Source organism: Amphritea japonica ATCC BAA-1530 (assembly GCF_016592435.1).
Taxonomy (GTDB): domain Bacteria; phylum Pseudomonadota; class Gammaproteobacteria; order Pseudomonadales; family Balneatricaceae; genus Amphritea; species Amphritea japonica.
This window is the reverse complement of record NZ_AP014545.1, coordinates 2,535,580-2,591,241: the sequence shown is the minus strand read 5'-3', so window position 1 is coordinate 2,591,241 and position 55,662 is coordinate 2,535,580. Positions and strand designations below refer to the sequence as shown.

General features: G+C 47.5%; 57 protein-coding genes (2 of these 57 cut by a window edge). 33 read left to right on the top strand and 24 right to left on the bottom strand.

Annotation, left to right across the window (positions count from 1 at the left end; all coding sequences use genetic code 11):
- Positions 1 to 444, top strand: partial view of a LysR family transcriptional regulator gene (locus AMJAP_RS12035; protein WP_019620307.1) — the final stretch only. Its footprint begins 489 nt before the window's first position; only the last 444 of its 933 coding nucleotides appear in the window; the start codon falls outside the window, past its left edge; it ends in the stop codon at positions 442 to 444.
- Positions 445 to 450: 6 nt separating this feature from the next.
- Here the strand turns inward: AMJAP_RS12035 and AMJAP_RS12030 are convergent, their stop codons facing one another.
- The 3 genes from AMJAP_RS12030 to AMJAP_RS12020 all read right to left on the bottom strand — a co-directional run bounded on the left by AMJAP_RS12030 (position 451) and on the right by AMJAP_RS12020 (position 4,245).
- Positions 451 to 1,191: an alpha/beta fold hydrolase gene (locus tag AMJAP_RS12030; RefSeq protein ID WP_019620308.1), complete on the bottom strand. Its 741-nt coding sequence runs from the start codon at positions 1,189 to 1,191 to the stop codon at positions 451 to 453.
- Between the two features lie 185 nt (positions 1,192 to 1,376).
- Positions 1,377 to 2,729 (bottom strand): alanine/glycine:cation symporter family protein, encoded by a 1,353-nt coding sequence (locus AMJAP_RS12025; RefSeq protein WP_019620309.1) that lies wholly within the window; start codon positions 2,727 to 2,729, stop codon positions 1,377 to 1,379.
- Positions 2,730 to 2,922: 193 nt separating this feature from the next.
- Positions 2,923 to 4,245 (bottom strand): D-serine ammonia-lyase, encoded by a 1,323-nt coding sequence (locus tag AMJAP_RS12020; protein ID WP_019620310.1) that lies wholly within the window; start codon positions 4,243 to 4,245, stop codon positions 2,923 to 2,925.
- A 162-nt stretch (positions 4,246 to 4,407) separates the two neighbouring features.
- Between AMJAP_RS12020 and AMJAP_RS12015 the strand changes: the two genes are divergently transcribed.
- Complete coding sequence (locus AMJAP_RS12015) at positions 4,408 to 5,283, top strand: LysR substrate-binding domain-containing protein (RefSeq protein WP_236588722.1); 876 nt, start codon at positions 4,408 to 4,410, stop codon at positions 5,281 to 5,283.
- 54 nt (positions 5,284 to 5,337) lie between these two features.
- Here the strand turns inward: AMJAP_RS12015 and AMJAP_RS12010 are convergent, their stop codons facing one another.
- Complete coding sequence (locus AMJAP_RS12010; protein WP_019620312.1) at positions 5,338 to 5,835, bottom strand: Lrp/AsnC ligand binding domain-containing protein; 498 nt, start codon at positions 5,833 to 5,835, stop codon at positions 5,338 to 5,340.
- Between the two features lie 171 nt (positions 5,836 to 6,006).
- On the opposite strand from AMJAP_RS12010, the gene AMJAP_RS12005 reads away from it, so the two are divergent.
- The 3 genes from AMJAP_RS12005 (at position 6,007) to alr (ending at position 9,032) form a co-directional block, all read left to right on the top strand.
- Entirely contained in the window at positions 6,007 to 7,266 is a 1,260-nt protein-coding gene (locus AMJAP_RS12005; RefSeq protein ID WP_019620313.1) for a D-amino acid dehydrogenase, read from the top strand.
- 227 nt (positions 7,267 to 7,493) lie between these two features.
- Entirely contained in the window at positions 7,494 to 7,880 is a 387-nt protein-coding gene (locus AMJAP_RS12000) for a RidA family protein (protein ID WP_019620314.1), read from the top strand.
- Between the two features lie 69 nt (positions 7,881 to 7,949).
- Positions 7,950 to 9,032 (top strand): alanine racemase, encoded by a 1,083-nt coding sequence (gene alr, locus AMJAP_RS11995; protein ID WP_019620315.1) that lies wholly within the window; start codon positions 7,950 to 7,952, stop codon positions 9,030 to 9,032.
- 174 nt (positions 9,033 to 9,206) lie between these two features.
- Here the strand turns inward: alr and AMJAP_RS11990 are convergent, their stop codons facing one another.
- Positions 9,207 to 9,701, bottom strand: coding sequence for a MarR family winged helix-turn-helix transcriptional regulator (locus AMJAP_RS11990; protein ID WP_019620316.1), 495 nt, complete (start codon positions 9,699 to 9,701; stop codon positions 9,207 to 9,209).
- A gap of 245 nt (positions 9,702 to 9,946) precedes the next feature.
- Here AMJAP_RS11990 and ectA point away from each other — a divergent pair, with 245 nt between their 5' ends.
- From ectA to AMJAP_RS11965, 6 genes are all read left to right on the top strand, one after another.
- Positions 9,947 to 10,441, top strand: coding sequence for a diaminobutyrate acetyltransferase (ectA, locus tag AMJAP_RS11985; RefSeq protein ID WP_019620317.1), 495 nt, complete (start codon positions 9,947 to 9,949; stop codon positions 10,439 to 10,441).
- A gap of 50 nt (positions 10,442 to 10,491) precedes the next feature.
- Entirely contained in the window at positions 10,492 to 11,799 is a 1,308-nt protein-coding gene (ectB, locus tag AMJAP_RS11980; protein WP_019620318.1) for a diaminobutyrate--2-oxoglutarate transaminase, read from the top strand.
- Positions 11,800 to 11,909: 110 nt separating this feature from the next.
- Positions 11,910 to 12,032 (top strand): hypothetical protein, encoded by a 123-nt coding sequence (locus AMJAP_RS17790; protein WP_261872435.1) that lies wholly within the window; start codon positions 11,910 to 11,912, stop codon positions 12,030 to 12,032.
- 18 nt (positions 12,033 to 12,050) lie between these two features.
- Positions 12,051 to 12,449, top strand: a complete 399-nt coding sequence (locus AMJAP_RS11975) for an ectoine synthase (RefSeq protein ID WP_019620320.1) — start codon at positions 12,051 to 12,053, stop codon at positions 12,447 to 12,449.
- 719 nt (positions 12,450 to 13,168) lie between these two features.
- Positions 13,169 to 13,456, top strand: a complete 288-nt coding sequence (locus tag AMJAP_RS11970) for an antibiotic biosynthesis monooxygenase family protein (protein ID WP_019620321.1) — start codon at positions 13,169 to 13,171, stop codon at positions 13,454 to 13,456.
- Positions 13,457 to 13,493: 37 nt separating this feature from the next.
- The gene (locus AMJAP_RS11965; RefSeq protein WP_019620322.1) at positions 13,494 to 14,372 is read left to right on the top strand and encodes a TraB/GumN family protein; all 879 of its coding nucleotides are present in this window, start codon (positions 13,494 to 13,496) and stop codon (positions 14,370 to 14,372) included.
- A gap of 11 nt (positions 14,373 to 14,383) precedes the next feature.
- On the opposite strand, the gene AMJAP_RS11960 is transcribed toward AMJAP_RS11965, so the two are convergent.
- From AMJAP_RS11960 to AMJAP_RS11940, 5 genes are all read right to left on the bottom strand, one after another.
- On the bottom strand, positions 14,384 to 15,328 hold the full coding sequence (locus AMJAP_RS11960) for a homoserine kinase (protein ID WP_019620323.1): 945 nt from the start codon (positions 15,326 to 15,328) through the stop codon (positions 14,384 to 14,386).
- 59 nt (positions 15,329 to 15,387) lie between these two features.
- Entirely contained in the window at positions 15,388 to 16,350 is a 963-nt protein-coding gene (gene lipA / locus AMJAP_RS11955; RefSeq protein WP_019620324.1) for a lipoyl synthase, read from the bottom strand.
- A 136-nt stretch (positions 16,351 to 16,486) separates the two neighbouring features.
- Positions 16,487 to 17,602 carry a glycine cleavage system aminomethyltransferase GcvT gene (gene gcvT / locus AMJAP_RS11950; RefSeq protein ID WP_019620325.1) on the bottom strand — a complete coding sequence of 372 codons (1,116 nt, stop codon included), beginning with the start codon at positions 17,600 to 17,602 and terminating at the stop codon, positions 16,487 to 16,489.
- Between the two features lie 261 nt (positions 17,603 to 17,863).
- Positions 17,864 to 19,252, bottom strand: a complete 1,389-nt coding sequence (locus AMJAP_RS11945) for an alanine/glycine:cation symporter family protein (protein ID WP_019620326.1) — start codon at positions 19,250 to 19,252, stop codon at positions 17,864 to 17,866.
- A 603-nt stretch (positions 19,253 to 19,855) separates the two neighbouring features.
- Positions 19,856 to 20,491 (bottom strand): helix-turn-helix domain-containing protein, encoded by a 636-nt coding sequence (locus AMJAP_RS11940; RefSeq protein ID WP_019620327.1) that lies wholly within the window; start codon positions 20,489 to 20,491, stop codon positions 19,856 to 19,858.
- A 521-nt stretch (positions 20,492 to 21,012) separates the two neighbouring features.
- Between AMJAP_RS11940 and AMJAP_RS11935 the strand changes: the two genes are divergently transcribed.
- The 6 genes from AMJAP_RS11935 to AMJAP_RS11910 all read left to right on the top strand — a co-directional run bounded on the left by AMJAP_RS11935 (position 21,013) and on the right by AMJAP_RS11910 (position 30,301).
- Positions 21,013 to 22,392: an L-serine ammonia-lyase gene (locus tag AMJAP_RS11935; RefSeq protein ID WP_026339961.1), complete on the top strand. Its 1,380-nt coding sequence runs from the start codon at positions 21,013 to 21,015 to the stop codon at positions 22,390 to 22,392.
- A 61-nt stretch (positions 22,393 to 22,453) separates the two neighbouring features.
- Positions 22,454 to 23,758, top strand: coding sequence for a serine hydroxymethyltransferase (gene glyA / locus AMJAP_RS11930; protein WP_019620329.1), 1,305 nt, complete (start codon positions 22,454 to 22,456; stop codon positions 23,756 to 23,758).
- 84 nt (positions 23,759 to 23,842) lie between these two features.
- Complete coding sequence (gcvH, locus tag AMJAP_RS11925) at positions 23,843 to 24,232, top strand: glycine cleavage system protein GcvH (RefSeq protein WP_019620330.1); 390 nt, start codon at positions 23,843 to 23,845, stop codon at positions 24,230 to 24,232.
- 157 nt (positions 24,233 to 24,389) lie between these two features.
- A complete protein-coding gene (gcvP, locus tag AMJAP_RS11920; protein ID WP_019620331.1) occupies positions 24,390 to 27,287 on the top strand; it encodes an aminomethyl-transferring glycine dehydrogenase in 2,898 nt (965 codons plus the stop codon).
- 1,815 nt (positions 27,288 to 29,102) lie between these two features.
- Positions 29,103 to 29,684, top strand: a complete 582-nt coding sequence (locus AMJAP_RS11915; protein WP_019620332.1) for an NADPH-dependent FMN reductase — start codon at positions 29,103 to 29,105, stop codon at positions 29,682 to 29,684.
- The gene (locus tag AMJAP_RS11910; RefSeq protein ID WP_019620333.1) at positions 29,684 to 30,301 is read left to right on the top strand and encodes a DUF938 domain-containing protein; all 618 of its coding nucleotides are present in this window, start codon (positions 29,684 to 29,686) and stop codon (positions 30,299 to 30,301) included. The genes AMJAP_RS11915 and AMJAP_RS11910 overlap by 1 nt, the downstream gene beginning before the upstream one ends.
- A 62-nt stretch (positions 30,302 to 30,363) precedes the next feature.
- Here the strand turns inward: AMJAP_RS11910 and AMJAP_RS11905 are convergent, their stop codons facing one another.
- Positions 30,364 to 30,570, bottom strand: coding sequence for a cold-shock protein (locus tag AMJAP_RS11905; RefSeq protein ID WP_019620334.1), 207 nt, complete (start codon positions 30,568 to 30,570; stop codon positions 30,364 to 30,366).
- Positions 30,571 to 31,155: 585 nt separating this feature from the next.
- Positions 31,156 to 31,713, bottom strand: coding sequence for a DUF2058 domain-containing protein (locus AMJAP_RS11900; protein ID WP_019620335.1), 558 nt, complete (start codon positions 31,711 to 31,713; stop codon positions 31,156 to 31,158).
- A 330-nt stretch (positions 31,714 to 32,043) separates the two neighbouring features.
- Between AMJAP_RS11900 and AMJAP_RS11895 the strand changes: the two genes are divergently transcribed.
- The 3 genes from AMJAP_RS11895 to AMJAP_RS11885 all read left to right on the top strand — a co-directional run bounded on the left by AMJAP_RS11895 (position 32,044) and on the right by AMJAP_RS11885 (position 33,356).
- Complete coding sequence (locus tag AMJAP_RS11895) at positions 32,044 to 32,259, top strand: cold-shock protein (RefSeq protein WP_019620336.1); 216 nt, start codon at positions 32,044 to 32,046, stop codon at positions 32,257 to 32,259.
- 125 nt (positions 32,260 to 32,384) lie between these two features.
- Positions 32,385 to 32,933 (top strand): LOG family protein, encoded by a 549-nt coding sequence (locus AMJAP_RS11890; RefSeq protein WP_019620337.1) that lies wholly within the window; start codon positions 32,385 to 32,387, stop codon positions 32,931 to 32,933.
- Positions 32,934 to 32,969: 36 nt separating this feature from the next.
- Positions 32,970 to 33,356, top strand: a complete 387-nt coding sequence (locus AMJAP_RS11885) for an acyl-CoA thioesterase (RefSeq protein ID WP_019620338.1) — start codon at positions 32,970 to 32,972, stop codon at positions 33,354 to 33,356.
- Between the two features lie 58 nt (positions 33,357 to 33,414).
- On the opposite strand, the gene AMJAP_RS11880 is transcribed toward AMJAP_RS11885, so the two are convergent.
- The 3 genes from AMJAP_RS11880 to AMJAP_RS11870 form a co-directional block, all read right to left on the bottom strand.
- Positions 33,415 to 34,002: a YceI family protein gene (locus tag AMJAP_RS11880; protein ID WP_019620339.1), complete on the bottom strand. Its 588-nt coding sequence runs from the start codon at positions 34,000 to 34,002 to the stop codon at positions 33,415 to 33,417.
- The gene (locus tag AMJAP_RS11875) at positions 33,999 to 34,565 is read right to left on the bottom strand and encodes a cytochrome b (protein ID WP_019620340.1); all 567 of its coding nucleotides are present in this window, start codon (positions 34,563 to 34,565) and stop codon (positions 33,999 to 34,001) included. Before AMJAP_RS11875 ends, AMJAP_RS11880 begins: the two co-directional genes overlap by 4 nt.
- 96 nt (positions 34,566 to 34,661) lie before the next feature.
- Positions 34,662 to 35,237, bottom strand: coding sequence for a flavodoxin family protein (locus tag AMJAP_RS11870; RefSeq protein WP_019620341.1), 576 nt, complete (start codon positions 35,235 to 35,237; stop codon positions 34,662 to 34,664).
- A 106-nt stretch (positions 35,238 to 35,343) separates the two neighbouring features.
- Between AMJAP_RS11870 and AMJAP_RS11865 the strand changes: the two genes are divergently transcribed.
- Together AMJAP_RS11865 and AMJAP_RS11860 are read left to right on the top strand one after the other, a co-directional pair.
- Positions 35,344 to 36,255, top strand: coding sequence for a LysR family transcriptional regulator (locus tag AMJAP_RS11865; protein ID WP_019620342.1), 912 nt, complete (start codon positions 35,344 to 35,346; stop codon positions 36,253 to 36,255).
- A 90-nt stretch (positions 36,256 to 36,345) separates the two neighbouring features.
- Positions 36,346 to 38,460: a NosR/NirI family protein gene (locus AMJAP_RS11860; protein WP_019620343.1), complete on the top strand. Its 2,115-nt coding sequence runs from the start codon at positions 36,346 to 36,348 to the stop codon at positions 38,458 to 38,460.
- 28 nt (positions 38,461 to 38,488) lie between these two features.
- Here AMJAP_RS11860 and AMJAP_RS11855 read toward each other — a convergent pair whose 3' ends face one another.
- Both AMJAP_RS11855 and AMJAP_RS11850 read right to left on the bottom strand, forming a co-directional pair.
- Complete coding sequence (locus AMJAP_RS11855; protein WP_019620344.1) at positions 38,489 to 39,085, bottom strand: LysE family translocator; 597 nt, start codon at positions 39,083 to 39,085, stop codon at positions 38,489 to 38,491.
- A 158-nt stretch (positions 39,086 to 39,243) separates the two neighbouring features.
- Entirely contained in the window at positions 39,244 to 40,158 is a 915-nt protein-coding gene (locus AMJAP_RS11850; protein WP_019620345.1) for a LysR family transcriptional regulator, read from the bottom strand.
- 126 nt (positions 40,159 to 40,284) lie between these two features.
- Between AMJAP_RS11850 and AMJAP_RS11845 the strand changes: the two genes are divergently transcribed.
- On the top strand, positions 40,285 to 40,566 hold the full coding sequence (locus AMJAP_RS11845) for a peptidylprolyl isomerase (protein ID WP_019620346.1): 282 nt from the start codon (positions 40,285 to 40,287) through the stop codon (positions 40,564 to 40,566).
- Positions 40,567 to 40,611: 45 nt separating this feature from the next.
- Here the strand turns inward: AMJAP_RS11845 and AMJAP_RS11840 are convergent, their stop codons facing one another.
- A complete protein-coding gene (locus AMJAP_RS11840) occupies positions 40,612 to 41,424 on the bottom strand; it encodes a ChaN family lipoprotein (protein ID WP_019620347.1) in 813 nt (270 codons plus the stop codon).
- A 215-nt stretch (positions 41,425 to 41,639) separates the two neighbouring features.
- Here AMJAP_RS11840 and AMJAP_RS11835 point away from each other — a divergent pair, with 215 nt between their 5' ends.
- On the top strand, positions 41,640 to 41,876 hold the full coding sequence (locus AMJAP_RS11835; RefSeq protein ID WP_019620348.1) for a hypothetical protein: 237 nt from the start codon (positions 41,640 to 41,642) through the stop codon (positions 41,874 to 41,876).
- A gap of 14 nt (positions 41,877 to 41,890) precedes the next feature.
- Here AMJAP_RS11835 and AMJAP_RS11830 read toward each other — a convergent pair whose 3' ends face one another.
- Positions 41,891 to 42,313: a PilZ domain-containing protein gene (locus AMJAP_RS11830; protein ID WP_019620349.1), complete on the bottom strand. Its 423-nt coding sequence runs from the start codon at positions 42,311 to 42,313 to the stop codon at positions 41,891 to 41,893.
- Between the two features lie 255 nt (positions 42,314 to 42,568).
- Here AMJAP_RS11830 and AMJAP_RS11825 point away from each other — a divergent pair, with 255 nt between their 5' ends.
- The 7 genes from AMJAP_RS11825 (at position 42,569) to AMJAP_RS11800 (ending at position 47,092) form a co-directional block, all read left to right on the top strand.
- Positions 42,569 to 43,540, top strand: a complete 972-nt coding sequence (locus tag AMJAP_RS11825; protein ID WP_019620350.1) for an MBL fold metallo-hydrolase — start codon at positions 42,569 to 42,571, stop codon at positions 43,538 to 43,540.
- A 157-nt stretch (positions 43,541 to 43,697) separates the two neighbouring features.
- Positions 43,698 to 43,820 carry a hypothetical protein gene (locus AMJAP_RS17785; RefSeq protein ID WP_019620351.1) on the top strand — a complete coding sequence of 41 codons (123 nt, stop codon included), beginning with the start codon at positions 43,698 to 43,700 and terminating at the stop codon, positions 43,818 to 43,820.
- 180 nt (positions 43,821 to 44,000) lie between these two features.
- Positions 44,001 to 44,966 (top strand): bifunctional helix-turn-helix transcriptional regulator/GNAT family N-acetyltransferase, encoded by a 966-nt coding sequence (locus AMJAP_RS11820; protein ID WP_019620352.1) that lies wholly within the window; start codon positions 44,001 to 44,003, stop codon positions 44,964 to 44,966.
- Between the two features lie 2 nt (positions 44,967 to 44,968).
- Entirely contained in the window at positions 44,969 to 45,721 is a 753-nt protein-coding gene (locus AMJAP_RS11815) for an AzlC family ABC transporter permease (RefSeq protein WP_019620353.1), read from the top strand.
- Positions 45,714 to 46,034, top strand: coding sequence for an AzlD domain-containing protein (locus AMJAP_RS11810; protein ID WP_019620354.1), 321 nt, complete (start codon positions 45,714 to 45,716; stop codon positions 46,032 to 46,034). Before AMJAP_RS11815 ends, AMJAP_RS11810 begins: the two co-directional genes overlap by 8 nt.
- 126 nt (positions 46,035 to 46,160) lie before the next feature.
- Complete coding sequence (locus AMJAP_RS11805) at positions 46,161 to 46,634, top strand: peroxiredoxin (RefSeq protein ID WP_019620355.1); 474 nt, start codon at positions 46,161 to 46,163, stop codon at positions 46,632 to 46,634.
- Between the two features lie 56 nt (positions 46,635 to 46,690).
- Entirely contained in the window at positions 46,691 to 47,092 is a 402-nt protein-coding gene (locus AMJAP_RS11800) for an SMI1/KNR4 family protein (RefSeq protein WP_019620356.1), read from the top strand.
- A 52-nt stretch (positions 47,093 to 47,144) separates the two neighbouring features.
- Here AMJAP_RS11800 and AMJAP_RS11795 read toward each other — a convergent pair whose 3' ends face one another.
- On the bottom strand, positions 47,145 to 48,341 hold the full coding sequence (locus AMJAP_RS11795) for a YbfB/YjiJ family MFS transporter (protein ID WP_019620357.1): 1,197 nt from the start codon (positions 48,339 to 48,341) through the stop codon (positions 47,145 to 47,147).
- Positions 48,342 to 48,505: 164 nt separating this feature from the next.
- On the opposite strand from AMJAP_RS11795, the gene AMJAP_RS11790 reads away from it, so the two are divergent.
- Positions 48,506 to 49,366, top strand: a complete 861-nt coding sequence (locus AMJAP_RS11790; protein ID WP_019620358.1) for a LysR family transcriptional regulator — start codon at positions 48,506 to 48,508, stop codon at positions 49,364 to 49,366.
- Between the two features lie 22 nt (positions 49,367 to 49,388).
- Here AMJAP_RS11790 and AMJAP_RS11785 read toward each other — a convergent pair whose 3' ends face one another.
- A complete protein-coding gene (locus tag AMJAP_RS11785) occupies positions 49,389 to 51,164 on the bottom strand; it encodes a DEAD/DEAH box helicase (RefSeq protein WP_019620359.1) in 1,776 nt (591 codons plus the stop codon).
- Between the two features lie 187 nt (positions 51,165 to 51,351).
- Here AMJAP_RS11785 and AMJAP_RS11780 point away from each other — a divergent pair, with 187 nt between their 5' ends.
- Positions 51,352 to 52,161 carry a mechanosensitive ion channel family protein gene (locus tag AMJAP_RS11780; protein WP_019620360.1) on the top strand — a complete coding sequence of 270 codons (810 nt, stop codon included), beginning with the start codon at positions 51,352 to 51,354 and terminating at the stop codon, positions 52,159 to 52,161.
- Between the two features lie 46 nt (positions 52,162 to 52,207).
- Here the strand turns inward: AMJAP_RS11780 and AMJAP_RS11775 are convergent, their stop codons facing one another.
- The 3 genes from AMJAP_RS11775 to AMJAP_RS11765 form a co-directional block, all read right to left on the bottom strand.
- Positions 52,208 to 54,454 (bottom strand): sodium:solute symporter family protein, encoded by a 2,247-nt coding sequence (locus AMJAP_RS11775; RefSeq protein WP_019620361.1) that lies wholly within the window; start codon positions 54,452 to 54,454, stop codon positions 52,208 to 52,210.
- A gap of 162 nt (positions 54,455 to 54,616) precedes the next feature.
- Positions 54,617 to 54,949, bottom strand: coding sequence for a membrane protein insertion efficiency factor YidD (yidD, locus tag AMJAP_RS11770; RefSeq protein ID WP_376787802.1), 333 nt, complete (start codon positions 54,947 to 54,949; stop codon positions 54,617 to 54,619).
- Positions 54,950 to 55,013: 64 nt separating this feature from the next.
- On the bottom strand, positions 55,014 to 55,662 hold the 3' portion of the coding sequence (locus tag AMJAP_RS11765; protein WP_019620363.1) for a PhoH family protein. The gene runs 737 nt beyond the window's last position; 649 of the gene's 1,386 nt are visible here — the last part of the coding sequence; the start codon falls outside the window, past its right edge — the gene reads right to left on this strand; the stop codon is at positions 55,014 to 55,016.

Sequence of the window (55,662 nt, the reverse complement as noted above, 5' to 3'; positions counted from 1 at the left end):
CCTCATCATCGGGATATTGAAGGGCTGGACTTCCTGCAAATGTATAAAGACAAGTCGTTGCTGTACTGCGGCGATAGGCATCCGCTTTTTCATGAGCAGGATGAACAGCTTATCAATGAGGCTCTGAAGCAATGCAAGCTGGTTCATGCAGGGGTACAGACAAGTTCTGAATCCAGTACACAGCTGGCGGAAATGAATAAGGCAGCGGAAGCATATTATTATGAAACCCGGGCGACGATGATTTTATCGGGGGTATATGTTGGTTTTATGGCGGAAAAATTTGCTCAGCAATGGGTCGATAGAGGACGGATGCGGGCGTTACTCCCCGAGTCACGATTTTATAATTTGCAGGTAGCGGCTATCAGTCGTCGCTCAGGCCCTCTGAATAAACCCCGGGATCTGTTTATGGAGCTACTGACTCAGCATATTGAAGCGCTTGAATAAGTTGGTTTACTCCTTTAACCACTGACTTATCTGTTGAATCAGCCAATCAGGCTGGTCATGGGGTAGGTCGTGGGCGGCCTCTGCATGTTGAATATGCGGCATGTGCCAGGCGTCTGCCAGTTGTTCAGAGCAGCGAGGATTAACGAGTTGGTCTTTTGCGCCACTGACTAGCAGCAGTGGTTTTCGTGGCGGATAAGGCTGCCCACTACAGTTAATGGCTAACTGTAACTGGCGCCGGAAGTTGTCAAAACTAACCGGGTATTCCAGTTGGTACATTTGCCAGAAAGAGAGCGTTTCTTCCCGGTGGTGTATTTCAGAACAGGTCAGATCGAAGATGGTCTTCTCGCGTTGATAGCCGCTGCTCAGCATTGCTTTGATTAGTTTTGGCATGGCGCCGGGCTGCAAGCGTAAGTGTGGGCTGTTCCAGGGCGCGAGACTGCTGTTGATCATCACAATGCCCTGAAGGTCATCGGGATACTCTTGCATCCAGTGGTAAGCAATAATCCCCCCCAGCGATAACCCCAGCAGGTAGACCGGTTGCTCAGGGCGATGACGTCGGTGTAGCTCGTTAATGAGTTCAGAAATTGAAGTTGGTGTCGGGCGCTTGTAAAGCTTGCCGTTACCTGGGAGGTCAATGCAGCTGACGCGAGTATTCGGAAGTTGCTTTTGCATTTTGGTTGCAAACGGCCCCCAGTGGCGGCTTTCCCGGCACAGTCCCCTCACTAATATCCAGTGCTGTTCAGTCATCCACACTCCCTCTGTAAGGTCTTGCGTTAAGTGTAGTCTGAATTTATAGAGAGTTTGAAAAAGGATGTTATTTCAAAATGGAAAGGTTGTTAAAGCGCTGGGGATTGTTACATGTAGGGTGTTAGCGGTTTTAGAGGTAATAATAAAAAAGGAGGCCGAAGCCTCCTTATTCATAACCGGTGTAATTACTTGTCGTTAGCAAAGTATTCCCGGGTTAGTTTGAATACCACTGGGCTGAGCAGAGCCAGTGCGATAAGGTTTGGAATCGCCATCATCGCATTCAGCGTGTCTGCCAGTAGCCAGATGAAATCAAGGCTTAATCCGGCGCCAACAGGTACGGCAATGATCCACAGTATGCGGTAGGGTGTGATCGCTTTGAGTCCAAACAGAAATTCAACACAGCGCTCGCCGTAGAACGACCAGCCGATAATGGTGGTGAAGGCGAAGACAGCCAGTGCAATGGCAACCAGATAGTTACCAACACCCGGCAGAGAGTGTGAGAAGGCTGCTGATGTTAGTGCTGCGCCGGAAACCCCCGAAGTCCACTCGCCTGAAGTGATGATGACCAGACCGGTAATGGAACAGATGATCAGGGTATCGATAAAGGTGCCGAGCATTGCCACCATACCCTGACGTACCGGGCTGTTGGTCTGTGCTGCAGCGTGGGCGATAGGGGCAGAGCCCAGACCCGCTTCATTGGAGAAAATACCCCGGGCAACACCAAAGCGAATGGCCATCCATACTGCTGCACCGGCAAAGCCACCTTCTGCAGCAGTTTCAGTGAATGCATAGCTGAAGATCATGTCCAGTGCTGCAGGAATTGCATCAGCATTTATGGCCAGTACAACCAGACCGGCAACCAGGTAAGCAATCGCCATTAACGGCACCAGAGCACCGGCAACGCTACCGATACGCTTGATGCCGCCAATCAGAACGGCGCCTACGAGTACCATCAGGATGACACCGGTGATCCATACATTCAGGCCGAAATTGGATTGTATAACGTCGGCTACGGAGTTTGACTGTACTGTGTTACCAATACCGAAAGCTGCAATCGCGCCAAAACCAGCAAAGGCTGTTCCCAGCCAGGTCCATTTAGCGCCCAGACCATTCTTGATGTAGTACATCGGGCCGCCGACATGATTGCCTGCTTCATCAACTTCACGGTATTTAACAGCCAGAACCGCTTCTGCGTATTTGGTTGCCATGCCGACCAGTGCGGTGCACCACATCCAGAAAAGCGCACCGGGTCCGCCAAGAAAGACGGCGGTTGCCACACCGGCTATATTACCGGTACCTACCGTTGCAGAAAGGGCAGTCATCAGTGCCTGGTAAGGTGGAATTTCACCCTCTTTAAGCGCTTCGCCATCTGCGGAGCGGCCGCTCCACAAAAGTTTAAAACCGGTTCCCAGCTTGAGAATAGGCATCAGTTTCAGACCCAACATCAGAAACAAACCAACTCCCAGGATTAATACCAGCATCATCGGTCCCCAGACGATGCTGTTAATCGCGCCGATTACAGACGTGATAGCTTCCATATGAACTCCTTAATTATTGTATTTTTCCTTCCGGCGGGCTTGTGGCCTGATAATCCGGTAAGGAACATCTCCACTCACGTGGACGTTTGAAGCAGGCGTGTGTGTTGCCTACATCTAAACGCATTAACCTGATTCTCTCGTCAGGTTAATGCATCACTCCGACCAGACATATGTACGGCCGAAAGGGATAGGGTTACTGCACAGAGGTTTGAGCTCCGCGCTGTTGGAATATTTTCATCTCACTATCGGGTACAAACAGGCCGCCAGTCGTCCAGACCAGATGAGTTGCGTTGTGCATAAGAGGTTCCAGCTGTTGCTGTTGTATATATGCCTTTCCCTGCGAGCTTTCGGTGAGCCACTCAGGCCCTGAAAAGCCTGCTGCTGCTGAAGGTTCGATCTCGATATTTTCTGTTTCGTAGAGTTGGTACAGTTGTCTGAACAGTGCTGTATCAGTCTGGGTGAAGACACCGCTGAGAATATTGTCAATGACTGAACAGACCCACCCGGATGCCATACTGACAGCCAGACCATCGGCTTCAGTGGCGACCTTGAGTCCTGCCTGATAGACCGAATCCGGTTGAGTTTTATCCTCGGATAACATACCGACCAAAACGCAGGGTGCTTCGACAGGTTCGGCAAAAAAGCAGTGCACATGTGGGCCGAAAACCTGTTTTAGTCCGTAGTTGATACCGCCGGGGGCACCACCCACACCACAAGGTATATAGACAAACAATGGGTGTTCAGCATCGACCTGGATCTGTTGTTCAATAAGCTGTTTTTGTAAGCGTAGTGCTGCAACAGCATAGCCAAGAAACAGTCGTGGTGAGTTTTCATCATCGACGAAGTAGCTGTTTGGGTCCGCTTCTGAAGCTGCTCGGCCAGCCGTAACCGCTGCACTGTAATCATCGCTGTGTTCGACAACAGTTACTCCGCGCTTACGCAGACGTTCCTTTTTCCACTCCTTCGCTTCCATCGACATATGGACGACGACGTTAAAGCCAAGAGCGGCACTGATAACACCGATACTCAGTCCCAGGTTACCGGTACTACTGACGGCTATCTCGTGATTGCTAAATAACGCTTTTGCTGAAGAGCTGGCAAGTATTCGATAGTCATCATCTATAGCGCTTATGAGGTTGTGTTCCAGGGCGAGCTGCTCTGCATGGCAGAGCACTTCATGAATACCACCCCGGGCTTTGACAGATCCGGCAACAGGCAGAGCATGATCACCTTTGATCATCAATTTACCTTGCAGTTGAGGGTAGTGCTGTTGCTGCAGTTTTGTCGCTGAGATGAGCTGTGATTCGATAAGTCCTTCACTGGACGATAGTTCTGGAAACAGTTGTTTGAGAAGTGGGGCAAAACGCCGCAGACGCTGATCCGCTTGCTCTATCGCCATAAGGCTGAGATTGTTGTGGCAGAGGTTTGCATCGGCCTGATAATTTGGATTTAACCATAATAATGGCTCACCCTGGGCGATAGCTTCTTTTGTGGCTTTATCAACGCTGTGCGGCATAAATGTGTTCTGCGATTGTAGTGTTTTTTTTATGGTGCAGTGGGAAATATTCTGTTTGTTTTAAGCGGGCTAAACAAACCATCATTTCTATAGTATGGTTTAGTTTGACTAAATCATAAAACGAGCTTTTTTATGCACCTTAATAGCCAGATTCTAGCGGCGATGAAAACTTTTGAGGCTGCCGCCCGGTTGCATAGTTTTAGTCAGGCCGCCAGTGAGCTCTCAATTACTCCGGGTGCTGTGAGTCAGCAAATTAAAAATCTGGAGCAGCAGTTAGGTGTGACGCTGTTTACCCGTAAAACACGTCAGGTTGAATTGACCCCTCAGGGGGGGCAGTTCTATGAGACGGTCCGGCCGGCGCTGCTGAGCCTGAATAGTTGTATTGGGCGAATAAAACGATTTGATCTTGAAGGGAATGTCAGGCTTCGTTCAATACCGTCATTTGTCTTTAAGTGGCTTATACCAAGGCTCGGCGGTTTTCAGAAACGATTCCCGGATATACGCATCGAAACTTTCGCTGACGGTAGTTTGCTTGACCTTAAAAGCCGTGATTTTGATATAGCGATAGATTATGGCGTGGGTGATTATCCTGGTCTGAGCCATACGCTCATGATGGATGAGTATCTTTTTCCTGTCGTGAGCCCGGAGTATTTTAGTGATATCGATTGGACGGATTCAGGAGCACTGAACCGTGTACCATTATTACATGATACGACCCCCTGGGTGGATGCCGACCCGGACTCTGAATGGCGTTACTGGCTGGATGTGAGTGACATGCAAACGGTTGATACCAGCCGGGGTCACTATTTTAATCGAGGTGATATGGCAATCAAGGCTGCCGTATCCGGGCTTGGCGCCGCGATTGCGCGTGAGTCGCTTATCACTGAAGAAATTATCAGGGGGCGGCTAATCGCGCCTTATGAAAAGCAAAAGTGTCGCTGTAGTTACTATATTATTTATCCTGAGGGCGCGTTGAATAATCCTCGCATAAAGGCGGTTCATGACTGGCTAATAGAGATTGGCCGCCAGCCTGGCTGAGGTTGAACCGCATCTGCTAGTGAGGAGCTTTGTCTGGTATCGGTTCTATAGCAGTTAGCTTCTCGGCTGATTCGGGTTAATCGGCAGGCTGAGAGACTCTTTAACCTCTTCCATCACTATATAGCTCTTGGAGTTTTTAACTCCAGGCAATGTTAATAGCATCTCACCTAATAGTGCCCGATATTCTGACATGTCTGCAATTCTTGCTTTGATGAGGAAGTCGGCATCACCTGAAACCAAGTGGCATTCCAGTACATAGGGTAATGAAGCTACAGCCAGATTGAATTTCTGGAAAGCGTCGGGTGACTGGTAAGAGAGGGAAATCTCGACAAATACCAGCATGCCATAGCCCATCGCTTGCGGGTCAATACGTGCATAGTAGCCCTGGATAAGGCCATCTTTCTCAAGGCGTTTCACTCGCTCCATACAAGGGGTTGTGCTTAGTCCAACGATATCGGCCAGTTCTACATAGCTGATGCGACCATTTTCCTGGAGCGTCTTCAGGATATTCAGGTCGATCTTATCAAGTTTGCGTTTATGTTTAGTATTCATAGAGTTACTTCGCCCGTTAGACCAAATGGAGGTAAAAGTTATTATTGCTATTGTTATGCAGGGTAATTTTTTTGAAATAAGTTTAAATACAAAATAATAATCTGTCAAAGATGCAATAGACTAGCTGAATAATTTGTTGGTCATAACTATAAAAATTGATAGGTATTTGTCATGCATATTTTGATTTTGGGTAGCGGTGTTATCGGCGTAACCAGCGCCTGGTATCTGGCTAAGCAGGGCCACCAGGTGACTGTTGTCGATCGGCAGAGTTCGCCGGCAATGGAGACCAGTTTTGCTAATGCCGGTCAAATCTCACCGGGTTATTCTGCTCCCTGGGCAGCCCCTGGTGTACCGCTGAAAGCGGTGAAGTGGATGATGCAGGACCTGGCACCACTGATGGTTAATCCCAAGATTAATGCAAATACGCTTAAGTGGATGACGAAGATGCTGACCAACTGTAATCAGTCTTCATACCATACTAACAAAGCGCGCATGATGCGTCTGGCTGAGTATAGCCGTGATTGTTTCAAAGATCTCCGTTCTCAGTTAGATATTGATTATGACTCGCGTACCAATGGCACTCTGCAGGTTTTTCGTACGCAGAAGCAGGTTGATGCGGCAGCTAAAGATATCTCGGTGCTGGAAGAGTGCGGTGTTGATTATGAAGTTTTAGATCAAGCGGGCTGTGTTGAGCGTGAACCTGCTCTGGGGCATGTCAGAGATAAAATTGTCGGAGGTTTACGCCTGCCAGGTGATGAAACGGGTGATTGCTTTAAGTTTACTAATGCTCTGGCAGAAGAGTGTAAGAAACTAGGGGTCGAGTTTAAGTTTGATACTGATATTGAAGGGTTGATCAGCGACGACACCCAAATAGTTGGGGTGAAAACAAAGCAGGGTACTTTGACAGCTGATCGTTATCTGATGTGCCTCGGTAGTTATTCCACTTTGCTATTGGCAAATGTGGGGGTTGTTATCCCTGTATATCCTATTAAAGGTTATTCCCTGACGCTGCCTATCATTGATGAGAGCAAAGCACCGGTGTCTACGATTATGGATGAAACCTATAAGGTGGCGGTCACCCGTTTTGAAGACCGTATCCGGGTGGGTGGTACTGCTGAGATAACATCATACGATACATCCTTAATGGAAAAGCGTCGTAAGAATGTTGAGTTTACGGTTTCGGATCTGTTTCCGGGGGGTGGTGATATCGAACAAGCTGAGTTCTGGACCGGATTACGTCCAATGACGCCCGATGGTACGCCGGTTCTGGGTGGCTCTCGCTATGCAAATTTATATATGAATACCGGTCACGGTACGTTGGGTTGGACGATGTCTCTGGGCTCCGGCAAGTTTGTTGCGGATGTGATCAGCGGCAATACTACCGATATCGACCCAGAAGGGCTTTCCGTTACCCGTTACGGCCATAAGTAAATCGTAACGGTTTTTGATGAGCCCGGGGAGGAGGACCGGCCCGCCTGAAATAGGTCGGTCCGGACCCTGTGCTCATTTTTTTTTACAGGATATAATCTGCAGCGATTTATCGCTGGTGAAAGGTGATCTGGCGATTAACCACTCAGGTAGCTTAAGCATCTTACTTAAGCGATTCGCGAAGCCCGCTTTTTATACACATATTAGAATTTTATATTGGGGATTTAAGCATGCCAACTAAGACAATTATCGCAACTGAAAACGCACCATCTGCAATCGGCACCTATTCACAAGCTGTGAAAGTAGATAACACAGTTTATATGTCGGGTCAGATTCCTTTGGTACCGGCAACGATGGAGATGGTGACCGAGTCTTTTGAGGCTCAGGCCGTTCAGGTTTTCGAAAATATGAAAGCGGTTGCTGAGGCGGCAGGTGGTTCAATGAACGACCTGGTTAAGGTGACTATTCTGCTAACTGATCTGGCTAACTTTGGCACGGTTAATGACGTGATGTCGCGCTATTTTGATCAGCCTTATCCTGCCCGTGCTGCATACGCAGTAAAGGCATTGCCAAAGGATGCTGATATTGAAGTCGAAGCGGTAATGGTTGTTAGCTAAAACAACTGAGTGCTGTCTGAAGGCAGTATTAAAAGTAAGATCAGGATAGCGTTTGAAGGATAGAATCAAATGAGTCGTGCAGCAAAAATAACGGTTGATCTGGATGCCATTCGTCATAATTATCGATTGGCTCGTTCCCTTAATCCAGAAGGGAATGCGGCGGCGATCATCAAGGCTGATGGCTATGGCCATGGCGCGGTTGTGATCGCTAAAGCATTAGAGTCTGAAGCAGATGCTTTTGGTGTTGCTTGTATCGAAGAAGGGGTTGAACTAATAGAAGCGGGAATTAAAAAGCCTGTTTTGCTGCTGGAAGGCTTTTTTGAGGCGAATGAGCTTGAGTACATTAGCGATAATGACATGTGGTGTGCTGTTCACAGTCTGCCCCAGATAGAACAGATCGCTACCGCTACCCTGAGTAAGCCTATAACTGTTTGGTTGAAAATGAACTCCGGGATGAATCGTCTCGGGATTCATCCCGATGACTATCAGGCAGCCTATGAGCGTCTGAAACAACTGGATAATGTTGCTAACGTGGTGTTAATGACACACTTTGCCTGTGCGGATGAACTTGAAAAAAGTGAAACAGAAGCGCAATTGGCCACCTTTAACCGGGCGGCTGAAGGTATAGATGCGCCAGCTAGTATGGCAAATTCTGCGGGCGTTCTGGCCTGGTCTGATTCTCGTCGTGACTGGATGCGTCCAGGCATTATGCTCTATGGCGCTACGCCGTTTCCTGAATCACAGGAGAATGCGGATCAACTGATATCAGCTATGACGCTTACCTCCGAAATTATTGCGGTACGCAATGTTCAGCCGGGTGAGTCTGTTGGCTATGGGAGTCATTTCTGTGCCGATAAGCTGACCCGTGTTGCCACGGTAGCTTTAGGCTATGCGGATGGGTACCCACGTCATGCGGTTACCGGTACTCCGGTATGGGTGAACGGCCAACGTTCGCGGATTATCGGCAGAGTATCGATGGATATGCTGACGATTGATCTGACCGAACTGCCGGATGCAGATGTTGGTACTGAGGTGGAGTTTTGGGGTAAGAACTTGCCTGCGGCAGAAGTGGCACCTTACTGTGGAACCATTCCCTATACTCTGTTTACCGGTATTACCCGTCGGGTACATAAGCGTTATATCAATCAGTGAGCATCGGCTGATTCGGCCTTTTGCTGGTCACTAACTAAGTCAGGTTGTGATGTTGTTACATTGAGGTCTGGTGAGTAAGCGTTATAGGTTGAATACCTATAACGCTTTTTTTATGCAGTGATACAACGTTTTTTAATCTTGGGGCTATGAAATGACAGGTCCGTTAGAAAACGTTTAGTTCTTCGAATGCTCATTTTGCGCGCGGTCCAGCTGGCCTATATCCAAAACAGGGGCAGCATCCAGATGTTGTGCGTTGAGCATAAAAGCGACCCGCTCCAGGCTTGCTACAACCATTGACTGTTCCCAGTTCTGTATATCTTCAAAGTGACGTACAAATAGATCCTGTTGAGTTGTGGGTGCGCCTTTCATCAACTCAACCCCGTCGTCAGTGAGACTTAGCCACACCTTCCGTTTATCTTCTGTGCCCCGTTGTCTGGCAATAAGGTCTTTCTTCTCAAGCCGATCCAGAATGCTGGTAACGGTGGCCTGCGTTAATGCCATCTCTTTAGCCAGTTCCCCCGTCGTCAGTTGTAAGCTCTCCCGCAGTGTTTGCATAACCATTAGTTGTGCTGGTGTGAGCCCTGTTCTGCGACTGATTTCTTTGTCCTGCATGTCGGTGGATCGAATGATCTGTCGCAGTAGTACGAGTGCTTTCTGGCTATTTTCCATCGATTTTCCTGCGCTGAATTTTATGAGGTCATTCTACGTATTTTTGCTTTTTTAATCTATTGAGCAATTCAGCAGAGATGTATTTTGATTAGTATTACAAACTAATTTTTGATGCCTTCTGTTTAAAAGTTAAGCGTTTCTAGGTTGTTAAGCGGTCTTTAGTGTGTTTTCATAGCGGCGAAAAGCTTAGTGTTACTAAATATTAGTACTACTAAATTTTAGTAATACAATTAATTAGGGATGCAATGAATACTTCAGGCGTAGTTTTACGCAAACCCATCGATGAAGATGGGCAGTCGGTACATCAGCTTATTACCCAAACGCCGGAATTAGATAGTAATTCCTGCTATTGCAACTTACTGCAATGCGGTCATTTTTCAGACACCTCTATTATCGCTGAGCAGCAAGGCGTTGTTTTAGGCTTTATCAGTGGATACCTAAAGCCGACTCAACCTCAAACATTATTTATATGGCAAGTTGCTGTTAGCTCAGCTGCCCGGGGGCAAGGGCTTGGTAGTCGTATGCTTCAGCAGCTACTGGATCGAAAAGAAAGCGCCTCAGTTACTCACCTTGAAACCACTATTACTGAAACTAACGATGCTTCATGGGCATTGTTTAAGCGTTTGGCAGAGAATTTTGATGCGCCTCTGGAGCGCTCTGTCATGTTCGATCGGGTAACTCATTTTAACGACGAGCATGATTCAGAACTGCTTGCCAGAATCGGCCCTTTAGCACGCTAATACTTAGCCTTTCTATATAAATAATATAATTTAATATTAAGAGTACTGTTATGAAAATCTTTGAAGAGATTGAATCGGAAGTTCAATCCTATGCTCGTTCGTTTCCTCGAATCTTTAACAAAGCCCAAGGGGAATTTCTGTATGACGAGGATGGTAATCAATACCTTGATTTTCTGGCAGGTGCCGGGACGCTGAATTACGGTCATAACAATCCAATTTTTAAGGAAACGCTACTGGATTACATCCATAGCGATGGCATCACTCATGGTCTTGATCTGCATACCAAGGCAAAAGGTGAGTTTATGGAGGCTTTTAATGAAAAAATCCTTAAGCCCCGGGATCTTAATTATGTGATGCAATTTACAGGGCCTACCGGTACCAATGCTGTAGAGGCTGCGTTGAAGCTGGCTCGAAATATTACCGGACGTGAAAATGTCATCAGTTTCACGAATGGATTTCATGGTGTGAGTATGGGTGCGCTTGCTGCTACCGGTAACTCTCATCACCGTGGTGCAGCAGGGGTCAGTCTTAGTGGTGTTAGTCGAATGCCTTATGACGGATACCTGGGCGATGATATTGATACAACGGTTTATCTGGATAAAGTTCTCAGTGATTCCAGTAGCGGTATCGACCTGCCAGCCGCTGTCATTGTGGAAACGGTTCAGGGTGAAGGGGGTATCAATGTTGCTGATATAGAGTGGCTGAAGAACCTGGATCTGGTCTGCAAAAAGCACAAAGTGTTACTGATAGTTGATGATATTCAGGCGGGTTGTGGTCGTACTGGTACTTATTTTAGTTTTGAAGAAGCTGGAATTAAGCCAGACATCGTCACGCTCTCAAAATCATTAGGCGGATACGGGCTGCCGTTCGCTGTTGTTCTATTCAAACCGGAGCTGGATCAGTGGAAGCCGGGAGAACACAACGGTACTTTCCGGGGTAATAATTTTGCTTTTGTGACTGCCAAGGCAGCGATTGATCATTATTGGTCTGATGATGCATTCAGCAAAGAGATTCTGGCTAAAGGTCGTTATGTGTCAGATAGGCTTACAGAGATCGTGGAACAATACGGTGACGGTAACTTCACCACCCGTGGTCGCGGTATGTTTCAGGGCATCAATTGTGTCAACGGAGAGCTGGCTGGAAAAATCACTAAGAAAGCGTTCAAGAATGGTTTGATTATCGAAACAAGTGGTGCGGATGATCATGTTGTGAAGCTTTTTTGTCCTCTGGTAATCGATATGAAAAACCTGGCTAAAGGTATCGATATCATCGAGGAAGCGATCAAAGAAGTGTGCGCTAAAGAGGATTCAATTCCGGAGCAGAAGAAGTATTTTGATCCGATAGATCTTGCCAGCTGAGTTTGTCATAGCTGGAGGTGATTTATATCAGGAAGGGTGAATCTGTACTTTTTCTGATAGTAAGTTTTAGTGCAGATGCCTTCTGCGCTGTATCGGGGGTGATACGATTGATGTCTCGTATTCAGCCCTGTCATATTAAACCGCAACAGTTTTTATTTAGTCTGGTTGATGAAGCAGTCACTGTCGCTACTCGTGAGGGCGCGGTGATTATGCTACAGGCTGGCAGAGAATAATTGTAAGAAGGAATAGTGATGATCGTTCGTGATTTAAAATCGGCAGAGCAAAGTAATCGTCGAATTGTTTCCCCTGATGGAAATTGGGAGAGTACCCGGATGCTACTTAAAGATGACCAGATGGGTTTCTCCTTTCATATTACTACTATTTATAAAGATGCTGATTTTCAGATGCATTACCAGAATCATCTTGAGTCTGTTTACTGTATATCAGGTGAAGGTGAGGTAGAAACTTTAGCTGACGGCAAGAAATATCCGATTAAGCCGGGTACGCTCTATATTCTCGATAAACATGATAAGCACATTCTGCGTGCCGTTGAAGAGATGCAGATGGCCTGTGTGTTCAATCCTCCACTGAACGGGAAAGAGGTTCATAATACCGAGGGTGCATATGAACTGGACGCTGAGGCAGTCTGAAATTGTTCATAAGCTTTAGACTTTTTTATGCTAAATCAGAAACAGTCGACAGACCTGTATCCATCGCGTCAGAGGCAGGAGCGATGTATGGAGTGCCATGTTCCTTCTGTTTATGCGCCCAGAGATAAGATGGTGCCTGTTTCTGAGAAGCTGCTGTAACAAGAGCAAGGAAGTTGTCGTATTCAGCAGGCCTCTAATGGCAATATTACCCCCGAATCTTGCTCAAATGTGTTCTTGATCTATAACGCTATCAGTAACCAGGTGGTTTCCCTTTCTGTCATCAACTGCTGTGACAGAATATCTGTAGTCGTGGCAGGTAACATCTCTGCACCGTCAATCGGGTCGCTCCAGAACCGTATCGGTGTTTCCTGATCGCTCTTTGCTTAGGGTGGATTACGGCTTGGTTTGTCCTTCGAATGATGCTTATTAAGGGGTATGACGCGAGTGTTCATTCACCAGTGCTATAGTGAGAAAGCCGGTCCTGACTGCTTCGCTATAAACCCTCATCACTTGACCGTCACATCTGCATGTTATCTCTTTGACAGTGCCCTATAATCGCCCCTGAGGCAGGGTTGTGCGAGATTCTGTTAGCATACGACTGTCACTCCAAAGGTATAAATATGTATATTGTGATATCACTGCCGGTGTTTAATCAGTGTTAAGGCGGGGCTAATCTTCATTGAGAGATGATATACAAAGATCAGAGCAGGGGGTGAGTGATGTATGCGGTAATTTTCCGGGCCAGAATTGCACAGTTGGATGATGAGTACAGCATGATGGCAGCCAGGATGCGGGATCTGGCAATACAGGAGTACGGGTGCCGGGAATTTACAGCGGTAACTGAAGGGCGTAATGAGATTGCGATCTCGTACTGGGATAGTAAAGAGCAGATTCGAAAATGGAAAGAAAACGTTGAGCATTGCGAGGCCCAGGATAAGGGGCGAAAGCGATGGTATGCCTCTTATACCGTTCAGGTTGTTGAAGTTCTGCGAGAGTACAGCGCGTGATCATAAGTGGATTTTTTACAAGCTATGGAGAGGTCAGATGAGTTTGTTACCTTGGATGTTAAGAGTCTTTACGCTGGTTATTGTTTCATTTATCACTACGACAGCCAATGCAGGCAGTAGTGTTTGGAAGATCACCTCCGCAGATAAAACGCTTTATCTTGGCGGTACGGTGCATATGTTACGCCAGAGTGATTACCCATTGCCTTCTCAGTTTAATCAGGCTTATGCAGAGGCAGATAAACTTGTTTTTGAAACTGATCTGGCGCAGCTTCAAAATCCGGGTGTACAACAACGGATGCAGCAAGCGGTCAGGTATGCTGATAAAGGGGGGTTGCGGCAACGGGTGTCCCCTGTGCTTTATCAACGAATTGATAAGGTCTGGCAACAGTATGGCCTTCCCGGTGACTTATTGAACGGTCTGCGCCCGTCCGGCGTTATTATTACTCTGACGATGCTTAACCTAAAACAGATCGGGGTTGATGCTCAGGGGATCGACGACTTTTTTCACTCGCGGGCAATTCGGGACGGGAAGCCAGTCGGGGGAATGGAAACTGCCGATCAGCAAATCAGCTTTCTCGGGGCGATGGGCGAGGGAGATGAAGAGCGCTTTATGGCGATGTCGCTGGATGAATTAGAGCAGTCTGGAGATTTCATTGATGAGCTGATTGGCGCCTGGCGACGAGGAAGCCTGGTGGATCTGGATCGCTTGATGGTGGCGGATATGCGTCGGGATTTTCCTGAGCAATATCGTACCTTATTGGCTGATAGGAATGAGGCCTGGATACCCCAGATAGAAACGATGTTAAAAGACCAGCCGGTTGAGTTTGTGTTGGTAGGAAGTGGCCATCTGGCTGGAGAAGATGGCCTGTTGAGACAATTGAAGCAGCGTGGTTATCGGATTGAATTGCTGCATTGATGTAGCGCAGATCAGCCTGCCAGTTGAAGAGTCTGGCTTTCTCCTAATAATTCCAGTAATTGTTGTTTTCCGGCCGGGTCTTTTCGGGTAACCACCTGGCCCTCTTTGGGAAAATGGGTATCTCTAAGTCGGGACAACCAGAAGCGTAATGCTGCTACCTGCAGCATCGCGCTGAAGCTTTTTTGCTCATCGTTGTTCAGAGGTCGAACACTTTGATAGCTGTCCAGTATCAGCAGCGCTTTATTGAAATCATACTGTGCAGCTGATTCGTCATAACACCAGGCGTTCAGGGTGACGCAAAGGTCATATAGATAGGGGGCTGAGCAGGCGTGATAGAAATCGATCAGACCACAGAGTCGATCGCCATCAAATAAGGCGTTATCAGGAAACAGATCGGCATGGACCGGCCCACTGGGGAGTGTTTCCCAGGCAATGTTTCCGGCATCCTGAAGATTGTGCTGCAGGGTTTGTTTTTCAGTTTCAGCTAATCGAGGCATAAGCTGCGAACTCAGCTCAGTACACCATTGATGGATATGAACCTGTTTTTCGTTGCTCAGCTTCTCTGATACCTGGTGCATCCGTGCCAATGTTAAACCGATGACACTGGACTGCTGGTCTGTGGGCGACTCCAGGGGGCTGCCTGAGAGGCGTGACATCAGAACGGCAGGGCGATCATTAAGTTGCCCGTATAGTTTGCTATCTTGCATGTGTATCGGCTTGGCGCAGGCGATACCTTGTCCAGATAATTGTTCAATATAATCAAGAATAAACGGCAGCTGGCTGATATCTACCGACTCTACCAGCGTTAAAACGTATTCACCTTCGCTGGTAGTGACAAAATAATTAGTGTTTTCCACCCCGGCTTCTATGCCCTTAAAACTAATCAGCTTACCTACGGCATAGTGCTGCAGATATTTTTCTAATTGTGCCTGGGTAACCGGGGTGTAAACAGACATTGTCCGCTCCTTTACTCAGCAGGCGATCAGTGGTCCGCCTGTTAGTCAGTGTTTAGTATTTAAGCCAGTGTTTCACTTACTGCTGTTTCCAGTCCTTTGGCCTGGAGATCAGCGTGGTAAGAGGAGCGAACCATTGGACCACTGGCGACATTTTTGAAGCCAAGTTGATAGCCTAATTGTTCATACTCTTTGAACTCTTCGGGAGTGATATAGCGTTCTACCGCCAGGTGGTGTTTTGATGGCTGAAGATACTGCCCGATTGTGATCATATCCACGTCATTAGCGCGCAGATCCTTCATCACTTTGATTACTTCTTCCTGGGTTTCTCCCAGTCCCACCATAATGCCGGACTTAGTATCTACCTGAGGGTGTAGCTGTTTGAATCGGTAGAGCAGGTTAAGTGACCAGTGGTAATCAGCGCCGGGACGGACTTTGCTGTAAAGCGCTGGCACTGTTTCCAGGTTGTGATTCAGAACATCGGGTAGCTGCAGTGATAGCTTCTCCAGGGCGATATCCATTCGGCCACGAAAATCGGGTACCAGAATTTCCACCTTAAGATCATCATTTAATGCCCGGGCTTCTTTAACGCATTCGGCAAAATGAGCGGCACCGCCATCTTTAAGATCGTCACGGTCGACTGAGGTGATGACAACATAGCGTAAGCCTAATTGGGCGATATTACGTGCTACATTTTTGGGTTCATCAGGATCCAGCGTCATAGGGCGACCATGGGCCACGTCACAGAAAGGGCATCGACGCGTGCAGATGGCACCCATAATCATCAGGGTCGCGGTTTTGTGGCTAAAGCATTCAGCCAGATTCGGGCAAGAAGCCTCTTCGCATACGGTATGAAGTTTCAGTTCGCGCAGTTGTTGCTTAACTTTTTTAACATTGGCGTTGGAGCGTGAGTCGATACGGATCCATTCTGGTTTACGCAGCCGCGCCCGCTCAGGGTCCGGCTTTTCCCGCAACCGGGACATCTTTGACTCACCTTTGAGTTCTTTTAAAGGGATCATCTCCATCAGGGGCGCCTCCAGAGTAGCTTTAGCCAGTAAAAAAGTGATAACCGGTAGGTCCCTGTGAAAGGGGTAACCGGGTTCTTAGCATTTCAGTTTCAGGAGCTGGCCAGCCAGCTCCTGAGGGTTACGCAGAGGGAAATTAACCCCGGTAGTAGCGTTGCTCGATAAAGGGTGCTTTGGATACAACCATCGGCATCTGCTTACCACGAACCAGAGCATATACTTCGGTCTCGAGTACGGCATACTCAGTTGCGACATATCCCATCGCAACAGGGACACCCAGTGTTGGACCAAAGCTGCCGCTGGTCACTTCACCAATCTTTACACCATCGGCATTAACCAGCTCTGCACCCTCCCGAATAGGGGCTTTGCCCTGAGCGATAAGACCGACTCGCTTACGGGTATAGTTTTTATTGGCTATCTGATCAAAGATTTTGTCAGCACCAGGGAAGCCGCCGGCACGCTCACCGTCTGCCCGGCGATTTTTGCTGATGGCCCAGATCAGGCTGCCTTCAATCGGTGTTGTGGAAGGGTTCAGGTCGTGCCCGTATAGGCACAGGCCAGATTCCAGACGCAGGGAGTCACGCGCCCCCAGTCCGATGAACTCAATCTCAGGCTGTTCCAGGAACAGGCGACAGAGTCGGTCAGTATCTGCGGCCGGGATAGAAATTTCATAGCCATCTTCTCCGGTGTAACCCGAGCGGCTAACAAAACAGTCAACGCCGTCAATGCTAATGTGACGGGAGTCCATAAAGACCAGGTCATTAACTTCAGGGCAGATACGAGACAGAGCTTGTGCAGCTTCTGGCCCCTGTAAAGCAACCAGTGCACGATCATCCAGCACTTCCAGCTCTACACCTTCACCAAGGTTGGCACGCATATGCGCAATGTCCTGCTCTTTACAGGCCGCGTTTACGACTACATACAGATGATCGCCGTAATTTGTGATCATAAGATCATCCATGATGCCGCCGTTTTCGTTAGTGAATAACGCATAACGTTGCTTACCCGCAGGCAGATCAATAATGTCGACAGGCACAAGTTTTTCAAGCTCAGCCGCTGCATTAGCGCCAGTCAGTTTTACTTGCCCCATATGAGAAACATCAAACAGGCCGGCATGGTCGCGGGTATGCAGGTGTTCTTTTTTTACGCCCAGAGGGTACTGAACAGGCATTTCGAAGCCTGCAAAAGGCACCATCTTGCCACCAAGTTCAACATGCAGGTCGTAGAGGGGGGTTTTGTTCAGTTCAGACATGGGTTTCTCCATCGTTTCTGGCGGTAGTATTCACCGCAGTATTTGTTGCTAGAGGTGCTTTTTATATACCCGGTTAAGTCAGCGGTAATATAAAAAAACATTAGCCTCGGCTCGATTGTGGAAAAAGCTCTGTATGCAGCAGCAACCTTTTCGACAAGCAAACATTGAAATTGAAATAAGGTTAAGGAAAGGCACCCGAACAAAACCGCGAAGCGTCCGGATACCTTTAACTTAGATTAAGCCTGTATCAACCGACTAAGGTTACTTTGACTGCGCGTTGCCTTCTGCATCAACAGGGGCACCGTTACGGGCAAAGAATTCTTTAGTTAGTTTGAATACCACAGGGCTTAGCAGCGCCAGTGCAATCAGGTTAGGAATCGCCATCATTGCATTCAGGGTATCAGCTACCAGCCAGATGAAATCCAGGCTGACACCGGCACCAACAGGAACCGCAATGATCCAAAGTACGCGATATGGCGCAATTGATTTAACACCGAACAGGAATTCAACACAGCGCTCGCCGTAGAAGGACCAGCCAATAATGGTAGTGAAAGCGAAGATCGCCAGAGAGATCGCTACCAGGTAGTTGCCCAAGCCAGGAAGAGCTTGTGCAAAGGCTGCCGACGTAAGTGCAGCACCGGATACACCAGAGGTCCACTCACCGGAGGTAATGATTACCAAACCAGTAATTGAACAGATGATCAGAGTGTCGATGAAAGTACCTAGCATAGCTACCAGACCCTGACGAACAGGATCTTTAGTCTGTGCTGCCGCGTGAGCGATAGGTGCAGAACCCAGACCAGCTTCGTTTGAGAAGACGCCACGTGCTACGCCGAAACGGATAGCCATCCATACAGCGGCACCTGCAAAACCACCTTCAGCAGCTGTACTAGTGAAAGCGTGAGTAAATACCAGATCAAGTGCAGCAGGAATTGCTTCAGCATTAATAGCCAGAACAACAAGGCCAGCGGTCAGGTATGCGATCGCCATCAGAGGTACCAGGGCACCAGCAACACTACCGATACGTTTGATGCCACCGATCAGAACAGCACCAACCAGAACCATCAGAGTAACGCCTGTTACCCAAACGTTTACACCGAAGTTGGCGTGAAGTACATCTGCAACAGAGTTAGACTGAACCGTGTTGCCGATACCGAATGCTGCAACAGCACCGAAAATCGCAAACATTGTTCCCAGCCATGCCCACTTAGAGCCAAGACCGTTTTTGATGTAGTACATCGGGCCACCAACATGGCGACCTTCTTCATCTACTTCACGGTATTTAACAGCCAGAACGGCTTCAGAGTATTTGGTTGCCATGCCCACCAGAGCAGTACACCACATCCAGAAAAGCGCACCAGGACCACCCAGGAATACGGCCGTAGCCACACCTGCAATGTTACCAGTACCTACGGTTGCAGACAGTGCTGTCATCAGAGCATTGAAAGGTGAGATTTCGCCTTCCTTCTCATCGCCCTTCTTAGTGTTACGACCTTCAAACAGTAGCTTGAAGCCTGTTCCCAGTTTCAGGATAGGCATCAGGCGCAGACCAAGCATGAGGAACAGACCAACACCAAGGATGAGGACGAGCATTAACGGACCCCAGACGATGCCGTTAATTTCGCCGATAATAGCGGTTAATGATTCCATAAATGTAGACTCCCAGAGGATTTTTTATTGTTATTGCCGATCAATTCATAGGGTTGATAGATCGACTTATAGTTTGAAAATTCCGGTGGATAGATGGGCCACCCTGAGAAACTATTTCTTAGAAGCCCAAATATCAGGCTAAGAAGAAACAGAAGATCAGCAAAGGGAATATATTTCCAATAGGAAACAAAACTAGTCGATAAGGAAACTCAATGCAATAAAAAAATGCGTTTATTGGCAATAAAATGTCGCATTGAAATAGACGCAGGTAAGTAAAGTGATTGTTAGATAAGGGTTTTATTAAGAATTAGGTTTTTATATTAAATTCGTATTGGAAACTCGTCCCCCTCGATGGGCTCAAGAGTGTCTCTCTCTAGAAGGGAAGTAAGCTTCCCTTCTAGAGTATTGAACCCGTTCGACCGTGGGTATCCAGAAAAAGTAAGGGGAGAGTGCAGGGAGTTAGAGTCTGTAAGCCGGGTACGCTTTTCTTGTGCCACGCATAAAAAAACCGCCTAGAAGCGGTTTAGTGTTTTTGATTTTTCTAGCTACTAGCAAGCGACGAAGTCGCGTTCTAGTGAGCTGAACTTGTTCAGCGGTCGGCTCTTAAGCTGTTACCCAAAGAACTTCAGCATCCTGTTCGCTGATGGAGACCAGAGCATGCCCCATTTCGCAATCGTAGTAGGCGCTGTCTCCGGCGTTGAGCTCGATCGGTTCGTAGAACTCTGTATAGAACATAATGCTCCCGCTCAGGACAAAGAGAAACTCTTCGCCATCATGTCGAACCCAGTCTTCATACTCGTCCCAGGAATGCGTACGGACAGTGGTTTTGAACGGAATCATCTTCTTACTGGTTAGCTGTGTAGCCAGTAATTCATGTTCGTAGGTCGGTGTTGGATGGGGTTTGCCTTCACCGCTTCGGGTAATATCGCGACGTCCGCCGCTGCCCGGAGCTTTCTTAGTGGGTTGGGTAAATAACTGAGGGATATCGATACCCAGACCTTTCACCAGTTTGTTGACGGCTGTGAAGGTGGGGGAAATTTGCTCGTTTTCGATCTTGGACAGTGTTGAGCGAGCCAACCCTGTTCGCTTACTGGCTTCTTCCAATGTCAAATTTTGGCTGAGGCGTATTTCACGCACTCGTTTGCCCAGCTCAAGCGGCTCTACTGTCGCTTCAGCATTGTCCTGAGACACTTTGAAGAACTGTTGTTCAGCTTGTAGGAATGAAGGTTTATCTGACATTGGGATGCTCCGTGGAATCTTAACTCTGCTCAGGTTCTGGCAGTCGTTCTCTTGCGGGTCATGCTTACCCGCTACAGGCTCACTGTGATTATACCGCTATGTTATACAACAAGTTGCACGATCTGAGTTGTTTAGGAGCGACTCTTTAATTCCCAAAACAGGTCGTTGTGCCGACTTTAAGCCTTTATACGTTGAATTGTTGATGACTTAGAAGGTTTGCAAAAGCCTTTTGTATCAACTGATTACCGGTTCTTTGTTTCCAATAATAGTACACAACCCCCGGGCTCTTTGAAAGAATCCTTCGTATATAGACCAAGGGCACATAAAGAAAATATGTTTCCAATAAGAAACTTTTTGTTGATTTTGGAAAACGGCGCTGCTAATCTGAAATTCAGTTGCTGGTTAAATGATCAACTTTTAAGAGATAAAGGTGATCTGTATGACAGGCTTTAATGCTTACTGATACCCAACTGATAACACTGATAATAAGAAAAGCGGATAACCGCTGTGGAGATGCTGAAGTGCCACTAAGTATTTTTGATCTGTATAAGGTAGGAATTGGTCCTTCCAGCTCTCATACGGTTGGGCCGGTTGTTGCGGCAAATCGATTTCTGGATGAACTGCAGGCACGCGGTGACCTGATGAAAGTGGTCAGCGTTAAAGTTGGTCTGTATGGTTCTCTAGCGATGACTGGTAAAGGTCACGCTACTGATGTTGCGGTGATGATAGGTCTGATGGGTGAGAAACCTGATTTGGTGGACCCCGATAAAGTACCGCAGTATATCGAGCAGATTCAGCTCAGTGGTCAGCTAAATCTTGCGGGTGAAAAGCTAATAGACTTCTGTCCTGAAGAACACCTTCCTTTTCATTTTGGCGAGTCCCTGCCAAAACACCCTAATGGTATGCGCTTCCAAGCTTTTGATGCTGCAGGAATCATACTGCATGACAATATTTTCTATTCCGTTGGTGGTGGCTTTGTTCTGAGTGACGTTGAAGCGGATAAGAAATCTGGTTCTGCGCCTGCTTTTAAACTGCCATACCACTTCGACAACGGTGCTGAATTACTGGCGTTGTGTGAAAAGCACAACATGACTATTGCCGAGCTGGTGCATAAAAATGAACACACCTGGCATACCGAAGAAGAGCTGAACGATCGCTTACGTAGTATCTGGCAAGTGATGGATCGCTGCATTAAGCGCGGCTGCGGTGAGGAGGGCGAATTGCCCGGTGGACTTCAGATTAAGCGCCGTGCCCATGAACTGTACGAAGAATTAAAAGACAACCCTGAAGCCGCATTAAAAGACCAGCTAACGGTGATGGACTGGATCAATCTGTTTGCTATCGCGGTAAATGAAGAGAATGCGGCCGGTGGTCGTGTTGTCACTGCTCCCACAAATGGTGCGGCGGGCGTTATTCCTGCGGTGCTGGCTTACTATGATCGTTTTGTCCCTGGGTCGAATGAACAGGGCATCTTTGATTTTCTGGCAACCTCTGCTGCTATCGGCATGCTGTATAAAAAGAACGCGTCTATCTCTGCAGCTGAAGTTGGCTGTCAGGGTGAGATTGGTGTTGCCTGCTCAATGGCAGCCGGAGCATTGTGCGCTGTTATGGGTGGTACCACTCAACAGGTAGAAAATGCTGCTGAAATTGGTATGGAACATAATCTGGGACTGACCTGCGACCCTATTGGTGGCTTGGTTCAGGTTCCCTGTATTGAACGAAATACGATGGGTGCGGTAAAGGCGATTAACGCTGCCCGCCTGGCCCTGCGTGGCGATGGTCAGCATCACGTTTCACTGGATTCAGTGATCGAAACGATGCGTCAGACCGGTGTTGATATGCAAGACAAGTATAAAGAAACCTCTCAGGGCGGACTGGCGGTCAACGTCGTCGCTTGCTGATTATTCCTGAATGACTGCTTACGTGCAGTTGATTACGAACTTAACAAGAGAATAAAAAACCATGAGTCAATCTGATCTGTACCGCGGCGACGCGGCATGCGAAGCATTTTTTACCCAGGAACTGGCTGATCGTGATGCTGACCTTATGTCTGCTGTAAACGAAGAGTTTGAGCGTCAGGAAATGGGCATTGAGTTGATTGCGTCTGAGAACATCGTGTCTAAAGCGGTCATGCAGGCTCAGGGTACTGTGCTCACCAATAAGTATGCTGAAGGTTATCCTGGCCGTCGTTATTACGGTGGCTGTGAGTATGCCGATAAGGCTGAAGGTCTGGCAATTGAGCGTGCGAAGCAGTTGTTTGATTGTGAATTTGTTAACGTCCAGCCGCATTCAGGTGCACAGGCGAATGGCGCAGTTATGCTGGCCTTGCTTCAGCCAGGTGATACTGTGCTGGGTATGTCTCTTGATGCGGGCGGACACCTGACTCACGGTGCACGTCCTGCATTGTCGGGCAAGTGGTTCAACGCTGTACAGTACGGTGTGTCTAAAGAAGATAGCCGTATCGACTATGATGCGGTTGAAGCGCTGGCTGTTGAGTGCCAGCCTAAAATGATCATAGCGGGCGGTTCCGCTATCCCACGGGAAATCGATTTTGCGCGATTCCGTGAAATTGCCGATAAAGTTGGCGCTTACTTGTTTGTCGATATGGCGCACATTGCTGGCCTGGTTGCGACAGGTGTTCACCCAAGCCCACTGCCTTATGCCGATGTTGTGACCACGACAACACACAAAACTCTTCGTGGTCCACGTGGCGGTATGATCCTGTCCAATAACCTGGATATCGGTAAGAAGATTAACTCGGCTGTTTTCCCGGGATTGCAGGGTGGCCCACTGATGCACATTATCGCGGCGAAGGCGGTTGCATTTGGTGAGGCGCTGCGTCCTGAGTTCAAAACCTACATCGAGCAGGTTGTTGAAAACGCGAAAGTATTGGCCAGTGTTATGGTTGAGCGTGGTTGCGATATCGTGACCGGCGGTACAGATACACATCTGATGCTGGTTGACCTGCGTCCTAAGGGGCTTAAGGGTAACGTCGTTGATGAAGCACTGGAGCGTGCCGGCATCACCTGTAACAAGAACGGCATTCCGTTTGATCCTGAAAAACCGATGGTTACTTCTGGTATTCGTCTGGGTACTCCAGCGGGAACTAGCCGTGGCTTCGGTACTGAAGAGTTTCGTCTGATCGGTAACCTGATCAGTGATGTTCTGGATGGCCTGGCGGCTAACCCGGAAGACAACTCTGCTGTTGAAGCTGAAGTACGTACTCAGGTTGAAGGCCTGTGTAAGCGCTTCCCTCTGTACAAATAAGCTTTTTATAAGAACTAAACCTGTTGCGGCATTCAGTGTTAAGACCTGAGTCGCAACGATAACTTTTTTATAGGACACACAATTATGAGCATTCCATCTAACTACCGTTTTGCACCAAGCCACGAATGGATTCTGGATAATGGTGACGGCACTGTCACTATGGGTGTTTCTGATCACGCACAGGAGTTGCTGGGTGATGTGGTATTCGTTGAGCTGCCTGAAGTAGGGCGTGAAGTGGATGCAGGAGAAGAGTTCTCTCTGGTTGAATCTGTAAAAGCGGCTTCCGATATATATGCACCGGTTGGTGGCGAAATTATTGCGATCAATGAAGCACTGGAAGATGAGCCAGAAACAGTTAACAGCGAGCCTTTCGAAGGTGGCTGGATAGTTAAAATCAAGCTGGCAGATGCTGCTGAACTTGATAAGTTGCTGGACGCTGAAGCGTACGCAGCTACGATTGCAGAGGAGGGCTGACCTATGTTGACCCGGACCTGAATATTCAGGTTCGGGTCACTGTCCCCAGGTTAGGCTTTTTTAGCAAACGCGGGGTGGTTGTGCAGAACCGCCCCGCATCTTAGAAACAATGTTCAGTAGCGTTGATCGCTGTTGAAAGTTTGAGCAGGTTATTGTTATGGCAACTGTTACTCGTACACTGAGTGATCTTGAACAGACCACGGATTTTACCCGTCGTCATATCGGTCCCGATGCAGAGCAGACACAGGCGATGCTGTCTGATCTGGGTGTAAACTCAATTGAAGAGCTGATTACTCAGACTGTTCCTGATTCCATTCGTTTGGATGATGCATTGGCGATGGATGATTCGCTCACCGAAGCGGATGCACTGGTTTACCTTCGTTCTCTGGCCGATCAGAATAAGGTAAACAAGACCTATATTGGTATGGGCTATAGCAATACCCTGGTCCCTAACGTTATTTTACGTAACGTGATGGAGAACCCTGCCTGGTACACCGCATATACGCCGTATCAGCCTGAAATAGCACAGGGGCGTCTCGAAGCGCTGCTGAACTATCAGCAGGTGGTTATGGATCTTACGGGTATGGATCTGGCTAATGCCTCCATGCTGGATGAAGCGACTGCAGCAGCAGAAGCGATGACTCTGTGTAAGCGTTCAAACCGTAAGAAGAGTGATATCTTCTTTGTGGCTGACGATGTTCACCCACAAACGATTGACGTTATTAAGACCCGCGCAGAGTACTTCGGTTTTGAAGTGGTTGTGGGTAACCCGCTGACCGATCTGGATAACTGTGATGCCTTCGGTGTGCAGCTGCAATACCCGGGTACTTACGGTGACATTTCCGATATCAAGTCTTTGATTGAGAAAGCTAAAGATCAGAAAGCGATGGTTGCTGTTGCAGCAGATCCATTGGCGTTGGTGCTATTGAAATCACCGGGTGAACTGGGAGCTGATGTAGTACTTGGTTCATCCCAGCGGTTTGGTGTCCCGATGGGCTTTGGTGGTCCGCACGCAGCCTTCTTTGCGGCCAGTGAAAAGCTTAAGCGCTCTGTGCCAGGTCGCATTATTGGCGTATCAATCGATACCAATGGTAAGCCGGCATTACGGATGGCGATGCAGACCCGCGAGCAGCATATCCGCCGTGAAAAGGCGACGTCGAATATCTGTACCTCGCAGGCGTTACTGGCCAATATGGCGTCTTTCTATTGTGTTTATCATGGTCCACAAGGTTTGAAGACCATTGCGGAACGTGTACACCGTCTGACGGCAATCCTGGCTAATGGTTTGAAAGCTAAAGGGATCGCAGTTAACGATACTTACTTTGATACATTAACACTGACTTTGCCAGAAACAGCAGCTGATGTTTATCAGCGCGCGCTGGATGCGGGTTGCAACCTGCGTCAGACCGCGGCGAATAAGCTGGGCATCACGCTGGATGAAACGACTCGTCCTGCTGATATTGCACAACTGCTTGATGTTGTTCTGGGCGAAGATCACGGTCTATCTGTTGCTGATCTGGATGCTGAAATTGTTGCGGGCGCTGACACTGGTATAGCCGCTGAAATGCGTCGTGAAGATGCCATCCTTACGCATGCAACTTTCAATAGCTACCACAGCGAAACCGACATGCTGCGTTACATGAAGAAACTGGAGAACAAAGATTACTCTCTGGTTCATGGCATGATTCCGTTGGGTTCTTGTACGATGAAACTGAATGCTACGGCGGAGATGATTCCAGTTACCTGGCCTGAGTTCTCCAGTATTCATCCGTTTGCTCCCGCTGATCAGGTTCAGGGCTATCATAAGATGCTTAGCCTGCTGGAAGAGCAGTTGGTTGAAATTACCGGTTACGATAAAGTTTCATTGCAGCCGAACTCCGGTGCTTCGGGTGAATATGCAGGTCTGTTGGCAATCCGTAAATATCAGGAGTCGATTGGTGAAGGCCATCGAAATGTCTGTCTGATTCCCTCGTCTGCACATGGTACTAACCCTGCGTCTGCAGCAATGATGGATATGAAGATCATCGTGACGGCCTGTGACGACAAAGGTAATGTCGATGTTGCTGACCTGCGTGCTAAGGCTGAGCAACATAAAGACGACCTGTCTTGCCTGATGATTACTTACCCATCTACTCATGGTGTTTACGAGGAAGATATTGTTGAAATCTGTGATCTGATCCATAAGAACGGCGGTCAGGTGTATATGGATGGAGCTAATATGAATGCTCAGGTGGGTATTTCTAAGCCAGGTGTGATTGGCTCGGATGTATCCCATCTTAACCTGCATAAAACCTTCGCTATTCCGCATGGTGGCGGTGGCCCTGGTATGGGTCCTATCGGTGTTAAGAGCCATCTGGCACCGTTCCTGGCGAGCCATAAGGTGAGCCCGGTTGAAGGCCTTAATCCAGATAATGGTGCAGTTGCAGCTACGCCTTACGGTTCTGCTTCAATTTTGCCAATTACCTGGATGTACAATCTGATGCTGGGTAAGTCGGGTCTTAAGAAGTCGACCCAGATGGCTATCCTGAACGCTAACTACATGACTGAAAAGCTGGCTGAACACTACCCGGTTCTTTACCGCGGTCGTAACAACAAGGTTGCTCACGAGTGTATCGTTGATATTCGTCCGCTTAAGGAAGCGTCCGGTGTCACTGAGGAAGATATCGCCAAGCGTCTGATGGATTATGGCTTCCATGCGCCAACAATGTCCTTCCCGGTAGCGGGTACTTTGATGATTGAGCCAACAGAGTCTGAGTCTAAAGCTGAGATTGATCGCTTTGTTGAAGCGATGGCTCAGATTCGTCAGGAAGTTGAAAAAGTTCAGAGTGGTCAGTGGCCTGCTGATAACAATCCCTTGTGTCGTGCGCCTCATACACAGGCAGACATTATGTCGGCTAATTGGGATCGTCCATATTCACGTGAAGAGGCAGTGTTCCCGAATACAGCAACGCGCGAGAATAAGTTCTGGCCTACCTCTAACCGTATCGATAACGTCTATGGCGATCGGAACTTTATCTGTTCTTGTCCAGCTATTGAGACCTATATGGATAATTAAGTAGCACTGGAACTCTGGTGGCGTTGTATTTTGCTGTCAGAGTTCCCTCTTTCTAAGATGGAAAACCGGATAGGTTCTTTTGTGTGCTTCCCTTATTTGTAGTAAGGGAATAGAGAGTCTATCTCGCTTTCTAGCGAACCTGTAAAAGCAAGCTTTTGAGCGGATTAGGCAACTAATCCGCTTTTTTTGTTTCTGTTTTTGTCCTCCTTATGCCTGCCTTTGGCGCATTGTGATCTCTTTCTGGGTTGATGCTTTTGTTCTTTGTTGAAATAGATACTCTGAATAGTTTCTAGTGGCAGTTAATTGGATTGGGAATAGCGTTAAGAGATGTGAAAAATGAAATTTATAAAGACTCCGGGGCGTGAGCAGTTAGAGAAAGCGTCGCGGCTTTGCTACATGAGGTTTACTGCATGATTACGAGGGTAAATTAATGAGAGTGAGCTCTGCGTTATGAGTAAGATTGGGTAGGATTTTACGGTTTGATGTATTGGTTGTGTAGCGCGTTTAAATCTATCTAAACACTCTCTATATACCGTTGTTGCGAATTGTCTAAAGTGTCTCTGATGTCTGATTTATTAGCATAACAGGGTTGAATGACTTCAGGTGTAAAGGTGAACCTCGTTGCGAAGCCTATTCGTCCTTCGTGTGTAAAGGTAAGCCCAGGTACATGCTGTGAAGGTGCCTGTCGCTTGAGACAATGTCTGAGGCATACGTCAGATACAAAAAAACCGCCTATAGCGGTTTTTTAATTGTTCTGTAGATATTATCGTCCTGGCTGAAACACCTTAATAATCAGGCTAAATGGGGGGGGTGCTCAATCTTCAGGTTGAAACAGCCAAAACGATATCTATATATATACACTTTTTATGCCTGAGTTATAAATTATCTTTTAAATCAATGTGTTATATTTATTATTGGCTATAGTTACAGGGTGGGCGCTGAGTTTTATGTCTATTAGTGTTTCTAAACAGCTACTATTATTTTCCAATAACCATAAAGTTTATATAAATCAATTAGTTATAGTGTCTCTCATTTGATACAAGGTGCCGGATAGATAATGATTGATATACGGGCTAGTGCCATAACGTTAGACTTTCTGAAACAGAAGGGGCTATTTGCCCTATTCTTGTTTTATATAAGGGCCTTGTCATTATGCTTAAACAGGGTCTTAGATTGATAGGCTACATATACAGAAGACGAAGTTAATTTCATCTCGATGAGAAATCGGTCTGTATCCTTCTGAGTGTTTTTGACGCAGGTGTATCAGAGCCCGCGGTCAGACGAAAAAAAACAGGCCGGGGCCTGTTATAAAAATTAAGAGAAAAAGATCATCGGTCAGCGCTATCGCCGTTCTTTAATCTACTCTTAAGAGAGAATTGGGTTAAGCGGAAACGGATCTGCTATCTAAGGCTTTCATGCATAGCTTATAGTTAGCCCGGTTGTATAGGGGGCCGAAAACTGGGGCTGTTGCTTTCAGCGTTTTTCTTAAGGTGGCGAAAGCGCTCAGAATCAGTTCTGCCTGTACTTGACTCCGCATGCTGCATGCGTTCAGGTAGATGTCGTGGTGTGTCATTTTTTCTGGAGCCATGATTGATTACCGTCATACTGTAAATTTACGACAGGCCTGGAAATATATTCAGCGTTTCATTTGCTGTCAGGTCTGAATTGGAAGGGATCCCCCCTTTATTTAGCGAGCAGTTTAGACTTTGGTCGCATTAATGAAAAATGATCGATTCTCAGCTGTTTGATGAAAATAATTCACATATATTTGTCGGTTAGTTTTTTAACTACTGTTCAAGAAAAGAGGGTGTAATAGTGAAGATACTGGCGCTATCTGGAAGTACTCGGGAAGAATCATTTAATAGCAGGTTACTGGATATTGCTGTAGCGGGCGCACGATCTGCCGGTGCAGAGGTAACGGTTGTTGACCTAAAAAACTACGACTTACCATTGTTTAATCAAGACTTTGAATACCATGAAGGCGCTCCTGAAGCTGTTATTCAGTTGAAAGATTTGATGATTGAGCATCAGGGGCTGCTTATTGCTTCACCAGAATATAATGGTTTTCCTTCCCCTCTGTTAAAAAATGCCTTGGATTGGGTGTCTCGACAACAAAACGACCATGAGCCACCGATGTTTGCCTATAAGGGCAAGATTGCGGCCGTTATGGCTGCATCACCCGGTGCCGGTGGTGGAAGCCGGGGGCTGACAGTACTGCGTATTTTGTTACAGAATTTGGGGGTGATGGCGTTACCAGGGCAAATTACACTTGGACGCGCAAGCCAGGCATTCAGAGAGGATGGGCGGCTGCATGATGATCAATTACAACGGGCTGCCGAATCGTTAGGGGCTGATCTGTATGATGTGTTGTTGCAACAGTCGACCAAATTAGACTGATGGTCTCCGTTGAAAAGGGCTGGGTTAATTTTGCTCCGGCGGCAGAACGCAATCAGGCCCCGATTCTGTCTGAGCTACAGAAGGTACTGGGAGGTGCAGAAACCATTATTGAAGTGGGCAGTGGCTCTGGGCAGCATGCGCTTTACTTTTGTAAAGCGATGCATGAATTACGCTGGATACCCACCGAGATTGATGAACTGCTGCCGGTTTTAACAACAAACCTCAAGTCTTATGTTGATGTAGCTGGTTACCCTCCCAGGTTGCTGGATCTTCGGGATCCTGTTTGGCATAAATGTTTTTCTCTGGTTGATGCTATTTATAGTGCCAACACACTTCATATTGTCAGCTGGTCAGAGGTGATATCCCTGTTTGAGGGGTCTGGAAAGCTGCTCGAAGCGGGGGGTAAACTCATCCTGTATGGCCCGTTTCGTTATGATGGTCGCTATACCAGCGATAGTAATGCTGAGTTCGATCGTTGGTTAAAAAGACGCTGTGAAGAAAGTGGTATCAGGGATTTTGAAAAAGTGAATGAATTGGCAGAAAAAGCCGGTTTAAAGTTGTTAGCAGATATTGAGATGCCAGCAAATAACCAGCTATTAGTGTGGAAGACAGGATAGATTTCTAGCTGGAGGTGAAGAAAGTAGCTGTGACCCGGAGATCACAGCCGGGCGATAACAAATTACAGAATAGTAACGTTTTCAGCCTGTGGGCCTTTCTGGCCATCAGTGACTTCGAAAGAGACCTGCTGGCCTTCGTTCAGCGTCTTGAAACCATCCGAGTTGATAGCACGAAAGTGAACGAACAGGTCAGGACCGTTTTCTTGTTCGATAAAACCATAGCCTTTATCGGCATTGAACCATTTAACGGTGCCAGTTGCGGTAGACATAATTGTATTCCCTACAATAGTTTTATTTTAAATAAGGGTATATCTGAAAAGTTCAGATACAGGGTTAAGCTAAGAATGCAGGGACTACGTTTATGAATAAGGGGCACACAGGTAAATCTGGTGGACTCTTTGATACATAAAAATCGGGCCGTACTTTCAAGCTGAATTTATTCTAAGACATTTGCTAAAATAGTAAAAGTGTTATTTTAAATCTATTAACTCGTTGTAATTTAAGCGTTTGTTGTTGGTTTTTGAAGATTTTGGTTGAGGGTAATTACCCCGAATTAAAATTTTATCAGTGATTATAGACGAACAGATTAAATCCAAATTCGAGTGGCTGACAGAGAGCTCCGGAGTAGGTGGCTTTTGTGTTTTATATGTTGAGTTCGGAAGCGAGGATCGATTTCAAGGCAACAGATAGATTAAGATGTTAGCTGTGACCTTGTCTGTACCTGACAGAGGAGCTCTACAGTAATAGAGTCAGGGGGAATAGAGTCTGACTGACATCCGTTTGTCATGTTATCGGTGAGGTTTAGTGCTCTTTTTGGATGAAGAGCCGGGTAGCTGGAGGGCTACCCGATTGAATTACCACATAAGGTCGTCTGGGATTTGGAAATCTGCGTATGGGTCGTCCGGGTCGGTCTCTTCCGCCTGTTGGCGGCTGATAATAAGCTCAGGACGTCGTTCACTGATTTTTTCTGCGATGCCTGCAGGAATTAGCGTATAGCTTTCTTTGTCTGCTGCGATAGCAAGGTTGCCCTTAGCCAGTTGTTCCTGAAGCTCATTGTTAACGTATAGTTTCTTGATTTTTGTGCCATCAACAAAGTTATATTCAACCTCTCCCTTGGCAGGAATGGTGACTTTGTTCTGTTGAAGCATCTGTAGACATGATGCGTCGATTGAGCGTCGGGTCAGCTCATCTTCCCGTTGACGGTTGAGTTCACGATCGCGTTCCAGTTTTTCAACTTTGGCGTTAGCGATGGCCTGGTCTCGCTCCATCTGCTCCTGATCCTTGAATATTTCGCCTTTTTTAACCGCTTTTGCTTGTTTGGTTTTTTTACGTTTATCCGCTTTCGCTTTATTGGCCTGCTTTTTGTTTGCCAGACCGGCTTTAAGAAGCTGATCCTGTATAGATCCTGCCATGTTATATACCTTGCTTCAGTCCCATTCTGGTTGCGAACTATAACGAACTATGCGACTTAGCTCCATATTGATCCGCTGTTTTAGTCTTAAAAATGGGATTGCTGAGGCTCTTTAAAGCATAAGAAAGTACATTCTCTGTTGATCTGATACCAAACCTTATAAAAAACATGGGTATTTGCTTGAAAAAGGCAGGATTACACAGTAAAAAGTTTTTACGGGTATAGAGACAGGCAGGTTGATTCAGCTGATGCTGTGCTATATCACTGAAAAGATCGTATGGCTGGTAATAGCAGCGGTTAGTGTATTTATAATAAAACAAATGGGGAAACTATGTCTGATCAACTTATTTCCGGCGTCGTTAAGTGGTTTAACGATGAGAAAGGCTATGGCTTTATCGAACGTGAGGACGGCGCTGATGTGTTTGTTCATTTTCGCGCCATTAATGGAACGGGTCGCCGCTCTTTGGTGGAAGGCCAGCAGGTCTCGTTTGAGGTCACTCAGGGCGAGAAAGGCCTTCAGGCTGATAATGTGACAGTTACTGCTTAAACCTCTGACCACCGATGAAATTATCATCGGTGGTTATTTCTTCTACGCTACTCTTTTCTCTTTCATCTTGCCGCCTGCTGTTGTTGAATATTAGTAACAATAGCCAACTCAACTGAAAAAATACTATGAAAATAGCCGTATATTGTGGAGCCTCCTCCGGACGGACGGGCGGTTCTTATAAGCATGAAGCGAGCCGGTTGGGTGAACAGATGGCTCGGCAGAATATCGAATTGGTTTATGGTGGTTCAAGCGTAGGTCTGATGGGCTGTGTTGCAGATGCTGTGTTAGACGCAGGTGGTCGGGTTTGCGGGGTTATGCCTAAAGTGTTGGTTGAACGTGAACAGGCTCATATAGGTCTTAGCGATCTGCATGTGGTGGAGGATATGCACCAGCGTAAGGCAGTAATGATGGAGCTGGCAGATGCGTTCATAGCCCTGCCAGGGGGAACCGGTACGCTGGAAGAGCTTTTTGAAGTCTGGGCCTGGCGCCAAATTGGTATACATCATAAGGCGTTCGGGCTGTTAAATATTGAGGGTTATTACGATCATTTACTGGCGTTTATTTCCCATGCAGCTGACGAAGAGTTTATCCGGGATGAGTATCGGGATTTTTTACTCGTTGATAATCAGCCTGAAGGGCTGTTGAATAAGCTGACCAGGGTTGTTCCTGATTAAATTAGCTGTAATTGATGTAAACGAAGAGGAATGACTATGTCTAAAGTGCCAGCTGAGCGCCCCTCACTGAGAACCATTGCGATGCCAGGTGATTCAAATCCTGATGGTGATATCTTTGGGGGCTGGATAATGGCACAGATGGATATTGCCAGTGGGGGATATGCCTCACGGAAAGTAAAGTGTCGGGTTGTAACGATTGCTGTGGATGCGATGACTTTTCTTAAGCCGGTCTATATTGGTGATGACGTTAGTTGTTACTGCAGTGTTGCCAGATATGGCAAGACATCATTGGTGGTGCATGTCGAAACCTGGGTGCAACGTCACCATAGCGAAGTGATTGAAAAAGTTACGGAAGGGAATTTTACCTTTGTTGCGATTGACGATCAGGGCAGGCCAACGCCGATTGTGAGGGACAATGAGTAAAGTATAAAACGCGCTAACCACTCTGTGGTAGCGCGTTCTTGTGACGGTAATTTGCTGATTACTGACGGATACCTTCGACATGCAGTTCCATATAAACAGTTTCAGATGCAGGTCCCAGGTTTTTAGTAATACCGAAGTCCTTCATTTTGAATTCTGTCGTTCCGGTAAAACCTGCGCGGTAGCCGCCCCAGGGATCCTGGCCTTCACCAATCTTAGAAACCAGTAAAACAACAGCTTTAGTCACGCCATGTAGTGTCAGGTCACCGTTCAATACTGCAGTGCCATCGGCGTTGGCTGTAAAGCTAGTGCTCTTAAAGTTAGCTTTTGGGTAGGTTTTAACATCAAGAAAATCTTCGCTGCGTATGTGCTTGTCCCGTTCTGCATGATTAGAGTCGACGCTGGCGGTGTTGATCTCTACGCTGACATTAGCCGCGGAAGGGTTAGCTTCGTCATAGCTGAATTGTCCACCGAACTCATTGAAGCGTCCCTCCAGCCAGCTATAGCCCAGATGGCTTACCCGAAAGTTGATTGAAGCATGGGCGCCTTTGGTGTCGATTGTGTAGTCTGCAGCCTGAGCTGTAGTAGCAAGAGTTCCTGCCATAGTTCCCATCAAAATGGCGCTGGAAATCAATGTCTTCATGTTCATGAGTTAGTCTCCTGATGCATGCCCAGCATGCGTTTAAGGGTGTTGTCTTTGTTTATATAGTGATGCTTTAGCGCTGCGAGTGCGTGCAGGCCTGCAAGGGTAATGAGTGTTGTGGTGCTCCAGTAATGGATCTCACCGGCGATATCTTCCTGGTTCTCTGTCACGGCAGGGAGTGCCGGTACTTCAAACAAATTGAACAGGGCGATAGGTCTGCCGTCAGCTGTTGAAATCATATAACCTGAAATCAGAGCTATCAGTAATAACAGGTAAAGCCCGGAATGAGCCAGTTTAGTGATCGTTTGAAGCAACCTGGGTTGCGGCATAGGCAGCGGCTGAACATTAATGACTCTCCAGAGCATCCGCAGGATAAGCAGGCTCATTAAAATCAGACCGATACTTTTATGCCACTGGGGAATCGTGCGATAGGCGGGATCGTAGTAATCCAGCGTATCGATATAGAGTCCCAATGGATACATCCCGATGATAATCAGAGCCATGCTCCAGTGGATGATTATTGAACCCATACCATAGGTATGAAGGTTGTTTTTAACAGGTGTCGTCATAACGAATCCGGGTATAACAAGCTGATTTGTTAAGTTATTTTATGACAATGCTAATAAGATATAGTTCTTATTAGCATCTGGTTAATTTTACTGAGCTTATTGTTTCCATCGCAGCGCTGCTGCTGCCACCCTGGCGCCCAGCGCCTGGGCAGTATCCCGATCGGCTTGAGGAGGGGTTACTTCCGCACCCTCATCGGCATTACTTTGGGCCATTGCTCCCAGGTAACTACCGATACGATTCAGATCTGTAGGGCTACCCTGGCTGCTGTTATTACCGGGCAGCAGGCCCAGGCTGACCCAGTTCATGCCTTGTTGCGCAGCATAAATGGATAGCTGAATCAGGGTGTTGAGTTTGTCACCACTCTGGCTGGCTGAGTTTGTAAAGCCAGCGGCCAGTTTATCTTTCCAGCCTTGTTCCATCCAGATTTTGGAGCTGGCATCCATAAATGTCTTAAACGGGCCGCTGACACTTCCCATATAAGTGGGTGAGCCGAATATAATCGCGTCGGCGTCTGCCAGTGCATCCCAGTTCAGATTGTCTAAGTCTGCTACAGAGATAGTTTGTGCAACGGCGCCTGCATTTTCGACACCGGTTGCAACAGCGTTTGCCAGTACTTCAGTGTGGCCGTATCCGCTATGGTAGGCAATTGCTACTTTTACTTGTGTTGTCATTGTCTTCTCACTTTTGCATCTGATGTATACGGAGCCGGCCGGGCTGGATGAAATGACTATACTGAGGCATACTGAATTCATAAAATGAATAAAAGTGATTATCATTATGCGTGAAGTGAATTTACGGTCAGTTGACCTTAATCTGCTGGTCGTCTTGTTGCAATTGCTGGAGTCCCGGCATGTAACCCGGGCTGCTGAACGCTTGCATATGAGCCAGCCTGCGGTCAGTAGAGCTTTACAGCGACTCAGGGCAACCTTTGATGATCCATTGCTGGTACGTACAACTTCGGGCTTTGACCTGAGCGCCCGAGCTGAAGAATTATTGCCTCGGTTGCAGCAGTTGTTAGCAGGCCTGACAGAGTTGATTGCAGAGCCTGAGTTTATTCCGAGTGAAGCGAAAGATGTCGTGCGGGTTTATGGTCTTGATTTAGAAGTGGCCTGTTTTGTCTCTCCTTTGATTCAAGTGCTCCGCCGTGAAGCTCCCTGGATGCGGTTAGAGGTACGAACTGAGCCCAGAGATCATTTTGAATTGTTGGAGCAGGGTGATGTGCATTTTTGTGTGACGGGAATGTCGCCTAAAACAACAGAAGATCAGTACCGCCGGTTGCTGGTGGGCCAAACAACCTCTGTTTGTGTGATGTCTGCTGATCACCCTTTAGCTGATTCGGACCTGATGCTGGAAGATTATCTGAAAGCCAGCCATGGGCTGGTCTCTATTACCGGCCGGGGGCCTGGTGTTGTAGATGATCGTTTGGCCGCCTTAGGAAAAAAACGACACCTGGCACTTCGCCTTTCTAATTTTATGACGGTGGCAGACTTTTGCGAACATACTGATCTTTTGTTTGTGCTGCCAGAGATAGTCGCTCAAAAAGTAGCTCATGGGCGTAACATTGTCTTAAAGGCGGTGCCTGAAGAGCTGCATACCCCGGCGATAAATTTCTATCTGTACTGGCATGAACGCTATCACCGTGATCCCATGTGCCGCTGGATCAGGCAGCGGATTCTCGACGTAATTTGACGCTAAAGTAGCGGCTATACGGCTACAAAGTACTATGGTTGATTGTGCAGACTTTTTGGATCATTTAGGGTCGGTCCATGGAGTTTGTCGATGCCATTCTTTTCACTTTTCAGAGCGGTGACGCTTTTTTATCTGTTGCAGCTAAGCGGTGCAGCTTTTGCTCAGGTCTCAGATGATCAAATGCGTACAATTTTCCCAAAACTGACCCGGGTGGGTCAGGTGTTGGAAAATTCTGATGTCACTCCGGTTTATCAGCTTGATCAGTTACTGGGGTATGTTTTCGAAACTAATGATCTGACGGATCTTCCAGGTTTTTCCGGCGAACGTATTAATCTTCTGATTGGTATGGATGCCGAAGGTGTGCTGGTTGGGTTGAAGGTACTGAATCACCACGAACCCATTTTTATGCATGGTTTGGGGGAACGACCCATGATTCAGTTTATCAATCAGTATGAGGGAGTGAAGGTTGATAAACGGGTCATCGTCGATAGTCGTCATAGCGGTCAGAATCAGGAGGGTTCCTCGACGATCTATATCGATGGGGTAACGAAAGCCACTGTATCTGTTTTGGTGATTAACGACACGGTTCTGGCATCCGCGTTAAAGGTTGCCCGAAGCTATCTGGAAGGTTTTACTCAACCTCCCTCGGTAACCGTACGAGAGGATGTCTTTCAGCCCTATAACTGGCGGCAGCTATTAGATAAAGAGTTACTGCGCTACTGGCCATTATCCTCTGCTGAAATGGCGGGTGGTTTACCAATAGCGCTGGATGATTATGCCGATTCGGAAATGCAGCAGGCATTAGATGAATCTGATACTCCCGGGCGTTATTACTATGCTTACCTGAATACGCCGGTCACGGGTAAGAACCTTTTAGGGGCGGAGGACTTTGATCGGCTTCAAACCGTACTCAGACCGGGAGAGCACGCGCTGCTGGTCGTCTCTACCGGCAGTTTTAGTTTTTTAGAGCCTGAATTCCGGCGGGGTACTGTGCCCAGTCGATTGGGTATGTCTCAAAATGGACTGCCGGTAGATATTCGGGATCTGGACTTCTTTGATACGCGAGTACCGATGTTGCCCAGCGATGCGCCAGAATTAGCCCAGGTCGGTATTTTCAGAATTAAGGCTCAATCTGGCTTTGATCCTTCCCAGCCGGTGACCCTGAGTCTGAATCTGGATTTAGCACGAAACCATCTGATCCGGGATCAGGCTCAGCTGTATGACAGCTATCAGTTGCCAGTAGATCTTTTTGATATTCAGGTTATCGAAGAGGTTAAGCCTGTGCCATTGTGGCAGCGCTTATGGCTGGATCGCTGGTTACAGATTGGTGGACTGCTACTGGCATTGCTGATTGTGACGGCTGCGTTTGTCTGGCAACACCGGTTTTCGTCATATAGTCAGCTGTTTCACCGAACCCGTTGGGGAGTCATGCTCTTCACGCTGTTCTTTATCGGCTTCTATGCACAGGGACAGCTGTCAGTGGTGAATATCTATACGCTGTTACTGCAGTTAAAGAAGGGATTTGATATTCAGGTGTTTCTGCTGGACCCGGTCCTGTTTGTCTTATGGACCTATGTATTTATCACCTTGTTTCTTTGGGGACGGGGTGTTTTTTGCGGCTGGCTTTGCCCCTTCGGTGTGCTCCAGGAGATCGTTGGGAAGGTGGCAAAAGTATTCAAACTGAGGCAAGTAAAGGTTCCACCGGTCGTTCATGCCCGGTTACAGAAGTTGAAGTATCTGTTATTGCTGGTGTTGTTGGCTAGTGCATTCTGGTCGGTCAGTCTGGCAGAGCGTCTTGCTGAGCTAGAGCCTTTTAAAACTGCGATTACGCTGACTTTTGTACGCAGCTGGCCCTTTGTTTTATATGCGGTGTTGTTATTGGGTATAGGGTTGTTTGTGCATAAGTTTTTCTGTCGTTACCTCTGCCCCCTTGGGGCTGGATTGGCAGTGCTGGGTAAATTCAGTCTGTTTCACTGGCTGCATCGAAGGGCTGAATGTGGCAGCCCGTGCCAGCTTTGCAAAGTGCGTTGTGATATCGATTCCATTAACCGGGATGGCAGTGTTGATTACGATGAATGTATCCAGTGTATGGAATGTATAGTGATTCTGAATAATAAAGATCAGTGTGCTATAGAGCTGTCTCAGAGTAAGCAGAAGCAGCGTAGCAGAGAGAGGCAAGGTGAGATTCCTGCCCAACAGCTTTAACGGGGGTTGTTGAAGCGCCGGTCTAGACTTACCCCAGCCCCAGCTTGATTCCAAGCAAAACCAGTCCTCCACCGATGACACGTTCAATCGCGGTACGGGCCCGTTTGAGCCATGCCTGAATTGCCGGGCGGGTCAACAGTAGAATGATCATACTGAGCCAACCAAACTCCATGGCTACCGGTGTAATACAATAAAGTACCTGCATAGCAATACTGGAGACTTCGGCCACAATATGGCTAAAGATTGCGACAAACATGATCAGAATTTTGGGGTTGAACAGGCTTACCATCATGCCTGCGATAAATGGATTCTGACTGCTGTGCTGAATGTCGTTGTCATCCGTGGACGAACGGGTAGCCAGATAAACAATACCGAGATAGATCAGGTAAGCACTGCCCAGCCAACGAATCGCTTCATACAGAATGGGTGTTCGTTCAATCAGTGCTGCCAGGCCGACGACTGATAACACAACATGGATGGCTAAGGCTGTTGCGAGTCCCAGCGCGGTAATAAAACCGTGCCGGCGCGAGCCTTGCAGTGTATTCCGCAGAATAATCGCCGTGTTAGCGCCTGGAAGCATCGCGCCCAGTAACATAATGCCGGCGAAAATAAGCCATTCGGTCATGGTCTTTCTCTTAATTTAGAGCTTTAGTAGATGGGGGGGATTGTAGTGAGCCAGAAGGGGCGTGGCGAATACTGATTATAGATATAGGTCATAACAAACAGTTATGACCTTAAGGCTTTGTTATCGCATATATCAGGAAGGCTTAAGTTGATGGTTATTCAGTGGGGCGTATCAATCGCCAGACTCTCGAGCATGCGTTCACGAAGGTAGCGATGGGCTGGATCAGATTGCAGGCGCTGATGCCAAATCAGGTAATAGTTACTAGCGGGAATCTTCAGTTGCTTCGGCAGATCTAGAATGCTCAGTCCATATTTTGGGCCAAGTCGTGTGGCTATCCTGGTGGGCAAAGTTAATATGTAACTGGCACGGCTGGTGATAGCCATGGCGGAATGAATAAAAGGGACTGTCAGCTGCATTTTTCGTTGATGCTTTAGTTGTGCCAGAGCTTCATCGACCGCTCTTATTTTATCCCCCCCGGCACTGATGCCTATATGATCGGCGTGGATGTAATCTGCCATCGTCATTACCTGTCCGGCCAGCGGATGGTGCTGGTTTACCAGGCAGCTGTAGCTGTCACTACCGATCTGCTTTCCATAGATATCACTGGGTACCGTGTCGAGAATACAGGCGGCCAGGTCCATTCGACCCTGACGCAGGCTTTCCATCATGCCAGGCTCCCAGAGATGAAAGTGCAGCCTGATACCCGGCGCATCTGACTGAAGTTCTGCCAGTAAGGGGGGCATCAGATCATGGGTGATAAAGTCAGTACTGGCGATGTTGAACTCACCCTGATATCCCGCCGCTTCAAATTGATTGGGTACAAGTAAACTTTCCAGGTTATTTAGTGCATCTGGCAGTTTTAGCCAAAGCTGTTCGCCATGGGGAGTTAGCTGCATATTATTACCGACCCGTACCATTAACGGGTCATCGAATATCTTTCGCAATTGGCTGAGGTTTCGGCTCATTGCGGGTTGGGTTATGTGTTGATCAGCAGCGGCTTCTGTGACACTCCTGTTGCGTAACAGGTAGTACAGAGAGATGAGCAGGTTGAGGTTGATGCGGGCGAGTTCCATGGGCTAAGCATATCAGTAAAAGTTATAACGTCAATTGCGTGTCGATAGTCTTTTAATAGACTTGCAGTGACTTTTGAAAAAGGTCATCCTGTAGCGGAAAATTTTAACTGATTGAGGTTTACATATATGGCACGTGCAACGGCCCGACATATTTTGGTAAGTAAAGAGATTGAGTGTGCTGATCTTAAGTCACAAATCGAAGCCGGCGCTGATTTTGCTGATCTGGCTAAACAGTATTCCAGCTGCCCGTCTGGTGGTCAGGGTGGTGATCTGGGAAGTTTTGGTCCTGGTCAGATGGTTCCAGAGTTCGATAAAGTCGTTTTTTCTGCACCTGTAGGTGAAGTTCAGGGGCCGGTTAAAACTCAGTTCGGTTATCACCTGCTGGAAGTAACCAGTCGCGAAGACTAGGTTCGTAAGGAGGGTGTGAACAAGATACTTGGACGCGCACTTTCCTTAATGAGACTGCTGCCGTAAAGACGCGCAGTAGTCTTTTTTCTCAGATCTGGGTGTGAACCAGATATAGTCTGCTAGTTTTTTATCTTCTTCACTGAGCCCCCGGTCCTGCGTTTCCTCTTCTTCGATCTCTATCAGCAAGAGGGTGGATGATTTTTCTTCGCTAAGCATCTTCAGGTGAAGTGGTACGCCGCTATCCTTTCTGGCATGAAATGCTCCCGCGAAGAGAATGCTCTGTGCATTAGCTGGAAGTTGATGGTTCATGGCAAAGGCCATGCTGGCATCCCGACTGATCTGGATCTGTGCCATTGGTTCCATCTGAGTAAGAGGGATAGCCTGGCAATGACTGTCGTAGACCTGTTGAAGTATCGCCGCTTGTATCGTTTCGGGTACGGCCTTCACTGTTTCAAATCGAGCCTCCTCAGGCAAAGAGTGTTTGTATATCTGCATCAGTAGCGGCTTGCTAAGATTTCCAGCGGCGATCTGATTGCCGTTTGCCAGTGCTGAACTTATCAGTGGACCGTAATCATCCCAGGGCCAGCTGCGATCATTCCAGTTAAGTATGTCTTTAATCTCTTCTGTTTTGTTACGAGGAGTTAGTTCATCCAGGTTTGATGTCTGTTGTTCATCCAGCATTTCCAAGACGACGCGAGTGTGGCTTTTGTTTTGAAGATCCTGCAGCAGCATAAGTTCGAGTTGATGATGGTGTGGGTTATCGTGCTTTTCACCCACCAGGATGAAGCGGCTGGTCGTTAATTCGTTCAACAGCTTTGTGTAGCTAATGGACAGGCCGCTTTGGGTTGAATAAATCATGCCTGGCTGACGGAGCTTCTGATGTGGATCGCTTGTGACTTGGTGTATAGCGGGCTTTATACATCCCTGTATAAATAACAAGCAAAAAATAACCAAAGTTGATAAAAATGACTGGAGAATTCGTTGTTTTATAACCATTTTCAGCAGGACCCTTTTCAGTTGCGCAGGGCTGAGGTAACGTTAAGGAAAAGTACAATGCGTAGGAGCAACATAGCATGAAATCGGGTATTAAAGTGAGCATTCGCAAGAAAGGAGAGAGCAGTAGTGAGATCTCTCCTGAGATGAAGCAGCGAATTGATGAAGCGGTTCATTTCGTTCATGGACTGCGTAAGAAAGGCGACAATGTTAAGCAGATGATGGAAAAGCTAAACGAGCATGATCATAAACACCCAGATGGCAATGACTGGACTTATGATTCATTGCATGACTTTATCGCAGAGCACCATCTTTGAGTTTTTATTAGTCATTATTGCAGCTGCTCGCAGGTGGGGAAACCCGCTGCGTGCAGCGCTATCCATTCTACAGCGGCCTGTTCGCTACTGAGCTGTCGGCCATTGCGCTTTTGTTTTAAGCGGAAGCTTTCAATCTGACAGATCTGCTCAATCATTCTGACTGTGTAAACCTGATCCGGATCGTCAAATCCTATACCTATCAGATAGCCTGCAGGTTGCCTGTGGCACCAGATGACATGGCCTGACACTATCAAGTCGGGGTGGGAGAGGGATAGGGTAATATGAACGGCGGAGCCGGGAGTGATGAACAGATCAGAAATGCATGACAGCCCGCCTGCACTGTAATCCCGTCCGCCTTCTTTTACTGTTTGTGGCGGCTCTGCCATATTCAGAAAAATTGGAATCTCTGTCGGATGTCGCAGATAGTATCGTGGCATTTTTCACCTCACAGCTGATCTGATGGCTGTCAACTCTAAACGCTTAGTAACGTTATCGGCGCTGATGTTGTTGAGTTGAATTATTTCTTATTATTGCTTCTCCTTGCTGTACTCGAGCTTAATTTTGCAGTGATTAGCTGTGGCTGTGCGCGACCTGTGTTGCTGTGCGATGAAGAAAGTTATTCGCATTTTTTATATATTCCATTATCTTATATGCATATTCATAAATACAAAAAAGCCCGAGGTGTATAAATTATGCAATCCCAACTGTTCAAGCGGGTATCCGCTATCGCCATCTGTTTGTGGCTACCTCTGGTCTCTTTATCAGCGACTGCATCACCGGCAGACCGTTATCCTGAATCTATGCTTTATAGTAAGCCGGTTAAAGTGGCTGAAGGGGTATGGTCTGCTATCGGGGCTACACAGTACTTCAGTTATGAAAATGGTGGCCATAACAATAACCTCAGCTTCGTCGAAGGGCAGGATGCTGTGCTCGTGGTTAATGGTGGTTCAGCCTACCTTTTAGCTAAAGCATTACACGATGAAATTAAACAGATTACTGATAAGCCTGTTCTTTATGTTGTTAATGAGAATGGTCAATCCCATGCGGCCCTGGGGAATGGTTACTGGCAGGAGCAGGGAGCGAAAATAATCGCTCATGAAGATGCCATCACCGAGATCGAGCATAAAGGGGCAGATGGTCTGGAGGAGATGAGCAATATTCTAAAAGAACAGATTGCTGGTACTGAACTGGTAACGGTAGACCGTAGTTTTAGTGATCAGCTTGAAATAGATCTGGGTGGCCTGAAAGTGCAGCTAGTGCGTTTTGGTCCGGCTCACAGTCCTGGGGATATCTCTGTTCTGGTGCCCGAGCGTAATGTACTTATCGCTGGTGATATGGCTTTCCATCAACGGATGCTGCCGGTTTTTCCGGATACCGATACTGCCGCCTGGCTGGAGACCTGGCATAACAGCTTCGAGCCTGTTGCCCGAAAAATGGTTATTGTTCCCGGGCATGGTGAGCCAACCGACTTTACAGAAGTCGATAAATATACCCGAGGCTACCTTGAGTATATGCGGAGTAAGGTGGCTGAGTTATTGGATAATGATGGTGCCCTTGAAGATGCTTATCAGATAGATCAGACCCCCTATAAGCACTTGGAAACCTATGAGCAGTTGGCCGGAAAGAATGCAGGACGGATCTTTGAAGCGATGGAGTTCGAATAAATTGTCAAATATGGCATTAATATTGTTATTTTTGTCATATGACAGGAGCGTTATAAATTTCTAGTTTTTCTAATGTATTGAAACTAAAGGAAAAAATTGAGTTGGCCTTGTTTGTGCTTTATGAGTGATATCTTAAATCGGAACTGGAGATTTACTTATGTCACATGAAGAGCAGGGTGTTGAGGTTATTGGTATTATCCCAACTATTTTAATGGTTGTAGGTGGTTTGCTGGTTGGGATATTTCCATTGCTGATGCAGATCGCATTGCTGGTGTCATAAGCCGCCTCGAGCAGGCAGCACAAGGTTTAGTAAAGCTGAATTCCCTTTTCAACGTTCAACCCAACCATTCAGGGGGTGTAAAAACCCTCTTTTTTATTGTAAATTACGTAACCGGTTACGTAATTGGTTTATATAAAGCCGTTCGTGTGTGAAAAATGTTGGGAATTAGGGTTACGCTTAATGGATTACATGAAAAGTTTTGGCAGCCTGTCACTGGGAAGCCGATTAAAGCGACTTTCTGACGCCTTGGTTCAGGATGTGATTCGCCTGTATCAAAGTCAGGGCATAACATTGAATCCATCTTTTTTTCCGCTGTTTAATCTACTGCATCAACAGGGAGCGATGACGGTGACAGAGGCCGCTGAGAAGTTAGCTGTCAGCCATCCGGCGATCAGTAAAATTTCCCGCAAAATGCAGCGCGAAGAGTGGTTGAATAAAACAACGGACCCTGAAGATGAAAGGCGCCAGCTGCTGTCTCTGACGTCTAAGAGTGAATTGTTACTGGAACAGATAGTCCCCGTCTGGGCCGCAATTCAGTCTCATCTGGATGCGCTAATAACCTCTCAGGAACACCCTCTTCTCGAGTCGTTGGCTGAGTTTGAATCACTGGTAGAGCAGCACGGCCTTTATGCGCCGGTACTGCAGCAGCTTGAACGACGTAATGAGAGCCAGCAGGTGGTGATCCAGGGCTGGAGTGCGGAATTTAAGGCAGAATTTAAACGTCTTAATATGACCTGGTTGGAGCATTACTTTGATGGTGAGTTAACCGATCGGGATCTTGAAGCGTTGAATAACCCTGAAGGGTTTTATTTAGCACGGGGGGGGTATATCTGGTTCGCTCGTAGTGAAGTTAATAACGCCGTTGTTGGCTGTGTTGCACTGGCTCGTCATGAAAATGGGCAGTTTGAGATTTCAAAAATGGTGGTGAAAGAGAACTGGCAAGCGCTGGGTGTCGGTAGACGGTTGCTTATGTCCGCGTTAGATAAAGCCAGGGAGATAGGTGCGTCTGAAGTCTTTCTGGAAAGCTCTAGTAAGCTCGAAAGGGCGCTGCAGCTCTATCAGAATTTTGGTTTTCAGCAGACAGCGCACCCTGATGGTTGTTCTTATTACAGCCGATCCGATATCTATATGACGCTTAGGTTCTGAATGTGAGTAGTCAGATATTGAGCCAGACAGTGACGGCTATCAAGCGTCGAGAGATGCTCGACGGTGCTAAGGCGACTTTGCCATTAATTGTTGGAGCTATTCCTTTTGGGATCATTTTTGGCACTCTGGCAGGTCCCAGTGGTTTGTCTGCATGGGGGGCGTTGGCTATGTCGGTTATTGTGTTTGCCGGCTCAGCTCAGTTCATCGCCCTCGGTTTGATGGCAGCCGGGGCAGCTATACCGGTTATTATTGCTACCACCTTTGTGGTCAACCTGCGGCATATTCTCTATGCCGCTAATCTGGTGCCAAAGGTACGACACTTGCCGCAACGCTGGCGGTTAATGATGGCATTTGGCTTGACGGATGAAACCTTTGCGGCGGTCAGTAACCGCTTTTTACTGCAGGAAAATACTACCCATGCCCACTGGTTTTATCTGGGGTCATGGCTGGCAATGTACAGTAACTGGGTACTCTGTACCGGCCTGGGTATAGGTCTGGGGGAGTTGTTTCCGGATATGACGCATTGGGGATTAGATTTTGCTATGTCGGTTACGTTTATCGGCATGGTGGTGCCCTATCTGAAAAGTAAGCCTATGTGGGGAGCTGTGATTGTCGCAGCTGCAATGGCAATGGCTACTCTGGGCTTGCCTCATAAGCTGGGTTTGATGGTAGCGGCTATCTGCGGTATCTCAACGGGGTTATCTATGCACCTGTTGTTGAAACGGAATTCTGCACAGGAACCTTCCCATGAATGAAGCAGGATTGATTGTGGGGATGTTTCTGGTGACTTTTAGTGTGCGTTACCTGCTGTTCGCCGTGGCAGGCAAGGTACACTTCCCTGGTTGGTTAATCACTGGGCTGAATTTTGTACCACCGGTGGTGCTCACGGCGATCATTATGCCTGCTGTGCTGGTGCCCCGGGGAGAGCTTTGGATTGGGGTTAATAATCCATGGTTATTGGCGGGGCTATTTGCTGCGCTGGTGTCATTTTGGCGTAAAGATCTGCTGACAACGATTATCGCGGGCATGCTGTTCTTCGTGGTTTTACGCTTTGGTTTTAGTTTTTAACCCTCTGTTTATCTCTTTGGGGGAAGCAAGTTAAGCTTCCCTTATCGTGTGAAATGCCGGATGATTCGGGGTCTGTGTTGCACCTAACAACTACGTATAAAATAACATTTTTATAAGGTAACGATTATGATTCAGGTAGGTGATAAAATTCCGGCGATTAGCGTGAGCGCAGTTGCAGGTGGTGAGACTTCAGCGGTTAGTGCAGATCAATTGTTGGCGGGAAAGAAAGTTGTAATGTTTGCGCTGCCTGGTGCTTTTACGCCGACCTGCTCTGCCTCTCATCTGCCTGGATATGTGGTTAAAGCGGATGAGTTTTTTGATAAAGGCGTAGATCTTATCGCATGTCTCTCTGTGAATGACGCCTTTGTGATGAAAGCCTGGGCGGATGCACAGAACGCAGAGAAGATCACTATGGTGGCTGATGGTGGTGCTGATCTGACCAAAGCGTTCGGTCTGGAGATGGACAGTGGGTCTTTTGGTGGTACCCGTTCACGACGTTATGCAATGATTATTGAAGATTCAGTCGTCACTGCGTTGCACCTTGAAGAGCCTAAGAGCTTTGAAGTGAGCAGCGCTGAAGCGATGTTGGAACTGCTCTGATATAACCGTCTCTTTTCAGTTAATGAGAGATATCGAGGCCTTCTAAGCGAGACATTATGCAAGATGTAATTGATGCACTGCGCGATGCGAATATCGACGTGGTAACCCCTTTGGAACTGCCTGATTTCGACGATGTCGTTTCGGCAGAAGAAGATATCTGCGTACCCCTGTATCCAGATTTTAAAGAATTTCTTCTAACGGTTAGTGATGTGGTGTGTGGTTCGATGGAACCGGTAACTGTTGCTGATGCTTCTGCCCATACTCACTTGCCTGAGGTGGCCGCTTACGCCTGGTCTATCGGTTTGTCTCGTGAACAGACACCTATCTGCGCACACGACGGTGGCTTTTACGCGGTGACTATTGAGGGAGCCGTGGTGTTCTGGACCCCCGAAAGTGGTGAGATCGAGGAGTGGACGACAGTATGGGAGTGGGCCCGAGAGGTCTGGCTGGTTAGTTAATCTGATCGTTTCATTAATATAAACGGCTCATTCGAGCCGTTTTTCTTTTGTATTATCGCTCGTTAATCAAGGCGAGCTCACGTTGTTGACTGGCTTTTAGTATCAATATCATTCCTGCACCTAATACGGAGATTGCTGCCGCGATATAGAGGGAGTCAGCATAAGTGCCACCCTGATCTGCGATAATACCGGCGATGGCCGGGGCGCAAATCTGCGCAGTACCGTACAACAGGGTGAGCTTGCCCATCAGCTTGGCGGGTTTGGTTGGATAGAAGCGGCCCGCCATTGCCAGTACCAGGCTGACGATGCCGATGAAGCTACCGCCATAGAGAACCGCGCTTAACAACACTAACCCCAGGTTATCGTTCAGGGCGGGCAGAATAATACCGACGATTTGAATCATAAAGGCGATGAGCAGGGCGTTTAGTTCGCCTAGTTTTCGCGCAACTCTGTCCCATAAAATAACGGCAGGCGTTGCACTCAGTCCGACAAATATCCAGACAATCTGCCCGTCGCCTTGCAGGGCGGGCTGGGCTTCTACAATGGCCACCAGAAAGGTTGCGCTGATCACATAAGCGTATCCGGCGCAAAAGTACATGATGCCCAGCAGCATTAACCAGCGGCGGCTGGGAGGATTGTCCTTAAGCTGTTGGCCGGCCGTTGTCTGATGACTTGTGTCTGGACGGGGTAACCAGCGCCAGGCGGGGATAGCGATTAGTGAACCTATCAGGCCAACGGCAAGCCATTGCTCTCGCCAGTCAAGGTGACCGATCATTATTTCAGCAGCCAGCCCACTGACAATAATACCCAGTCCAGCTCCTGCGTAGTGAATACCTAACTCAGCCCGGTGGCCGTGGCGGAGGAGCCAGTTCATGATGAGTCCGGCACTGATTAACATACCACTGGCGCTGCTTAAACCCGAGAAAAAGCGCAGTATTCCCCACAGCCAGAGGTTGTCGGTCAGGGCCATACCCAGTGTTGTTATCACCGCAGTAATCAGGCCGGCACGGTAGAGCATGTCCTTGGTTTTGAGATTGCCGATGGTTGCCGCCATCAGAGCGCCACACATATAGCCTATGTAGTTAATGGTGGCCAGATAACCACCCGCCAGATCACTCAGTTCAGCTTCGGCCTGCATCGCAGGTAGCAGGGTTGTATAGCAGAAACGTGCGATGCCGACTGTGAGTATCAATCCCAGTAATCCTGAACCCAGCACTTTAAGGTGTTGCTTATTATTAACGGTATTCATAGAGCGTTTCCAAAGAGCTTTGCCGCCGATTATGGCCTGTTTTTGTTCTAACTTAGCTATGTTTATAAGCGTATATATCAATATGATTCTTTACAAACGAATTATAAAGATACTATTGTTCTTATATTAAGAACTAAAGTTGGTGTGATTGAAGTGAGACGACTATGGAACTGATAGCACTGAAGACTTTTGAAAAGGTGGCGAAAGAGGGTGGGGTTCTGGCGGCTGCAAAGCAGATGAACACCGTCCAGTCTAATGTCACGACCCGGATACAGCGACTGGAAGAAGAGCTGGGTACTAAACTGTTTTCCCGCAAAGGGCGGGGTCTTGAACTGACCCGGCCCGGACGAATATTGTTGGATTACGCTGAGCAGATACTTCAGCTTGAACGACAGGCGGGTGTCGCGGTTCGGTTATCTGAAAAAGGTGCAGCAGAAATAAATATCGGTGCAATGGAATCTTTTACCGCAACCCATCTACCGCAAATGTTGGGTGCATTGCGGGAGATCTGCCCCAAGCTCCAGCCCAGAGTGACTGCAACAACGACAGCAGAGCTATTAAGGGCGGTGCTGGAACATCATATCGATTGTGCGTTTGTAGGGGGACCTGTTGTGCATAAAGATTTGATCATTCTGGATGTCTTTGAGCAGGAACTGGTGCTGGTGCGACCCCGAAATACTGAACCTTCAGAAACACTTATACTGTTTCGTGAGGGTTGTGCCTATCGAAAAAAAGCGCTGCAATGGTGTCGGGATTATCAGGGTAACCGCTTTGCGTTAAGTGAATTGGGAACGCTTGAGGGTATTCTGGGGTGTGTCGCTCAGGGGTTAGGCGTGACATTGATGCCCCGTAATGTGGTTGAACTGTCGATCTATCGGGATAGTTTGACCTTTGAATCACTCCCCGAGGAGATTGCCATAGTGCCAACACAGTTTATTCAACATCGCAGTACGCCCCGACTCAACGTGATGGAGGGGCTGTTTGATTCACTACGCTGGTTACCGGAACGAGTGGTCGGTGGTTGAATCAATGTGAAGGTGTTGGGTCTTAAAGCTGATTGGCTTTACGGTAGTTACCCTGGTAGTCGAATACTCTTTCCTGAACTCGCCAGAACTGTCCTGATTTTCTGGCCACTACAAAATCTGGAGCGGTGAACTGATCAGCTACGGCGAGGACGGCCTCCAGGGTTTTGAACTCTGTTGGCTGGCTGCTCTGTTGAAAACGGCGTCCAAACAAATTATTGAAGCGTTTGCGCTGCTTTGAATTTTGCATATCAAAAAGCTCGCTTAGCTCCTCACCCTGTTCATCATGATAGATTACTTTAAGTTTTTGCTTGGTTTCGCTCAGTGAGATCCCCGCACAACGAATTACCCGTGCATCTTTTAGTTTCAATGCTGATTTTAGCTGATCATCAGGGTCAATAATGGCGTGGTCACACCGGTGACAGTTCCGGGCTGCGATATCATTTTCGGCGTTACACTGCGGGCACTCTTTGAAGCGAAAGCGAAAGTCGCATTGAGCTCTTTTGTTCGATGCTTTGTCAGCGCTGTTCAGTGCTATAGTTCCCTGACAACGTCTGCCAAAATGCTCAAGAATATGACCTTCCTCGTCGGTCTTTCCCCAAAAAATATTAGCAAACTCACAGACTGGACAAAACACCTGAACCGGTACGCTGCTGCTGTCCGGTTTGGGTTGTCCTACTTCTGGTGCAAACAGGTCGAAGCCGTTGCCGGCATAATCCATTATCAGGCAGTCTTTTTTTTGTTCTGCCAACCGAAGTCCCCGACCTATTATCTGCTGGAAGAGGGAGACTGACTGGGTTGGCCTGAGGATAGCGATGAAATCTACATGCGGTGCATCGAATCCGGTTGTCAGAACGGCAACATTGACCAGATATTTGATCTTTTGCTGTTTAAATAAGTGGATCAGTTCATCCCGTTCAGTGTTTGCGGTGGCGCCGGTTATCAGTGCAGTTTCAGCCTCTGGCAGATAACCGCATACTTCATGGGCATGCTTTACCGTGGCGGCAAATATCATGACCCCCCGGCGCTCGGCTGCTAATTCGATAACCTGCTCACAGATAGCCTGGGTGACTCTGGGATGATTCACCAGTAATTGGTTGACGTCTGTTTCTGAGTAGTTGCCGAACTGGTTAGCACTAAGGGTGGAGAAATCATATTGAGCAATAGGCGCATCGATCATTCTGGGCGGGGTCAGAAAGCCCCGTTTTATCATATATTGTAGTGGCAGCTCATAAATACAGTGTTCAAAAGGGCGGGGTTCGCTGCTGCGACAAAAGCCGCGGTAGTGGTAGCGATAAATCCAGCCCATTCCCATCCGGTAGGGGGTAGCCGTCAAGCCCAGGAGCTTCAGTTGGGGATTAAATTTTTTCAGCTGAGAGAAGATTTTTTGATACTGGCTGTTCTCATCATCACTGATACGATGACACTCATCGATGATAACCAGCGAGTGTTCAGTGGCGAAGTCTTGCAAATTACGGGCAACCGACTGAACGCTGGCAAAGGTTACCTGAAGATGGCTCTGTTTGAGCTTAAGGCCTGCTGAGTACAGGCCTCCTTCAAGGCCGTAGCTGAGGTATTTACTGTGGTTTTGTTCAATCAACTCTTTGACATGGGCCAGCACCAGGATTTTACGTCGTGCCAGTTTGGCCAGTTCAGCAATAACCAGGCTTTTTCCTGCCCCGGTAGGTAACACAATTACAGCAGGCTGATTGCTATGACGGAAGTGCGTCAGGGTTGCCTCGACGGCATCCTGCTGATAATCACGTAGTTTAAATAGGGGTTTTGGTACTGATTCAGGCATTTTCTATGAATGACTACAGGTTGATTAGATTAAGTCTATTTTAGCGCGAAAAATACTGTTTTAAATGGACTTTTTGACTATGCTTGTGTGATATTCACGCGCAGGTGGTAGTTGTACGGGAATCGTTTATTTTTAAACACTGAGTGCCATCTGCTAATAGTTCTATGAGAAAAAGGGGAAAAAATAAATGGATATGTCATTTGTTGAAGTTTATGTGCTGCCATGGGCAATTAATATTGCACTAGCGGCTGCAATCTTCATCGTTGGTCGTATTATCGCAAAGTTCCTGGTAAACATGCTGGGGAAAGTACTGCGTAAAGGAAACATGGAAGAGATACTGGTTAACTTTATCTCCTCTATTGCTAACATGCTGTTGCTGTTGGTAGTGATCGTAGCGTCACTGGATCAGTTGGGCGTTGATACTACCTCAATGATTGCGTTGGTGGGTGCTGCAGGTTTGGCTATTGGTCTGGCACTGCAAGGCTCTTTGCAGAACTTTGCTGCGGGCGTAATGCTGATTGTTTTTCGTCCGTTCAAGGAAGGTGACTTCATTGAAGCGGCTGGTGTAAACGGTGTTGTAGAGCATATCAGTATCTTCAATACCATTATGCGCACCGGTGATAATAAAGAAGTAATTGTGCCAAACGGCAATATCTACAGCGGCGTTATTGTTAACTTTTCGGCCCGTGATACTCGCCGTGTGGACATGGTTTTTGGAATTGGTTATGACGATGATCTGAAAAAAGCCAAAGCTTTGCTGGAAGAGATAGTTACCAGTGATGAGCGTGTTTTGAAAGATCCGGCGCCGGTTATTGCGGTATCTGAACTGGCTGATAGCAGTGTTAACTTCGTCGTACGTCCATGGGTTAACTCCGCGGATTACTGGGGTGTGATGTTTGATACTACTGAAAACGTTAAATTGCGTTTTGATCAGGAAGGTATCTCTATCCCTTATCCACAGATGGATGTTCATCAGTATAAGCAAGATAGCGAATAAGCTTTATTGTTATTAAAAAAACAGCCGCTTGAGCGGCTGTTTTTTTTTAGCTTTTCGTCTCGTCTGGTGTTTCCGCTTCCTGTTTCTTTGCAGCGTTTTGTGTTTTTTCAATTTTCAGCGTGCTTTCAAGTTGCAGCTTAAGCTTTTCATTTTCCTGTCGGATTTTCTGGGTTTCAAGTCGATACTGAAAGATATCCTGATAACGAGATTCCAGCTTTACCTCCATGTCTTTAATCTGCTTATCCCGTAGTTGAATCGTTTTTTCCAGCTTAGACAGTTTATTCTGAAGTTTATTGATCAGGCCGTAGCTTTGGTTTCCTGATTCATGCTCTGTCAGCTGGTCTGATTCTGGCAAGTGTTGCCCCAGCTCACTAACCAGATGGCTATAAAGGGCTTTAAGGTCGGTGGATTCCCGGTTGTTATAGCGGATGTTAGTTTCCATCGCTTTGTGCGCGCTGGCAGAGCCTATTGATCCTGCTAATGCGTGTTCAAGCATACGATGAAACTCAAGTAGCTCAATAATAGCAATATGGCTTTTTCCACTGACTTGAAGGTCTTCGGTGATTCTGTAGAGCGCTTCTTTAGTTTTGTCTTCGCTCAGGTAACCTTCTAAAAGTGACTGGGCTTCATTAAGCTTATCGTCCAGAGAGATGTAACGGTCCAGTCCGGTTGGTCTGGCTTTCTGGGTGGGTGCCGGATTCATCGAGCAGAGAAACTCAGTCGCATGGTTACGTTCTGATTTATGTGGGCTGTAGAGTAGAGAGCCGGCAATATAAAAACCGACGTTGGCTAGCAGTGTCCAGAAAACGCTGTGGGGAATAGACCCCAGTCCATCCAGTCCGAAGAGGGCTTCTGGCCGGAAGAGCGCGACGCCGAACAGTCCATCAGTCAGGATTGCGGTTGAGATCCAGCCTTGGTTCACCATCGCCGGGATGATGAGGGTAAAACCCCACATAGAGAAACCTGCCAGTAGCCCTGAAACGGCTCCCATGCTGTTGCCCTTGTGCCAGAATATGCCGCCGAGCAGTGCGGGTGAAAACTGTAGTACTGCAACGAATGATATTAGCCCGATAGCGACCAGAATATATGAATCACTGAATTCGATAGCGAAACCATAGCTACCCAATAATATAAGTGCTGCCAGTAACCAGCGGATTTGTAGGAGAAAAGGCTTGAGGAATCTGCAGGCCGGCAGACGCTCAAGCAGGGGTAATATCAGGTGGTTCGAGGCCATTGTTGAGAGCGTCATAGTGGTAATGATGATCATCCCGGTGGCAGCTGAAAATCCCCCGATAAAGGCGAGTAGGGTAAGACCGTTATTTCCGGCCATCTGAGGCAGCATCAACACATAAAAATCAGCAGCATCTTCCGGAAGCCCCATCAGAAGACCACCGGCTGCGATGGGAACCACAAACAGATTAATCAGAATCATATACAGTGGCAGCACCCAGATCGCCGTCTTGATGTGCTGGTGGTTGGCATTTTCGACGACGGCGACATGAAACATGCGGGGTAGATTCTGGATGGCGGCGAAACTGAGAATGATCAGGGTTAACCACATTGCGCCTGAGTTTTCAGTCCCACTGAGGCTGATGACCTTTTCAAACCCCTGATCAAACAGTCGCTTGGTAATATCATCAAAGCCATCGAAAAGGGAAAAACTGACAAACAAACCGATAGAAATAAAAGCGATGAGCTTGATGACACACTCAACAGCCAGCGCCGTCATCATACCCTGGTGGCGTTCGGTCGGGTCAAGCCTGCGCATACCAAACATAATAGTAAAGGCGATCATAAACAGAGTAATGAGCAGGCCCGACAGGCCCCATCCCATGGTTGAACTTTCGTGGTCAGTAATGAGCTGGAATGAGCCTACCACCGCTTTTAGTTGTAATGCTATGTAGGGAAGAACGCCAAACAGGGCAATCAGTGTAACGAGCGCGGCGATGCTTTCCGAACGGTTATACCGGGTAGAAATAAAGTCTGCGATACTGGTAATGCGAAAGACTTCTTTAGCAAACACCATCCGTCGTAAGGTTATCCACCAAAAGGCGATGCCCAGTATGGCTCCCAAATAGACGCCCAGAAAAAGCAAGCCGGAACTGGCGGCAAAGCCGACACTGCCATAGAAGGTCCAGGAGGTATGGTAAACCGCCAGCGAAAGGCAATAGATCCAGGGGCTTTTAAACCCCTCGCCGCGCACAGCAATACGTCGTTCAACAAGCTGGGCGATACCAAACAGTACCGCCATATAGAGAGTGACGGTAAGAATAACCGTAAGAGAGCTAAACATCCTGATCCTTACTTCAACAACGAATTCATAGAGTGTTTGTCAATCAGTTAAGGAAGATGGGAATAAGTCCCTTGTGTTCTCTGCGGGCATTAGAGGCGCAATGGGCTTGTTCTCACCTTCCTATAGCTATAGCTGGCTTATGTTCACAGGTCAATGAAAAGGCTACTCAAAAGGTTGCTCGGAGGGCGGTTTTGGGGAAGCGGTATCAGTAGTGGCAGGCTGGTGGGTGTCGCAGCCAGAACAAGGGGGAACCGGATCATAGCCGCCTGGGTGGCCCGGATGGCACTTTCCGATTCGTTTGATTCCAAGCCAGAAGCCTTTCAGAACCCCATGGGTTTCAATGGCTTCGAGGGTATAGGCTGAGCAGGTCGGGTAAAACCGGCAGTTAGGGCCCAGAAATGGACTGATCAGGTATTGATAGATACGGATCAGAAAGATAAAGCTACGTCGTAGAATCATGGCAGCAGTGTAGCGCTGCCCACTAGAGGAAAACAAGTAAAACCAATAGAAGAAAAAAGCCGCTACAAGGTAGCGGCTTTGATTGAGCAGGATGTTGGTGTCAGAGATGCTCTTCGGCGTACTCCGCCAGCCGTGAGCGGAAGATACCTTCTAAGTGAATTGTTGATGCGCCTTCAAAGTCTTTAAATCGCTCAACCACGTAGGTCAGGCCGGACGTTAATGGAGTCAGATAGTTTGAATCGATCTGTGCAAGGTTGCCCAGACAGATCATCTTACTGTCTTTACCGCAGCGAGTCAGAATCGTTTTGAGTTGCTGAGGTGTCAGGTTTTGTGCCTCATCGATGAGCACTATTGCATTTTGAATGCTTCGTCCGCGGATGAAATTAAGTGATTTAAACTGGATGTTTGCTTTCTCAATGGCGTATTTAACGCTGCTTTGAGGCCGTTCATCCCCTTCATGCATCGCTTCCAGGTTATCGTGGATGGAACTCAGCCAGGGGGTCATCTTCTCCTCTTCGGTACCCGGCAGGAAACCAATGTCTTCGGCAACCGGTGGGGTAGAACGGGTCACAATTATCTTGTTGTAACGACCATCTTCAATCACCATTTCCAGCGCGCAGGCCAGAGCGATGAGGGTCTTGCCTGAACCGGCAGCGCCATTCAGAAGGCAGAGATCAATATCCGGATCCTGGATCGATTGCATGGCAAACGCCTGAAAGATATTGATCGGGCTGATGCCCCAGCATTCC

Excerpts from the sequence above, each read along its gene's own strand:
- AMJAP_RS12030 (WP_019620308.1), bottom strand. The coding sequence starts at position 1,191 with ATGACTGAACAGCACTGGATATTAGTGAGGGGACTGTGCCGGGAAAGC.
- AMJAP_RS12025 (WP_019620309.1), bottom strand. The coding sequence starts at position 2,729 with ATGGAAGCTATCACGTCTGTAATCGGCGCGATTAACAGCATCGTCTGG.
- AMJAP_RS12020 (WP_019620310.1), bottom strand. The coding sequence starts at position 4,245 with ATGCCGCACAGCGTTGATAAAGCCACAAAAGAAGCTATCGCCCAGGGT.
- AMJAP_RS12015 (WP_236588722.1), top strand. The coding sequence starts at position 4,408 with ATGAAAACTTTTGAGGCTGCCGCCCGGTTGCATAGTTTTAGTCAGGCC.
- AMJAP_RS12010 (WP_019620312.1), bottom strand. The coding sequence starts at position 5,835 with ATGAATACTAAACATAAACGCAAACTTGATAAGATCGACCTGAATATC.
- AMJAP_RS12005 (WP_019620313.1), top strand. The coding sequence starts at position 6,007 with ATGCATATTTTGATTTTGGGTAGCGGTGTTATCGGCGTAACCAGCGCC.
- AMJAP_RS12000 (WP_019620314.1), top strand. The coding sequence starts at position 7,494 with ATGCCAACTAAGACAATTATCGCAACTGAAAACGCACCATCTGCAATC.
- alr (WP_019620315.1), top strand. The coding sequence starts at position 7,950 with ATGAGTCGTGCAGCAAAAATAACGGTTGATCTGGATGCCATTCGTCAT.
- AMJAP_RS11990 (WP_019620316.1), bottom strand. The coding sequence starts at position 9,701 with ATGGAAAATAGCCAGAAAGCACTCGTACTACTGCGACAGATCATTCGA.
- ectA (WP_019620317.1), top strand. The coding sequence starts at position 9,947 with ATGAATACTTCAGGCGTAGTTTTACGCAAACCCATCGATGAAGATGGG.
- ectB (WP_019620318.1), top strand. The coding sequence starts at position 10,492 with ATGAAAATCTTTGAAGAGATTGAATCGGAAGTTCAATCCTATGCTCGT.
- AMJAP_RS17790 (WP_261872435.1), top strand. The coding sequence starts at position 11,910 with ATGTCTCGTATTCAGCCCTGTCATATTAAACCGCAACAGTTTTTATTT.
- AMJAP_RS11975 (WP_019620320.1), top strand. The coding sequence starts at position 12,051 with ATGATCGTTCGTGATTTAAAATCGGCAGAGCAAAGTAATCGTCGAATT.
- AMJAP_RS11970 (WP_019620321.1), top strand. The coding sequence starts at position 13,169 with ATGTATGCGGTAATTTTCCGGGCCAGAATTGCACAGTTGGATGATGAG.
- AMJAP_RS11965 (WP_019620322.1), top strand. The coding sequence starts at position 13,494 with ATGAGTTTGTTACCTTGGATGTTAAGAGTCTTTACGCTGGTTATTGTT.
- AMJAP_RS11960 (WP_019620323.1), bottom strand. The coding sequence starts at position 15,328 with ATGTCTGTTTACACCCCGGTTACCCAGGCACAATTAGAAAAATATCTG.
- lipA (WP_019620324.1), bottom strand. The coding sequence starts at position 16,350 with ATGGAGATGATCCCTTTAAAAGAACTCAAAGGTGAGTCAAAGATGTCC.
- gcvT (WP_019620325.1), bottom strand. The coding sequence starts at position 17,602 with ATGTCTGAACTGAACAAAACCCCCCTCTACGACCTGCATGTTGAACTT.
- AMJAP_RS11945 (WP_019620326.1), bottom strand. The coding sequence starts at position 19,252 with ATGGAATCATTAACCGCTATTATCGGCGAAATTAACGGCATCGTCTGG.
- AMJAP_RS11940 (WP_019620327.1), bottom strand. The coding sequence starts at position 20,491 with ATGTCAGATAAACCTTCATTCCTACAAGCTGAACAACAGTTCTTCAAA.
- glyA (WP_019620329.1), top strand. The coding sequence starts at position 22,454 with ATGAGTCAATCTGATCTGTACCGCGGCGACGCGGCATGCGAAGCATTT.
- gcvH (WP_019620330.1), top strand. The coding sequence starts at position 23,843 with ATGAGCATTCCATCTAACTACCGTTTTGCACCAAGCCACGAATGGATT.
- gcvP (WP_019620331.1), top strand. The coding sequence starts at position 24,390 with ATGGCAACTGTTACTCGTACACTGAGTGATCTTGAACAGACCACGGAT.
- AMJAP_RS11910 (WP_019620333.1), top strand. The coding sequence starts at position 29,684 with ATGGTCTCCGTTGAAAAGGGCTGGGTTAATTTTGCTCCGGCGGCAGAA.
- AMJAP_RS11905 (WP_019620334.1), bottom strand. The coding sequence starts at position 30,570 with ATGTCTACCGCAACTGGCACCGTTAAATGGTTCAATGCCGATAAAGGC.
- AMJAP_RS11900 (WP_019620335.1), bottom strand. The coding sequence starts at position 31,713 with ATGGCAGGATCTATACAGGATCAGCTTCTTAAAGCCGGTCTGGCAAAC.
- AMJAP_RS11895 (WP_019620336.1), top strand. The coding sequence starts at position 32,044 with ATGTCTGATCAACTTATTTCCGGCGTCGTTAAGTGGTTTAACGATGAG.
- AMJAP_RS11890 (WP_019620337.1), top strand. The coding sequence starts at position 32,385 with ATGAAAATAGCCGTATATTGTGGAGCCTCCTCCGGACGGACGGGCGGT.
- AMJAP_RS11885 (WP_019620338.1), top strand. The coding sequence starts at position 32,970 with ATGTCTAAAGTGCCAGCTGAGCGCCCCTCACTGAGAACCATTGCGATG.
- AMJAP_RS11880 (WP_019620339.1), bottom strand. The coding sequence starts at position 34,002 with ATGAACATGAAGACATTGATTTCCAGCGCCATTTTGATGGGAACTATG.
- AMJAP_RS11875 (WP_019620340.1), bottom strand. The coding sequence starts at position 34,565 with ATGACGACACCTGTTAAAAACAACCTTCATACCTATGGTATGGGTTCA.
- AMJAP_RS11870 (WP_019620341.1), bottom strand. The coding sequence starts at position 35,237 with ATGACAACACAAGTAAAAGTAGCAATTGCCTACCATAGCGGATACGGC.
- AMJAP_RS11865 (WP_019620342.1), top strand. The coding sequence starts at position 35,344 with ATGCGTGAAGTGAATTTACGGTCAGTTGACCTTAATCTGCTGGTCGTC.
- AMJAP_RS11860 (WP_019620343.1), top strand. The coding sequence starts at position 36,346 with ATGCCATTCTTTTCACTTTTCAGAGCGGTGACGCTTTTTTATCTGTTG.
- AMJAP_RS11855 (WP_019620344.1), bottom strand. The coding sequence starts at position 39,085 with ATGACCGAATGGCTTATTTTCGCCGGCATTATGTTACTGGGCGCGATG.
- AMJAP_RS11850 (WP_019620345.1), bottom strand. The coding sequence starts at position 40,158 with ATGGAACTCGCCCGCATCAACCTCAACCTGCTCATCTCTCTGTACTAC.
- AMJAP_RS11845 (WP_019620346.1), top strand. The coding sequence starts at position 40,285 with ATGGCACGTGCAACGGCCCGACATATTTTGGTAAGTAAAGAGATTGAG.
- AMJAP_RS11840 (WP_019620347.1), bottom strand. The coding sequence starts at position 41,424 with ATGATTTATTCAACCCAAAGCGGCCTGTCCATTAGCTACACAAAGCTG.
- AMJAP_RS11835 (WP_019620348.1), top strand. The coding sequence starts at position 41,640 with ATGAAATCGGGTATTAAAGTGAGCATTCGCAAGAAAGGAGAGAGCAGT.
- AMJAP_RS11830 (WP_019620349.1), bottom strand. The coding sequence starts at position 42,313 with ATGCCACGATACTATCTGCGACATCCGACAGAGATTCCAATTTTTCTG.
- AMJAP_RS11825 (WP_019620350.1), top strand. The coding sequence starts at position 42,569 with ATGCAATCCCAACTGTTCAAGCGGGTATCCGCTATCGCCATCTGTTTG.
- AMJAP_RS17785 (WP_019620351.1), top strand. The coding sequence starts at position 43,698 with ATGTCACATGAAGAGCAGGGTGTTGAGGTTATTGGTATTATCCCAACT.
- AMJAP_RS11820 (WP_019620352.1), top strand. The coding sequence starts at position 44,001 with ATGGATTACATGAAAAGTTTTGGCAGCCTGTCACTGGGAAGCCGATTA.
- AMJAP_RS11810 (WP_019620354.1), top strand. The coding sequence starts at position 45,714 with ATGAATGAAGCAGGATTGATTGTGGGGATGTTTCTGGTGACTTTTAGT.
- AMJAP_RS11805 (WP_019620355.1), top strand. The coding sequence starts at position 46,161 with ATGATTCAGGTAGGTGATAAAATTCCGGCGATTAGCGTGAGCGCAGTT.
- AMJAP_RS11800 (WP_019620356.1), top strand. The coding sequence starts at position 46,691 with ATGCAAGATGTAATTGATGCACTGCGCGATGCGAATATCGACGTGGTA.
- AMJAP_RS11795 (WP_019620357.1), bottom strand. The coding sequence starts at position 48,341 with ATGAATACCGTTAATAATAAGCAACACCTTAAAGTGCTGGGTTCAGGA.
- AMJAP_RS11790 (WP_019620358.1), top strand. The coding sequence starts at position 48,506 with ATGGAACTGATAGCACTGAAGACTTTTGAAAAGGTGGCGAAAGAGGGT.
- AMJAP_RS11785 (WP_019620359.1), bottom strand. The coding sequence starts at position 51,164 with ATGCCTGAATCAGTACCAAAACCCCTATTTAAACTACGTGATTATCAG.
- AMJAP_RS11780 (WP_019620360.1), top strand. The coding sequence starts at position 51,352 with ATGGATATGTCATTTGTTGAAGTTTATGTGCTGCCATGGGCAATTAAT.
- AMJAP_RS11775 (WP_019620361.1), bottom strand. The coding sequence starts at position 54,454 with ATGTTTAGCTCTCTTACGGTTATTCTTACCGTCACTCTCTATATGGCG.